48 protein-coding genes and 1 tRNA gene (2 of these 49 only partly in view) are annotated in these 57,671 nt (G+C 63.0%); 32 read left to right on the top strand and 17 right to left on the bottom strand.

The window, feature by feature from the left end; genetic code table 11:
* From NKI66_RS11315 to trhO, 3 genes are all read right to left on the bottom strand, one after another.
* Window positions 1-36 carry the beginning of an SDR family oxidoreductase gene (locus tag NKI66_RS11315; RefSeq protein WP_023810046.1) on the bottom strand. Its footprint begins 720 nt before the window's first position, so the window shows 36 of its 756 coding nt (coding positions 1-36); it begins with the start codon at window positions 34-36; its stop codon lies beyond the left edge, outside the window.
* A 258-nt stretch (window positions 37-294) separates the two neighbouring features.
* Window positions 295-1,032 (bottom strand): tellurite resistance TerB family protein, encoded by a 738-nt coding sequence (locus NKI66_RS11310; RefSeq protein ID WP_127809400.1) that lies wholly within the window; start codon window positions 1,030-1,032, stop codon window positions 295-297.
* A gap of 116 nt (window positions 1,033-1,148) precedes the next feature.
* Window positions 1,149-2,069 (bottom strand): oxygen-dependent tRNA uridine(34) hydroxylase TrhO, encoded by a 921-nt coding sequence (gene trhO / locus NKI66_RS11305; RefSeq protein ID WP_352751646.1) that lies wholly within the window; start codon window positions 2,067-2,069, stop codon window positions 1,149-1,151.
* 308 nt (window positions 2,070-2,377) lie between these two features.
* Between trhO and NKI66_RS11300 the strand changes: the two genes are divergently transcribed.
* Complete coding sequence (locus tag NKI66_RS11300; protein ID WP_352751644.1) at window positions 2,378-3,016, top strand: 2-dehydro-3-deoxy-phosphogluconate aldolase; 639 nt, start codon at window positions 2,378-2,380, stop codon at window positions 3,014-3,016.
* A 73-nt stretch (window positions 3,017-3,089) separates the two neighbouring features.
* Here NKI66_RS11300 and NKI66_RS11295 read toward each other — a convergent pair whose 3' ends face one another.
* From NKI66_RS11295 to NKI66_RS11285, 3 genes are all read right to left on the bottom strand, one after another.
* The gene (locus NKI66_RS11295) at window positions 3,090-3,281 is read right to left on the bottom strand and encodes a hypothetical protein (RefSeq protein ID WP_127272097.1); all 192 of its coding nucleotides are present in this window, start codon (window positions 3,279-3,281) and stop codon (window positions 3,090-3,092) included.
* A gap of 165 nt (window positions 3,282-3,446) precedes the next feature.
* Entirely contained in the window at window positions 3,447-5,273 is a 1,827-nt protein-coding gene (locus NKI66_RS11290) for a peptidoglycan L,D-endopeptidase MepK (protein ID WP_352751642.1), read from the bottom strand.
* Between the two features lie 404 nt (window positions 5,274-5,677).
* Window positions 5,678-7,213, bottom strand: coding sequence for a sigma-54-dependent transcriptional regulator (locus tag NKI66_RS11285; RefSeq protein WP_352733577.1), 1,536 nt, complete (start codon window positions 7,211-7,213; stop codon window positions 5,678-5,680).
* A 178-nt stretch (window positions 7,214-7,391) separates the two neighbouring features.
* Between NKI66_RS11285 and NKI66_RS11280 the strand changes: the two genes are divergently transcribed.
* From NKI66_RS11280 to NKI66_RS11260, 5 genes are all read left to right on the top strand, one after another.
* Complete coding sequence (locus NKI66_RS11280; protein WP_352751695.1) at window positions 7,392-9,224, top strand: M3 family oligoendopeptidase; 1,833 nt, start codon at window positions 7,392-7,394, stop codon at window positions 9,222-9,224.
* Between the two features lie 360 nt (window positions 9,225-9,584).
* Window positions 9,585-10,343: a helix-hairpin-helix domain-containing protein gene (locus tag NKI66_RS11275; RefSeq protein WP_352751640.1), complete on the top strand. Its 759-nt coding sequence runs from the start codon at window positions 9,585-9,587 to the stop codon at window positions 10,341-10,343.
* A 181-nt stretch (window positions 10,344-10,524) separates the two neighbouring features.
* On the top strand, window positions 10,525-11,670 hold the full coding sequence (locus NKI66_RS11270) for an aminodeoxychorismate synthase component I (protein WP_352722617.1): 1,146 nt from the start codon (window positions 10,525-10,527) through the stop codon (window positions 11,668-11,670).
* On the top strand, window positions 11,619-12,281 hold the full coding sequence (locus NKI66_RS11265; protein WP_352751639.1) for an aminotransferase class IV family protein: 663 nt from the start codon (window positions 11,619-11,621) through the stop codon (window positions 12,279-12,281). The genes NKI66_RS11270 and NKI66_RS11265 overlap by 52 nt, the downstream gene beginning before the upstream one ends.
* A gap of 3 nt (window positions 12,282-12,284) precedes the next feature.
* Window positions 12,285-13,235, top strand: a complete 951-nt coding sequence (locus NKI66_RS11260; protein ID WP_352751637.1) for a heme-dependent oxidative N-demethylase family protein — start codon at window positions 12,285-12,287, stop codon at window positions 13,233-13,235.
* On the opposite strand, the gene NKI66_RS11255 is transcribed toward NKI66_RS11260, so the two are convergent.
* Window positions 13,232-13,675 (bottom strand): hypothetical protein, encoded by a 444-nt coding sequence (locus tag NKI66_RS11255; RefSeq protein WP_031212814.1) that lies wholly within the window; start codon window positions 13,673-13,675, stop codon window positions 13,232-13,234. The two genes, NKI66_RS11260 and NKI66_RS11255, sit on opposite strands and share 4 nt — an antisense overlap.
* Window positions 13,676-13,770: 95 nt before the next feature.
* Complete coding sequence (locus NKI66_RS11250) at window positions 13,771-14,100, bottom strand: MoaF-related domain-containing protein (RefSeq protein ID WP_023810059.1); 330 nt, start codon at window positions 14,098-14,100, stop codon at window positions 13,771-13,773.
* A gap of 213 nt (window positions 14,101-14,313) precedes the next feature.
* Between NKI66_RS11250 and NKI66_RS11245 the strand changes: the two genes are divergently transcribed.
* The 8 genes from NKI66_RS11245 (at window position 14,314) to NKI66_RS11210 (ending at window position 23,763) form a co-directional block, all read left to right on the top strand.
* Window positions 14,314-15,345, top strand: a complete 1,032-nt coding sequence (locus NKI66_RS11245) for a LacI family DNA-binding transcriptional regulator (protein WP_164892874.1) — start codon at window positions 14,314-14,316, stop codon at window positions 15,343-15,345.
* A 219-nt stretch (window positions 15,346-15,564) separates the two neighbouring features.
* Entirely contained in the window at window positions 15,565-17,010 is a 1,446-nt protein-coding gene (locus tag NKI66_RS11240) for a homospermidine synthase (protein ID WP_023810061.1), read from the top strand.
* A gap of 85 nt (window positions 17,011-17,095) precedes the next feature.
* Window positions 17,096-17,476 carry an outer membrane lipoprotein Omp10 gene (gene omp10, locus NKI66_RS11235; RefSeq protein WP_031212818.1) on the top strand — a complete coding sequence of 127 codons (381 nt, stop codon included), beginning with the start codon at window positions 17,096-17,098 and terminating at the stop codon, window positions 17,474-17,476.
* A 187-nt stretch (window positions 17,477-17,663) separates the two neighbouring features.
* Window positions 17,664-19,649, top strand: coding sequence for a 5'-nucleotidase C-terminal domain-containing protein (locus NKI66_RS11230; RefSeq protein WP_352751635.1), 1,986 nt, complete (start codon window positions 17,664-17,666; stop codon window positions 19,647-19,649).
* 237 nt (window positions 19,650-19,886) lie between these two features.
* Window positions 19,887-20,951, top strand: coding sequence for a ferrochelatase (gene hemH, locus NKI66_RS11225; RefSeq protein ID WP_352441865.1), 1,065 nt, complete (start codon window positions 19,887-19,889; stop codon window positions 20,949-20,951).
* A gap of 52 nt (window positions 20,952-21,003) precedes the next feature.
* The gene (locus NKI66_RS11220) at window positions 21,004-22,215 is read left to right on the top strand and encodes an NAD(P)/FAD-dependent oxidoreductase (RefSeq protein WP_352632053.1); all 1,212 of its coding nucleotides are present in this window, start codon (window positions 21,004-21,006) and stop codon (window positions 22,213-22,215) included.
* Between the two features lie 121 nt (window positions 22,216-22,336).
* Window positions 22,337-23,287 (top strand): SPFH domain-containing protein, encoded by a 951-nt coding sequence (locus NKI66_RS11215; RefSeq protein WP_127259978.1) that lies wholly within the window; start codon window positions 22,337-22,339, stop codon window positions 23,285-23,287.
* 11 nt (window positions 23,288-23,298) lie between these two features.
* Window positions 23,299-23,763, top strand: coding sequence for an NfeD family protein (locus tag NKI66_RS11210; protein WP_023810067.1), 465 nt, complete (start codon window positions 23,299-23,301; stop codon window positions 23,761-23,763).
* 64 nt (window positions 23,764-23,827) lie between these two features.
* Here NKI66_RS11210 and NKI66_RS11205 read toward each other — a convergent pair whose 3' ends face one another.
* On the bottom strand, window positions 23,828-24,829 hold the full coding sequence (locus tag NKI66_RS11205; protein WP_127414279.1) for a KpsF/GutQ family sugar-phosphate isomerase: 1,002 nt from the start codon (window positions 24,827-24,829) through the stop codon (window positions 23,828-23,830).
* A 250-nt stretch (window positions 24,830-25,079) separates the two neighbouring features.
* On the opposite strand from NKI66_RS11205, the gene NKI66_RS11200 reads away from it, so the two are divergent.
* Window positions 25,080-26,870 (top strand): outer membrane beta-barrel protein, encoded by a 1,791-nt coding sequence (locus NKI66_RS11200; protein WP_352751632.1) that lies wholly within the window; start codon window positions 25,080-25,082, stop codon window positions 26,868-26,870.
* 40 nt (window positions 26,871-26,910) lie between these two features.
* On the opposite strand, the gene galU is transcribed toward NKI66_RS11200, so the two are convergent.
* Complete coding sequence (gene galU, locus NKI66_RS11195) at window positions 26,911-27,816, bottom strand: UTP--glucose-1-phosphate uridylyltransferase GalU (RefSeq protein ID WP_352610320.1); 906 nt, start codon at window positions 27,814-27,816, stop codon at window positions 26,911-26,913.
* A 209-nt stretch (window positions 27,817-28,025) separates the two neighbouring features.
* Between galU and NKI66_RS11190 the strand changes: the two genes are divergently transcribed.
* Window positions 28,026-29,246, top strand: coding sequence for a lytic murein transglycosylase (locus tag NKI66_RS11190; protein ID WP_352751630.1), 1,221 nt, complete (start codon window positions 28,026-28,028; stop codon window positions 29,244-29,246).
* A gap of 128 nt (window positions 29,247-29,374) precedes the next feature.
* Complete coding sequence (locus NKI66_RS11185; protein WP_352677066.1) at window positions 29,375-30,589, top strand: SGNH/GDSL hydrolase family protein; 1,215 nt, start codon at window positions 29,375-29,377, stop codon at window positions 30,587-30,589.
* Window positions 30,590-30,747: 158 nt separating this feature from the next.
* Here the strand turns inward: NKI66_RS11185 and NKI66_RS11180 are convergent, their stop codons facing one another.
* Window positions 30,748-32,202 (bottom strand): glutamate synthase subunit beta, encoded by a 1,455-nt coding sequence (locus tag NKI66_RS11180; RefSeq protein ID WP_352751628.1) that lies wholly within the window; start codon window positions 32,200-32,202, stop codon window positions 30,748-30,750.
* Between the two features lie 141 nt (window positions 32,203-32,343).
* Complete coding sequence (gltB, locus tag NKI66_RS11175; protein WP_128303126.1) at window positions 32,344-37,080, bottom strand: glutamate synthase large subunit; 4,737 nt, start codon at window positions 37,078-37,080, stop codon at window positions 32,344-32,346.
* 494 nt (window positions 37,081-37,574) lie between these two features.
* On the opposite strand from gltB, the gene NKI66_RS11170 reads away from it, so the two are divergent.
* Complete coding sequence (locus NKI66_RS11170) at window positions 37,575-38,624, top strand: threonine aldolase family protein (RefSeq protein WP_023810075.1); 1,050 nt, start codon at window positions 37,575-37,577, stop codon at window positions 38,622-38,624.
* 72 nt (window positions 38,625-38,696) lie between these two features.
* On the opposite strand, the gene NKI66_RS11165 is transcribed toward NKI66_RS11170, so the two are convergent.
* Window positions 38,697-39,164 (bottom strand): Hsp20 family protein, encoded by a 468-nt coding sequence (locus NKI66_RS11165; protein WP_013529716.1) that lies wholly within the window; start codon window positions 39,162-39,164, stop codon window positions 38,697-38,699.
* Between the two features lie 480 nt (window positions 39,165-39,644).
* Here NKI66_RS11165 and NKI66_RS11160 point away from each other — a divergent pair, with 480 nt between their 5' ends.
* A complete protein-coding gene (locus tag NKI66_RS11160; RefSeq protein WP_023810076.1) occupies window positions 39,645-40,622 on the top strand; it encodes an alpha/beta fold hydrolase in 978 nt (325 codons plus the stop codon).
* A gap of 97 nt (window positions 40,623-40,719) precedes the next feature.
* On the opposite strand, the gene hisN is transcribed toward NKI66_RS11160, so the two are convergent.
* Both hisN and NKI66_RS11150 read right to left on the bottom strand, forming a co-directional pair.
* Window positions 40,720-41,493: a histidinol-phosphatase gene (gene hisN, locus NKI66_RS11155; protein WP_023810077.1), complete on the bottom strand. Its 774-nt coding sequence runs from the start codon at window positions 41,491-41,493 to the stop codon at window positions 40,720-40,722.
* A gap of 327 nt (window positions 41,494-41,820) precedes the next feature.
* A complete protein-coding gene (locus NKI66_RS11150; RefSeq protein ID WP_023810078.1) occupies window positions 41,821-42,762 on the bottom strand; it encodes an N-formylglutamate amidohydrolase in 942 nt (313 codons plus the stop codon).
* A gap of 164 nt (window positions 42,763-42,926) precedes the next feature.
* Between NKI66_RS11150 and cpdR the strand changes: the two genes are divergently transcribed.
* Together cpdR and NKI66_RS11140 are read left to right on the top strand one after the other, a co-directional pair.
* A complete protein-coding gene (cpdR, locus tag NKI66_RS11145) occupies window positions 42,927-43,289 on the top strand; it encodes a cell cycle two-component system response regulator CpdR (RefSeq protein ID WP_006199474.1) in 363 nt (120 codons plus the stop codon).
* A 116-nt stretch (window positions 43,290-43,405) separates the two neighbouring features.
* A tRNA-Val gene (locus NKI66_RS11140) sits at window positions 43,406-43,480 on the top strand.
* 154 nt (window positions 43,481-43,634) lie between these two features.
* On the opposite strand, the gene NKI66_RS11135 is transcribed toward NKI66_RS11140, so the two are convergent.
* A complete protein-coding gene (locus tag NKI66_RS11135; protein ID WP_023810079.1) occupies window positions 43,635-43,841 on the bottom strand; it encodes a hypothetical protein in 207 nt (68 codons plus the stop codon).
* Between the two features lie 184 nt (window positions 43,842-44,025).
* Entirely contained in the window at window positions 44,026-45,180 is a 1,155-nt protein-coding gene (locus NKI66_RS11130; RefSeq protein ID WP_023810080.1) for a dihydrodipicolinate synthase family protein, read from the bottom strand.
* A gap of 237 nt (window positions 45,181-45,417) precedes the next feature.
* Between NKI66_RS11130 and NKI66_RS11125 the strand changes: the two genes are divergently transcribed.
* The 11 genes from NKI66_RS11125 to NKI66_RS11075 form a co-directional block, all read left to right on the top strand.
* Window positions 45,418-46,476: a LacI family DNA-binding transcriptional regulator gene (locus tag NKI66_RS11125; RefSeq protein WP_023810081.1), complete on the top strand. Its 1,059-nt coding sequence runs from the start codon at window positions 45,418-45,420 to the stop codon at window positions 46,474-46,476.
* Window positions 46,473-48,074 carry an acyl CoA:acetate/3-ketoacid CoA transferase gene (locus NKI66_RS11120; protein ID WP_352554239.1) on the top strand — a complete coding sequence of 534 codons (1,602 nt, stop codon included), beginning with the start codon at window positions 46,473-46,475 and terminating at the stop codon, window positions 48,072-48,074. Before NKI66_RS11125 ends, NKI66_RS11120 begins: the two co-directional genes overlap by 4 nt.
* Window positions 48,067-48,843 carry an enoyl-CoA hydratase/isomerase family protein gene (locus tag NKI66_RS11115; protein WP_128303133.1) on the top strand — a complete coding sequence of 259 codons (777 nt, stop codon included), beginning with the start codon at window positions 48,067-48,069 and terminating at the stop codon, window positions 48,841-48,843. Before NKI66_RS11120 ends, NKI66_RS11115 begins: the two co-directional genes overlap by 8 nt.
* A gap of 10 nt (window positions 48,844-48,853) precedes the next feature.
* On the top strand, window positions 48,854-50,365 hold the full coding sequence (locus NKI66_RS11110; RefSeq protein ID WP_352751624.1) for an aldehyde dehydrogenase family protein: 1,512 nt from the start codon (window positions 48,854-48,856) through the stop codon (window positions 50,363-50,365).
* A gap of 57 nt (window positions 50,366-50,422) precedes the next feature.
* On the top strand, window positions 50,423-51,676 hold the full coding sequence (locus NKI66_RS11105; protein ID WP_352751622.1) for an ABC transporter substrate-binding protein: 1,254 nt from the start codon (window positions 50,423-50,425) through the stop codon (window positions 51,674-51,676).
* 104 nt (window positions 51,677-51,780) lie between these two features.
* Entirely contained in the window at window positions 51,781-52,737 is a 957-nt protein-coding gene (locus tag NKI66_RS11100) for a carbohydrate ABC transporter permease (protein WP_352440927.1), read from the top strand.
* Complete coding sequence (locus tag NKI66_RS11095; RefSeq protein ID WP_023810088.1) at window positions 52,734-53,678, top strand: carbohydrate ABC transporter permease; 945 nt, start codon at window positions 52,734-52,736, stop codon at window positions 53,676-53,678. Before NKI66_RS11100 ends, NKI66_RS11095 begins: the two co-directional genes overlap by 4 nt.
* A gap of 4 nt (window positions 53,679-53,682) precedes the next feature.
* On the top strand, window positions 53,683-54,798 hold the full coding sequence (locus NKI66_RS11090; RefSeq protein ID WP_352751619.1) for an ABC transporter ATP-binding protein: 1,116 nt from the start codon (window positions 53,683-53,685) through the stop codon (window positions 54,796-54,798).
* A gap of 88 nt (window positions 54,799-54,886) precedes the next feature.
* Window positions 54,887-56,389 (top strand): GMC oxidoreductase, encoded by a 1,503-nt coding sequence (locus NKI66_RS11085; protein ID WP_128303138.1) that lies wholly within the window; start codon window positions 54,887-54,889, stop codon window positions 56,387-56,389.
* The gene (locus NKI66_RS11080; RefSeq protein ID WP_128303139.1) at window positions 56,386-57,147 is read left to right on the top strand and encodes a 3-ketoacyl-ACP reductase; all 762 of its coding nucleotides are present in this window, start codon (window positions 56,386-56,388) and stop codon (window positions 57,145-57,147) included. The genes NKI66_RS11085 and NKI66_RS11080 overlap by 4 nt, the downstream gene beginning before the upstream one ends.
* Before the next feature lie 12 nt (window positions 57,148-57,159).
* A protein-coding gene (locus NKI66_RS11075) for a GMC family oxidoreductase (RefSeq protein WP_023810092.1) crosses the window boundary here: on the top strand, window positions 57,160-57,671 show its 5' end (the start). The gene runs 1,117 nt beyond the window's last position; the window shows 512 of its 1,629 coding nt (coding positions 1-512); its start codon is at window positions 57,160-57,162; its stop codon lies beyond the right edge, outside the window.

The raw sequence follows: 57,671 nt of genomic DNA, 5'->3' as shown, positions 1-57,671 counted from the left end.
GGCCCCGGTGACGATGGCGGTTCTTTGCTCGGTCATGGCTGTTGTCCTCCGGCAGAGCTGCGCTTGCTCGACTGATTTTCGGGTTTTGGCTCGAAAAAGGAAGGCATCGCAAATGACGGCGGCGGTGGCAAGCGTGTCCATCCGATCGGGCCGACAAAAAGGGCGGCCATTGGCGACCGCCCCTGATCTGAACCGGGCTTGGGAGGAGGAAAAGCCGATCCGACTGTGTTGAATGATGCGCTTTCTGGGTTAACGAGAGGTTAACCCAGAAAGTGCCTCCTGTGCCGTTTTGGCCTACCAGCGCGGATTGGGTGATGTCCCTGCCTTGGCCGGCACCTTGGCCGCCGAAACCGTTGCCTCGACATGGTCGACCAGCGCGTCCGGCAGGCCGAGCCGGCCTGCAAGCAGGTCGAGATAGCCACGCTCGGCGCGGGTGTCGGGATCGATGGTCAGGCGCGATGCCGTGTAGAGTTCGAGCTTCTGCGCGTCGGTCTTGGCGCCGGCCACCAGCGTGTCGAGGTCGAGCGGGCTTGCCAGCTCCGCCATCAGGAACTTTTCGGCATCGGAGTCTATGCCGGCCAGGCTGAGCTTGCCGGCGATCTTCTGGCGCTCTTCATCGTCGATATGGCCATCGGCCTTCGCCGCCGAGATCATCGCCCGTATCAGGGTCAGCGTGAATTCGTCCTCGCCTTGCGGCGCCTGCGACGGGTGGAAGGCGGTGTCCTTGGGCGGCGGCAGCAATTCCGGTTCGCCGGCCGCCGGTGCTTCGGCGGGTGCGTTGCCGGCCTTGTAGTTCTGGTAGGCCTTGTAGGCGAGACCGCCGATGGCAGCCAGTCCGCCAAGCTTCACCGCGGCGCCCGTTACGTTACGACCGGCACCAGTTCCAAGTAGCACGGCGGCCAGTGCGCCGGCGGCCAGCGGATTGTCCTTGGCCATCTGCACGGCCTGCCCCGCCTTGTCGCGAACGGTGCCGCTGGTGCCGGGGATTTGCGAGCCGAGCAGATCGTCGAGAAGCTTCTTGGGATCGAACATTCAGTGCCTCCAGGATTTGCCCGGCCGAACGGGCAGGTTTCGAACGTCGAAGACGTAAGTCCCGAAACTTGACATTGCAATGACAGCGGCCGCTTTGCAGCAGCTCGATGCCTGGATCAGGAGCCGATATGCGGCTCTCTGCCCCGCGCCTGCGCAAGCTCGACCTGGCGCTGGCGCTCGGCATAACGCTGGCGGTCCTCGTCCGAACGCGCATCGAAGCAATGCGGGCAGGAAATACCGGCGGCGAATTTGGGCGACGTCAGGTCGCCCGGCGTCAGCGGGCGGCGGCAGGCCCGGCACAGTTCCGCTTCGCCCTCGGCGAGGCCGTGCGACACCGAAACGCGCTCGTCGAAGACGAAGCACTCGCCATGCCAGAGGCTCTGTTCAGCCGGAACCTCTTCAAGGTATTTGAGGATGCCGCCCTTGAGATGAAAGACATCCTCGAAGCCGAGCGATTTGACGTAGGCGGTTGCCTTTTCGCAGCGTATGCCGCCGGTGCAGAACATCGCCACCTTGCGGCCTTCGAACTCCCCCCGGTGCGCCTCCACCCAGGCCGGGAACTCGCGAAAGCTTGCGGTGGCCGGGTCGATCGCACCCCTGAATGTGCCGATCGACACCTCGTAGGCGTTGCGCGTGTCGATGATGACAGTGTCGGGCTGCGAAATCAGCGCGTTCCAGTCGGCCGGCGCGACATAGGTGCCGGCACTTTTCGAAGGATCGATGTCATCGACACCCATGGTAACGATCTCGCGCTTCAGCCGCACCTTCATGCGGTGGAACGGCATGTCCGCGGCTGCGCTGTACTTGACCTCGAGGCCAGCCAGCCCTTCGATGGCTTCAAGGTACAGGATCAGTTCGGCAATTGCCGTCTCGCTGCCGGCGACGGTGCCGTTGATGCCTTCATGCGCCAGAAGCAGCGTGCCCTTGATGCCGCGCCCACAGCAGAAGGCGGCGAGCGGCGCGCGCAGTTCCTCGAAAGCGTCGAGCCGGGCAAACCGGTAGAGCGCTGCGACGCGGAAGGGTGGAAGTGATGTCATTGCCGAAGCCACTAGACGCTCAAGCAAGCCGATTCAAGGCAAAGCAGGCATCCTGTTCGGAGGTCACTGGCGCAAATCTGCACCATAGGCGAATTTGTACCATAGCTGAGATCAGGGAGTCAAGAAAAAATTCCTATCCTGAAAAACTGTCGGCACAAAACTGCCGACACCGCCGAGCTGGCAGCCGCCTTTGTGAGCTAAGCCTGGCGAGCATGGGCGACGCGTGACATCGCGACACGGCCGGTTTCGTGGACAGGAAAACGGCCTTCTGCTAATCGGTTGAATTGTCCCACGCCACGGAGAGACACATGCCTAGCAAGACCGAAAAACTCCTGTCGCTCCTCAACGGCCAGCCGGTCATCCCGGTGCTGAAGATCTCTGATGTCGCCAATGCCGTGCCGCTGGCGCGCGCGCTGGCGCGCGGCGGCCTGCCGGCAATCGAGATCACGCTGAGGACCGCCGATGCGCTGGAAGCGATCCGGCGGGTCGCTAGTGAAGTCGAGGACGCCATCGTCGGCGCCGGCACCATTCTCGATGCCAGGCAGTTCGAAGAGGCGGCTGCCGCGGGCTCGCGCTTCATCGTCAGCCCCGGCATCACCCGCGAGCTTCTGTCGGCAGCCGCCGGCAGCGATGTTCCGCTGCTGCCCGGCGCCATCACACCCGGCGAGATCATGGCCGCGCGGGAAGCCGGCTTGCGCTTCCTGAAATTCTTCCCGGCCGAGCAGTCGGGCGGCATCGCTTCGCTGAAGGCCTTCGCCTCGCCGCTCGCCGATGTGAAATTCTGCCCGACCGGCGGCATCTCGGCCAAGAACGCGGCTGACTATCTAAGCCTGCCCAACGTGGTCTGCGTCGGCGGTTCCTGGGTGGCGCCCGACGACCTCGTCAAGGCCGGCAAGTGGGACGAGATCGAAGCCCTGGCGCGCGCGGCGAGCAAGCTTGCGAAATAAGGCTTCGGCCACGGCACGAAAAAACCCGGCCGACTCGCGTCGACCTGGTTTGCCAAATCGGCTCCGAACCGGATCAGCTACAGACCCGAACCTTTTCAACCACCCTGTGGTGATGCTTCCAGCTTGTGACCACCTTGGTCCGGCAATGCTTCTTCATGTGCATATGGTCATGAGTCTTGACGACAATGGTCTCGGCCTGCGTAGGGGCGATGGCCGCCGAAGCGGTTGCCAATGCGATGACCGATGCCAATAGGATGTTCTTCATGGATCTCCCCGGGTTTGAATGAACCTATATTAACCCGGGGAATAGGCCGACCGTTCCGGCTTCACGAGAAGTTCAGCCGCGCGTGACCGTGCAGGCTGGCCCGGTTCGCTGAACAACAAAAAGCCGCGCTGGTTGCCCGGCGCGGCTTTGTCGATTGATTTGCCGTCACTTGGTCTGGAAGCGGGCCACCGACATGAACTTGACGGCGTTGCCGGTGAAGCGATTGGCATCGGCCACCTGGCTGCTCGGCTGGAAGCCGGCCGTGTAGACCTCGCTCGGCGGCGTGTGCACGATGCTGTAGGCGTAACCCGGCGCCGTCGTCGCGCTTGAAACGGTGGCGACATGCTCGCCGCTGGTCAATGCCCAGCGGGCGGCCTGCGGTGCGGCTGCAACCACCATGGCCTTGGGGCCTGGCTTCAGGTCGCGGGCGGTGGCTCTCGATTCCTTGCGGGTCGTCTTGACGCCGGCGCCGATCGCGGCGGCCGGATCGGAACCGGCCGGACGGGCAACGACAGCATCGCGCGGCGATGCGGCGTTGGTGCCCGGATCGTTGAACGCCGAACGCGGCTCGGATCCGGACAAGGAAGCAAGCTGGTAATCGGCCGCACCGACCTGTGCATTGGCCTCGTCGAGCACGGCCTTGACCGCATCCGGCCTGGCCATCTCGGGCCGCGCCGTCGGCAGCACCGAGAACGCATCGGTCGCGGTCTTGCCTTGATCAGCCGTCTCGGCCAGCGCCATCAGCACATCCTTGCTGGGCGGCGCAGCCAGAGCGGCCGGCAGCGAATTGTCGGGACGCCATGTCGGCAACGGTATGTTGTTGACCGCGATCTGGGCCGGATTAGCCGAAGCCGTTGCATCGGCCAAGCCGAAAGGAACGCTCGCCGGCGCATGCGCGGTCGCCACGGCCTGCTCGGTGGTGGCTGTCGCCTCCGCCATCGCAAAAGGAACGTTCTCAGGCTGCTGAGCGCCGACATCGGCTTTCGGCCGCGGTGCGAAATCCGGCAGCGGAATGCTTCGGGCCGGCAATGCCGCGATGATCGTCTCCGGCGTGTCCTCTTCCGGCTCCGGAGCCTGCTGCTCGGTCACCTGCGGAATCTCGGCGCGCCGCGCATTCTCCGGCGCCACGATGGCGATACCCGGGAGGTTGTTGGTCTTGGCTGCTGCTGCCGGCTTCAGGTTTCTCGCCTTGGGCGGGGGGGCGGCCGAAGCGGTCTGGACATCGGCGCTGTCGTCGGCCTCGTCATCACCGCCGCCACCGAAGAATGCCGACAGGAATCCACCTGATTTCTTGCCGCTGCCACCGGCGCTGGCCATCTCGATAGCCGGCGAGCCTGAACCTTTGCGCGCCTTGTAGGAGGCGAGCGCCTGCTCGAAGCCGGGCAGCGGCCTGCCGTCGCTCGGCACATGCAGCGTCTTGCCGTTGGGGAACAGGCTGACCAGTTCCTGCCGGCTGATACCGGGCCAATGGCGCACATTGCCGACATCCATGTGGACGAACGGCGAACCCGATGACGGATAGTAGCCGACGCCGCCGCCCTGCATCTTGAGACCGATGTTGCGCAGCTTCTTCAGCGGCACGCCGGGAATGTAGAAATCCATCGCCTTGCCGAGCATATGCTGGCTCTTCTCGGCGACGCCCCTGCTGCGGCCGCGCAGCATCGAGTTCGTCGACGGCGAGCGATAGCCGCAGATGACCTGGATGTAGTCCGTGGCGCCGGCTTCCCGATACGCTTCCCAGACCAGATCCAGCAGGCGCGGATCCATCTTGGTCGGCTCGTTGCGACGCCAGTCGCGCAAAATGATGTTGATCTTCCTGAGACCCTCGGGAACGTAGCGGCCGTTGCGCTTGTAGACGATCTCGGCCTTCTCATGGGTGTGGAGATGATAAAGCTTCAGCGACCGTGTTTCGGCGCTGGCTCCGCTCGCAGCCGCGGCAACAAAACCAAAAGCGACAACCAACACTGCCAGCCACTTCGGCCAGACGCTCAAATGATGGTGCCGCCTGTTTGTGTGTCGTTCGATTCTGTTCAAATCAAAAGGCCTTGCAGGCTGCCGTTTGTCCCCGGATTTGTCCAAACGGATGTGGCATTAGCACACCCGAATATCGATCCTAATGGTTAATCATCGCTTATTGAAGCCGAAATGCGGTAACACCGTGGCGATATCCCGTCAAAAAATTGTTCACAAGGTTTCTTGGTAAACCGCTGGTTTAGATCAGATTTCCGCCTTCGGCCCGAACACGATCTGTTACCGTTAGCCTTAATGCGTGAACAGAGCTGTCCATGGGACAGCCACAATGCCACTGAAACGGCGATACAAGGCCCGTTGTGGCATGGCAAGCTGGCGTCGGCCTTGTGGCAAGCCGGATTCCGAAGCTCAGCCCGGCATCGCCCTTAGGAGGCGAGCCGGTCTACGCGGCCTGTTTCCGGATCGATGCCGTGTTCCTTGAGCTTGCGATAGAGCGTCGAGCGGCCGATGCCGAGTCGGCGGGCGACTTCGCTCATCTGTCCGTTGTAGTGATCGATGGCAAGCTTGATCATCTCGAGTTCGACATCGGCAAGTGCCCGCACATTGCCGCGCTCGTCGAGCGCCCGCAACGTGCCGAAGCGAGGCTGCAGCCTTGCCGGCGGATCGAACGCGATTGCCGGGCCGCCCTCGCCGGGAAAGGCTTCGTCATCGCGCCCCTCCAAAGACAGGGACGGCGACGACGCGTCGCCATCCAAATCGAGGTTGACGGTGCCTTCCACTTGCGCCCGTATCTGCGGGAAGTCCTCGGCGGCAAGCACATCGCCTTCGCAAAGCACCGAGGCACGGAAGACGGCATTTTCGAGCTGCCGGATGTTTCCGGGCCAGTCATAGGCCTGCAGCACGGCGAGCGCTGCCGCCGAAATACCTTGCAGGCGACGGTGCGGGTCGGCCGGCGCTACCTTCTCCATGAAATGGGTGACCAGATACGGGATGTCGTCGCGGCGGTCGCGCAGCGGCGGCACGAAGATCGGGTAGACGTTCAGCCGGTAGAACAGATCCTCGCGGAACTTGCCGTCCTTGACCTGCTGCAGGAGGTTGCGGTGCGTCGCCGAAATCAGCCTGATGTCGACCCTGACGGTCGAGCGTCCGCCGACCGGGTCGACCTCGCCGTCCTGGACCGCGCGCAACAGCTTGACCTGCACGTCGAGCGGCAGGTCGCCGATCTCGTCGAGGAACAGTGTGCCCGAATGCGCTTCGACGAACTTGCCCGTATGCTTGTCGGTGGCGCCGGTGAACGAGCCCTTCTCATGGCCAAACAGGATCGATTCGACCAGATTGTCGGGGATGGCGCCGCAATTGACCGTGACGAAGGGTTTCGAACGGCGGTCGCCACTGCCCTGGATGGCGCGCGCCACCAGTTCCTTGCCGACGCCGGACTCGCCCTCGATCAGGATCGGGATGTTGGATGCCGCCGCTTTCTGGCCAAGGCGGATCACCCTGTCCATGGCCGGGCTGTGCGTGATCATGTCCTTGAAGGTCAGGAGGCCGCCGCGCCGGCGTGACGTGCGTTTGACCTCGCCCTCGACGGCCTCGACCTTGAGCGCATTTCCGATCGACGCCTGCAGCCTGTCGGGAGACGCCGGCTTGACGACGAAATCGAAGGCACCGTGACGCATCGCCGATACCACGGTCTCGATGCCGCCCTGCGCGGTCTGCACGATGGTCGGCACGTTGATGTCGCGCTCGCGCATCGCCTTCAGCACGCCGATACCGTCGAGACCGGGCATGACCAGATCGAGGATGACCACCGACACCTCGCGGGCGCCGGGTCCATCGAGGATATCGAGAGCGGCCGCGCCGCCGTCGACGACGATTGCGCTGTAGCCGAACCGCGTCACCGCCGCTTCGAGCAGCCGGCGTTGCACCGGATCGTCATCGACTATGAGTATGGAACCTGTCATGACTGATACGACTATGCCCCGCCCGAGGAATCCTGCCCTGTGGACCATCTTGGCACAGGGTTCTAAATAAGGTTTCAAAAAACCCGGTGAATGAATTCCTTAGGATTTGACCGGCTTCTCGTTTCCCCTTGAACCTTGGCCACGGAAGGTGTCGGCAATGCATAAGGATTCTGGCAACATGGTCTCTGCTCGGCGGCTTGCGGCGCCGGCGTCCGGTCAGGGCGCGGCCGAGTTGGGCGACCTGCCGGAATGGAACCTTGCCGACCTCTATCCCGGCATGGACGCGCCGGAACTGAAGCGCGACATCGCCAAGGCCGCCACTGATGCGACCAGCTTCGAGAACCGCTGGAAAGGCACGCTGGCCGCCGAGGCCGAGCGCGGCAGCGCCGGCAGGTTGGGCGAGGCGCTTGTCGCCTACGAGGCGCTGGAGGAACTGATCGGCCGCATCGTCTCCTATGCGGGTCTGGTTTATGCCGGAAACACCGCTGATCCCCAGCGCGCCAAGCTCTATGGCGACGTCCAGGAGAAGATGACCGACGCCAGTGCGCACCTTCTGTTCTTCGCGCTCGAACTCAACCTGATCGACGATGCGTCGATCGAAGGCGCGCTCGTCGGCGATCCCGCCTTCGGTCACTACCGGCCGTGGGTGCTCGATCTGCGCAAGGACAAGCCCTACCAGCTCGAGGACCGAGTCGAGCAGCTCTTCCACGAAAAGTCGATCACCGGACGCGGCGCCTGGAACCGCCTGTTCGACGAGACGATGACCGACCTTCGCTTCGACATCGACGGCGAGGAACTGACGCTGGAGCCGGCGCTGAACCGTTTGCAGGACGCCGACGGCGGGGTGCGCCGCCGGGCGTCCGAGGCGCTGGCCACGACCTTCCGCAAAAATTTGCGCACCTTCACGCTGATCACCAACACGCTGGCCAAGGACAAGGAAATATCCGACCGCTGGCGCGGCTTCGAGGACATCGCCGATTCACGCCATCTCGCCAACCGCGTCGAGCGCAGCGTGGTGGACGCCCTGGCTTCCGCCGTTCGCGATGCCTATCCGCGCCTGTCGCACCGCTATTACGCGATGAAGGCACGCTGGCTGGGCATGGAGGTGATGAACCACTGGGACCGCAACGCGCCGTTGCCGGATACGCCCCAGGCGATCATCGGCTGGGACGAGGCCAGGAACACGGTGCTGTCTGCCTATCAGCGCTTTTCGCCCGACATGGCCGAGATCGCGCGAACCTTCTTCGACCGCAACTGGATCGACGCGCCGGTGCGGCCCGGCAAGTCGCCTGGCGCCTTCGCGCATCCGACCGTACCGTCGGCGCATCCCTATGTCCTGCTCAACTACATGGGCAAGCCGCGCGATGTGATGACGCTGGCGCACGAGCTTGGCCATGGGGTGCATCAGGTGCTGGCCGGCAGCCAGGGCGCACTGATGGCCTCGACGCCGCTGACGCTGGCCGAGACGGCATCGGTCTTCGGCGAGATGCTGACCTTCCGCTCGCTGCTCGACCAGACCACCGACCGGCGCGAGCGAAAGGCCATGCTCGCCCAGAAGGTCGAGGACATGATCAACACGGTCGTACGCCAGATCGCCTTCTATGAATTCGAGCGCAAGGTGCATGCCGAACGCAAGAACGGCGAACTGACCTCCGACAGGCTCGGTCAGTTCTGGCTCGAAGTGCAGGCCGAAAGTCTGGGTCCCGCTATCAAGCTGCGCGAAGGCTACGAGGTGTTCTGGACCTACATCCCGCACTTCATCCATTCGCCCTTCTATGTCTATGCCTATGCTTTTGGTGACTGCCTGGTGAACTCGCTCTACGCCGTCTACCAGAACGCCGAGCGCGGCTTTCAGGATAAGTATTTCGAAATGCTGCGCGCCGGGGGCACCAAGCATCATTCCGAGCTTCTGGCGCCCTTCGGGCTCGACGCCACCGATCCCGCCTTCTGGCAGATCGGACTTGGCGTCATCAGTGGCCTGATCGACGAGCTGGAAGCGCTCGAGGCTTGAAACGCGTCCCTCAGGCGTCGCTCTAACAGTTTAGCCGGAATGCATGTTGGGACAGCTCTACTATCGCCCTAAATATCTGTTCTTGAAGTACTCTCCACCGAAGTTTTCCGATAGCTTTCCACAAGCTCTATGATAGCCTTCGTTCTGCTCAGCCGGAGCGCATGCGGATCGGCGAGGAGAAATCTCAGCCAACCGTGGCGCTCAAGGCGAACGCGACAACGGCCGTTGGCCATGGGCAAGCAAAGCCGATCGCCGCAGCTCGAACCGAAGCCGGCTGTTCTGCTTACCGCGGAACCACCAAGAGTAGTCCTTCGCCGAAGGTCATGACCCACGGCAGACGGATCTGACTGGAGAGAGACAATGGGCACTTTTTTCTACGTGGTCCTGGCGTTCCTGATAGGCGTGTTGGTCGGTTGGTTCCTTTGGGGGCGCCTGCGCGGTGAACTCGACAGCTTGCGCGGCGACCTCGACCGTACACGCAGCGAACGCGACAGGCTTCGCACCGACAGCGACCGCCTGACCGGCGAACTCGATGCATGCGGCAAGACCCGCGCCGACCTCGAGCGCCGGCTGCGCGACGCGCCGGCCGCGCCTGCCGCCGGAAGCAGCGCGGCAAAGCCGGCAAGCCAGGCGCCGGCGGCCCTGATGTCGACCCCCGCGCCGGCCAAATCCGCCGCCACAAAGCCCGCGCCGGTTAAACCGGCCGCCGCTGCGAAAGCGGTCTCTGCCAAGCCGGTCTCTGCCAAGGCGGTCTCTGCCAAGCCGGCGGCGAAACCCGCCGCCACCAAAGCCTCGGCTCCAGCCAAATCCGCGACGAGCAAGCCTGCAACAACAGCCAAGCCAGCAGCCGGCCCAGCATCCGGCAAGCCCGACAATCTGCGCCGGCTGATCGGTATCGGTCCGGTCAACGAGAAGCTGCTCAAGGCGCAAGGCGTCACCAACTTCGCCCAGATCGCGTCCTGGACCGCGGCCGATATCAAACGGATCGAGGACGTCATGAATTTCGACGGCCGTATCGCGCGCGAACGCTGGATCGAGCAGGCCAAGCTGCTCGCCTCCGGCAACGAGAAGGAATTCGCCAAGCAGTTTCCAACAGCCGGAACCACCGGCAACAGCTGATCGCTGGCGAATATTGAAGATTGCAAGCGGCGGCGCCATATCGGCGCCGCCGTTTGCTCTTGGTTCCTGAGTTGGCCCTAAGGTCGGCTTTAAGAGGCAGCGTGCCGTTCCCTCGATTGCGCGCGGGCGGCACCCCATATAGAGCGGTTGATGGCTTCATTGACCGCAGCATTCGGTGCCCATGTCCCTGCCCGCCGCAATTTTTCGCAATGACAAAAGCGCGCGCCAGCTCGTTTTCGACCGGCCGGCCGATATCATCGTGGCGCACGAAGCAGGGGATTTCGGGCCGGCTCTGGAAGCAGCACAAGCCGCGCATGATGCAGGCAAATGGCTTGCCGGCTATTTCTCGTATGAGGCGGGCTACCTGCTCGAACCCAAGCTCGTTCCCCTGCTGCCTAACGGACGCCGCTCCCCACTCGTGTGCCTTGGGGTTTTCGATGCCCCGGTCGAAGAGGCGGTGCCGCCGCGCGACACCACGGCGACCAACGGCCCGATCTTCGACGCCCGTGCGACGTGGTCGCCCGAGGATTATGAAAAACGCTTCTCGCGGCTGCACCAGCACATCCGGCAAGGTGATTGCTACCAGGGAAATTTGACCTTTCCCGTGCATGCGCAGTGGTCGGGCGAGCCGCTGGCCGCCTTCAATGCATTGACTGAACGTCAGCCGGTGAAATACGGCGCGCTGATCGCGCTCGGTGAACCCATCGTGCTGTCGCGCTCGCCTGAACTGTTCTTCGAGATCGACGCCGAGGGCATGATCGAGACGCATCCGATGAAGGGCACGGCGCCGCGCGGCGCCACCAAAGCCGAGGACGAACGGCAGAAGATCTTCCTGCGCAATGACGAGAAGAACCAGGCCGAAAACCGGATGATCGTCGATCTCCTTCGCAACGATATCTCGCTGATCAGCGAGGTCGGTACGCTGGACGTGCCGGCGCTGTTCCGCATCGAGACCTACCCGACCGTGCATCAGATGGTGAGCGACGTCAGGGCCAAACTGCTGCCGGGTCTCTCTATCCGCCAGATCTTCGCGGCGCTGTTTCCTTGCGGTTCGATCACCGGCGCGCCCAAGATCCGTGCCATGGAGATCCTGCGCGACCTGGAAGGCACGCCCCGCGATGCCTATTGCGGCGCCATAGGCTGGATCGCGCCCGGCGGACCGATGCGCTTTTCCGTGGCGATCCGCACCATCTCGCTCTTTTCCGGCGGCGAGGCCGTCTACAATGTCGGAGGCGGCGTCGTCTTCGATTCGACGGCGCAGGAGGAGTATCAGGAGTGTCTGCTGAAAGCGCGCTTCGCGACGGGAACACCGCCGACTTTCAGTTGATCGAGACCATGCGCTGGGAACCCGGCTCGGGCTTCCTGCGCTTCGATCGTCATCTTGCGCGCCTCTATGGCTCGGCGGCGGAGCTCGGCTTCCACTGTGATCCAGGCACGGTCGGCGAGGCGCTGAGCAGCGCGGCCGGCGGTTCCGGCGTTGCCATGCGCACGCGGCTTGTCCTGTCGCACGATGGTGAGGTGACGGCCTCGGCGCAACCTTATGAACCGCTCGCCGCCGACAAGGTCTGGATACTGCGGCTGGCGCGGACGAGTCTCGATTCGAACGACACGCTGCTGCGCCACAAGACCAGCCGACGACAGCTCTACACGCATGCCCGCGCCGAATATCTCGTCACCCAGGCCGACGAGGTGCTTATGGCCAACGAGCGCGGCGAGATCTGTGAAGGCACGATCACCAATGTCTTTGCCGATCTCGGCGACGGCGTGCTGGTCACACCCCGGCTAGACTGCGGCCTGCTGCCTGGTGTATTGCGCGCGCAGCTTCTGGATGAAGGCCGCGCCCGCGAAGCAATCTACAGCTTGGACGATCTGAAATCCGCCAAGTCCCTGTTCGTCGGCAATTCGCTGCGCGGACTAATCCCCGCAAGACTGACCTGAAACATGACGACTGTGCCCACTCACACACCCCCAGAGCATACGCCGCCCACCCACACGCCCTATGACGGCTCGTCGAAACTCTTCAGTATCGGGCTGAAGCCGCTCGACCCGGCGGACTGGATCGAGGTCGACGCCCATCTGCTGCCGTATCTCGCCGAAAAGCGCCGGCTCTATGCCGAAATCCCAGAGCGCGTTTTCGTCGAGGAAAACGGCACGCGGGACGCCCAGCAGGAAGTGCTCGACTTGCTCGCTGCGCATCTCTTGGAGAGGTTCCCCGAAACCCATCGGCTCGGCGGATCAGGCGTCGAGGTGGCGGGCGCGGCGAACCGTCTGCCTGTTTCCCTTGCCGATGCGCCGCTGGCCAAGGCCTCACAGCTCGTCCAGGAAGACCTCATCCTGATGCGCAGCAGTGACAGCGGCTGGCGGCTGGTTGCCGGCTCGCTTTGCTTTCCCTCGTCCTGGTCGCTCCTGGAAAAATTTGGCAAGCCGCTGCAGGACATCCACGCGCCGGTGCCGGGTTTCGGCCCGGGCACGCGTCCGGCGGAACTCATCAACCGGATGTTCGATGGCCTCCAGGGGCAGGCCGTCGAGCGCTACAACTGGTCGATCCAGTCCGATAACGCGCTCTACCATCCGCTTTCCGACCTGCAGCGCATCGACCGCGCTACAAATCGGCCGTCGCGCTTTCCCGATGGCGACATCGACGCCCATGCCTTCATCCGCGTCGAGCGGCAAACCCTGCGCAAACTGCCTGTTTCACGCGATATCCTGTTCACCATCCGCATCCATCTCGACCCGCTCGCCGTGCTGGCCAGGCACCCTGATCGGGCGAAGCTCGCGGCGTCTTTCGCCGCCCAGCTCAAGGCGCTCGATCTCGCGCAGCTCGACTACAAGGGCCTGACATCAGACCGCGATCGGCTAGTCGACCGGCTCGGGGCGCTGGCGCTGTCCTAAATCGCGGCTAGGCCCAGCAGCAGGATCGCGGACATCGCGCTAAAGACGGTGACGTTGACATCCCACCGCCAACCCGCCGGTCCGAACGGCGGTCGGAATGGCAGATAGCCGTTCTCGTCGTAGAGCACGCCGCCATAAATCGGTCGTGAGAGCATTGCCACGAAGAACGCTCCGTACATAGCGACGCCCAATCCCCCTGCGAGATAGAGCCGCTCGGCTTCGAGTGGCCCCTCGATCCAGATAAGCCCCAGCGCAATCAGCGCAACTCCGGTGTAGCTCAGCACCTGCCAAACGACGTGAAACCGGGCGTGCGGGGTCCACAGCGGATTGGTGGCGTGGGTGGCGTTGAGGTCGGCTTTGATCGTCACCACACCGTAGCCCACGGTCGCGACGCTCAACAGAATTCGGGCAAGCAGATGACTGTCGTAAGCGAGTTCCATCGCACTTTCCTCCTCCATTAGGGAAATCGATGACAGGCACTTCAGCAGATCGGAGTCCGGCCGCACGCGGTCGGCCGGGCCAAGACGCGGCAGTGTCACGCCACCGCAACGGATTGAATGGCACCTTGGGCACAGAAGAGCTGCCCATCGGCCAGACGCGCATAATTATGGACGATCCCGTTTTCATGATCCTGCAACTGCACGATGAAGTTGCCGCTCTGCTCCGTCCAGCTCATGAGAACGAGGTTCGGGCGTACGCTGGTCATGTCGATCTTGACCATCTCGTCAATTTCGGTGGCACCGATCGACGCCTGCACATGCAATTCCTCCGGCGAGAAAAACGTCAGCCGGGGTACGAACGGGCCGAAAACGCAGTCGAAAGACTTACCGACAAGCGAGGCTGGAAAAACATTGGTTTCTGCCATGACTCTCTCCTTGGGCATGGCCGCCGCTGTGACCAAGCCTTTTGACAATCTCCGTTGTTTCAGACGCGAAATATAGCAGATATGTTTATTTGGAGCGCTCCAAGTGATACGATCCCCCTTTTTCACTTTCGAGTCAACGAAATTCTTGGAGCGCTCCAAAAAATGGTCTAACTGAAGGGAAATGGGTGAATCACAATGCCAACGCTAGCCGATGTGGGCAAGGCTGCCGGTGTCTCCCGGGGCACTGTTTCCAACGTCTTCAACCGGCCGGAACTGGTCAGGCCTGAATTGCGCCAACGTGTTGAAGCGGCCGCGAGAGCGCTCGGATTTGGCGGCCCCGACCCGAAAGGACGATTGCTGCGGGATGGCAAGTTCAATGCCATCGGGTTCATGCCACCTGGCGCCTACGCCATCGCCGAGGTGATGAGAAGCCCCTATGGCCGCGAGTTGGTGCTGGGCGTTTCGCTCGCCTGCGACGAGGCCGGAACGACGCTCAGCCTTGTAAACGGCACCGACAATACCCGCTTCGCCAGCATCCGCGAGGCCCTCGTTGACGGCTTCATCCTTGGTCACAGCGGGGACATCGGTCTCATAACATCGGCACAACGACGGCGCCTGCCCTTCGTCATTCTCGAAAATGACGCAGGTCCCGACATCAATTCGATAAAGATCGACGGCAGAAGTGGCGCGGTCGCCGCCGTCCGGCATCTGACCGGGTTAGGGCACCGGCATTTTGCCATCCTTTCCATACGGAGGACTCCAGGCCCTCCGATCGTGCACATGCCCGGACAGGCAGAGCGCCCGCTTCTAGCCGGCTTCTCACTCGACGACGAAAGGCTCGACGGTTTCAAACAGGGTTTGGCGGAGGCGAACTTGTCGATCGACGATGTTCCGATCATCGAGACGACGCCGGGCGATCCATCTGCTGGGGCGGTGGTATTCGACAATGTGCCCGAAGCAACCGCAATCCTGACCATGTCGGATTGGCAAGCGATCACAATACTCGACGAGGCGGTTCGTCGTGGCATAGAGGTGCCGCGCCATGTGTCGGTTATCGGCTTCGATGGCACTGCCGAATCCGCACGCACCACGCCTCCGTTGACGACTGTCGCGCAAGACGTGATCGGAAAAGGCAGGCTCGCCGCCCGCATGGTTCTTGACAATCAACCGCCCCGCCAAGTCGTTCTGCCCGTGGAACTGGTGGTTCGGGCGTCCACAGCCGCGCCGAGGGCAAAAATCCGTTAAACCGGTGCGCTTGGCGAATGGGCAAGCTCAGGCTCGGATAGAGCCACTCATCCACGGTTTCGGCCTTAACCACGTAGCCAACGCAGCGTAGCCGCTGGTTGGCGCTTTTCGCTGGTTTGTGACAATGATCTATGATGTAGCGCATGGCCGCCGGGCAGAAATTCCCGGTTTTGCGCGTGTTTTCCCAGTTTCCTGGGTTTTGAAGGAGTGCTCGATAAAATGGCGAATGAAAACTGGCCCGTTTACGGTGAGATCAGCGGCCCCGTCGTGATGATCGGCTTCGGCTCGATCGGCCGGGGAACGCTGCCGCTGATCGAACGCCATTTCAAGTTCGACAAGTCGCGCATGACGGTCATCGACCCGCGCGACACCGACCGCAAGCTGCTCGACGAGCGCGGCATCGCCTTCGTCCAGGAAGCGGTGACCGAGAAGAACTACAAGAAGCTCTTGACCCCGCTTCTGACCAATGGCGGCGGCCAGGGCTTTTGCATCAACCTGTCGGTCGATACCGGCTCGGTGGATCTGATGCGGCTCTGCCGCAAGCTCGGTGTGCTCTACATCGACACCGTCGTCGAGCCGTGGCTCGGCTTCTATTTCGACGCCAAGGCGGACAACGCCAGCCGCACCAATTACGCGCTGCGCGAGTCGCTGCTCAAGGAAAAGCACGACAAGCCCGGCGGCGCCACGGCGGTCTCCACCTGCGGCGCCAATCCAGGCATGGTCTCGTGGTTCGTCAAGCAGGCGTTGGTCAATCTCGCCACCGATCTTGGCCTGGAATTCTCGGAGCCCGCGCAGGACGACCGCGAGGGCTGGGCCAAGCTGATGAAGAAAGCCGGCGTCAAGGGGATCCACATCGCCGAACGCGACACCCAGCGCACCAAGAAGCCGAAACCGATGAATGTGTTCTGGAACACATGGTCGGTCGAAGGCTTCATCTCCGAGGGCCTGCAGCCCGCTGAACTTGGCTGGGGCACACACGAGACATGGATGCCGAAGAACGCCAAGAAGCACAAGCATGGCTCGAAGGCAGCCATCTATCTGGAGCAGCCGGGCGCCAACACGCGCGTGCGCTCGTGGTGCCCGACGCCCGGCGCGCAATACGGCCTGCTGGTGACGCATAATGAGGCGATCTCGATCGCCGATTTCTTCACCGTGCGTTCCAAGAAGGGCAAGGTGCATTACCGCCCGACCTGCCACTATGCCTACCATCCCTGCAACGACGCGATGCTGTCGCTTGACGAAATGTTCGGCGCCGCCGGCAAGCCTCAGCCGGTGCATCATGTGCTCGACGAGAACGAGTTGATCGACGGCGTCGACGAACTCGGCGTGCTGCTCTACGGCCACGACAAGAATGCCTACTGGTACGGCTCGCAGCTGTCGCTCGCCGAGGCGCGCAAGCTGGCGCCCTATCAGAACGCCACCGGCATGCAGGTCACCTCGGCGGTGCTCTCGGGCATGGTCTGGGCGCTGGAAAACCCCGAGGCCGGCATCGTCGAAGCCGACGAGATGGACTACAGGCGGTGCCTGGAAGTGCAGTCCCAGTATCTCGGACCGGTCAAGGGCTACTACACCGACTGGACGCCGCTCGATAACCGTCCCGGCCTGTTCCCGGAAGACCTCGACCGCAACGACCCGTGGCAGTTCCGCAACATCCTTGTGCGATAGCAGCACCGCCTACCTGCCTCACTGCCTTGCAATCGCCCGGAAATCGGGCGATTGAAGGGATGCGGACTGAGGAGAGGATTTTCATATGAACAACATTGCGCGCAAAGTTCTTTCGATGAGCGTAGCGGCGGCAGCCTTGGCCGGGCTTGCTGCTTGTGCGACCAGCGGTCCCGATGAGCCGCCCATGGCGGCGGCGCCGAAAGGCGTCGAGGGCTCGTGGATCGACGCCAAGGGCACCGGCCTTTCGACCTTTGCCGGCGGCACCTTCACGACCGTCGCCACCGACACCGGCCAGAAGCTTGCCGATGGCAGCTACACGATGACCGGCGCCACGTCGGTGCAGATCAGCGGCACCTCGCTGATCCGCCAGACCGCGGTCAGCTTCAACTGCCTGATGGTGTCGACAAGCCAGCTCAATTGCACCAGCTCCAGCGGTCAGAATTTCGTGCTGACAAGGCGCGTCTGAACCCACGACCATTCGTTTTCCAAGGACGGCGGCCAGTTGGCCGCCGTCCTTTTTTATGCCGGCAAAGGGTCCCGGATTCCGCTTGCGTCATCCGGAACGCGATGGGAACATGGCCGAAGCGCCGGCTGTTATGTTCCAGTCAAGCAAGAGCGCTAATGGCCTCCGATCAGCTTTCCGGGAGACGAAGATGAAGAAGCTTGCCGCCATTGCTGCCCTGTCAGCCTCAGCACTCGGTCTGTCGGCCGGCGCGTCCTTTGCCGACTACACGCTGAACATCCTGCATATCAACGACTGGCACAGCCGCATCGAAGGCAACAACAAATATGAATCGACCTGCTCGGCGGACGAGGAAACCAAGGGCGAGTGCATCGGCGGCGCGGGCCGGCTGATCACCGCGATCGCCCAGGAGCGCAAGAAGCTGGAAGGCCAGAACGTGCTGCTGCTCAGCGCAGGCGACAATTTCCAGGGCTCACTGTTCTACTCCACTTACAAGGGCAAGGTCGAAGGCGAATTCCTCAACGAGATGAAGTTCGATGCCATGGCGCTCGGCAACCATGAATTCGACGACGGCGAAGTGGCCCTGGCGCCGTTCCTCGACATGATCAAGTTCCCGGTGCTCGGCGCCAATGTGAAGGCCAACGCGCAATCCAAGCTCGGCGACCGCATCAAGCCGTCTGTTGTCGTCGAGGTCGGCGGTCAGAAGATCGGCATCATCGGCGCGATCACCAACGACACGCCGGACCTCGCTTCCCCCGGACCCAACGTCGCAATAGAGGACGACGTCAAGTCGATCACCGCCGAAGTCGAGAAGCTCAAGGGCGAAGGCGTCAACAAGATCATCGCCGTGACCCATATCGGCTACAGGCGCGAACGCGACGTCATTGCCAAGATCCCGGGCATCGATGTCGTCGTCGGCGGCCACAGCCATTCCCTGCTGTCGAACACCGATCCGAAGGCGGAAGGCCCCTACCCGACGATGGTCGACAATCCGGACGGCTACAAGGTGCCGGTGGTGCAGGCGGCGTCCTACTCGAAATATCTCGGTGAGTTCAAGGTGGTGTTCGACGACAATGGCGTCGTCAAATCGGCCAGCGGCGACCCGATCTATCTCGACAAGTCGATCACCCCCGACCCGGCCGTGCTCGCCCGCATCAAGGAACTTGGCGCGCCGATCGAGGCGCTGAAGAACAAGGAAGTGGCGGAAACCACCGACGTCATCGACGGCAGTCGTGAGAGCTGCCGCACCCGAGAATGCGCGATGGGCAATCTCGTCTCCGACGCCGTCCTCGACCGCGTCAAGGGACAGGGCGTCGAGATCGTCATCTCCAATGGCGGTGGCCTGCGCGCCTCGATCGACAAGGGCACCGTCACCATGGGCGAGGTGCTGGCCGTGCTGCCGTTCCAGAACACGCTGGCGACCTTCCAGATTTCGGGCAAGGATCTGGTGGCCGGCCTCGAGGGCGGCCTCAGCCAGGTCGAGGACGGCGCCGGGCGCTTCCCCCAGGTCGCCGGCCTGAAATATTCCTTCGACAAATCCGTCGCGCCCAATGCCGGCCGCGTCAAGTCGGTGGAAGTCATGGAAGGCGGCGCCTGGACGCCGATCAAGCCGGACAAGGACTATCTGGTCGCAACCAACAACTATGTCCGCCAGGGCGGCGACGGCTACAAGATCTTCGCCGACAAGGCCAAGAATGCCTACGATTACGGCCCCGGCCTCGAACAGGTGGTTGCCGACTATCTCGGTGCCCACCGACCCTACACGCCGAAGCTCGACGGCCGCATCACCGAAATAGCCGCGACCGTCGCCGCGGCGCCTGCGGCCCCGGCAACCGATCCGGCTGAAGCCGCCAAGCCTGCTGAAGCGGCACCTGCAATGCCTGAATTGCCGGCCAACTCGGGCGATATCGCCAACACACCACCGGCCATATCGACGGAAGGAGCACCTCCCCCGCCAGCGCCACCAGCCGCGCCGGCACCGGCCGAGCCGGCAAAGCCAGCGGAGGCCGCGCCGGCCGAAGCCAACCATGTCATCGTTGCCGGCGACACTTATTGGGATCTGGCCAAGAAGGTCTATGGCGACGGTGCCAAATGGAAGGTCATTTCGGTCGCCAACAAGGGCTATGAGCCGCGCCGGCTTCCGGTCGGCGCAACGCTGACCATCCCGCCGAAATAGCCTCGCTTAGATGCCTGAATGACGCCGCCCCCCCCGAAAACCGGACGGGCGTCCTGTTTTCGGGCTAATGCATGTCGCCCAAAAGTGAACTCGGTTTTGGGAGAACGACATGCATAAAAACAAAGACTTAAAGCGGGTCGTCTGAATCCATTCAGACAATCCGCTTTAAGGTGCGGCCAGACGCTGCATTGAATGCGCGCGCAAGATGGTTAGGTTCGCGTCTTCCGGAGAACCCTTATGACGCTTCCCACCCCTGCCGAACCCAAGGCCGCAAAGGCGCTCGGCCCGTTGCCCGCTGGGCATCCGCCGGTCAAGGCGGGCAAGATCGGCGTCATGCTGGTCAATCTCGGCACGCCCGACGGCACCGATTTCAAGCCGATGTGGCGGTATCTGCGTGAATTCCTGTCCGACCCGCGCGTCATCGAACTCAACAGGGCAATCTGGTATCCGATCCTCTATGGCCTTGTGCTCACCACGCGGCCCAAGAAGTCGGGCGCCAACTACGCACGGATCTGGAACCGGGAAAAGAACGAGTCGCCGCTGCGCACCTATACCCGCGCCCAGGCCGAAAAGCTGGCCGACGCGCTGAGCGACCTGCCTGATGTCGTCGTCGACTGGGCGATGCGCTACGGCAACCCTTCAACCGCCAGCATTGCCCAGCGTCTGGTCGACCAGGGCTGCGACCGCATTCTTTCCTTCCCGCTCTATCCGCAATATTCAGCGACGACCACGGCAACAGCCAACGACCAGCTGTTTCGCGCGCTGATGAAAATGCGCCGTGCGCCGGCCGTCCGCAGCGTGCCGCCCTACTATGACGAACCGGTCTATATCGAAGCGCTGGCGCGCTCGATCGAACGGCATCTGGCGACGCTGGACTTCGAGCCGGAGGTGGTCATCACCTCCTATCACGGCATTCCAAAACCGTATTTCGAGAGGGGCGACCCCTATCATTGCCACTGCCAGAAGACGACGCGGCTGCTGCGGGAACGGCTTGGCTGGGATGACAAGAAACTGATCATCACCTTCCAGTCGCGCTTCGGCGCGCAGGAATGGCTGCAGCCCTATACTGACAAGACGGTGGAAAAACTCGCGCAGGACGGCGTCAAGTCGATCGCCATCGTCAATCCCGGCTTTTCCGTCGACTGCATCGAGACGCTGGACGAGATCGGCCGCGAGGCGGCCGAAACCTTCCACCATGCCGGCGGCAAGAATTTCGCCCATATCCCTTGCCTCAACGATAGCGCGGAAGGGATGGCGGTGATCGAGGCCATGGTGCGGCGCGAACTGTCCGGCTGGGTCTGAACCGGAACAACGCCTGCTCCGAGGAGTTAAGGCGCGCCCTCCGGAGAATTCGATGTCCCGCAAACTCGACCTCAGTAGTGGCCGGCCCGTGTGGTCCGCCTATCGGGCGCCTGCGGTACCGACGGACAGCCTGATCCGGGACGTCAAGACGGATGTGCTGATCGTCGGCATGGGCATCAGCGGCGCCATGATGACCGAGGCGCTGACGGCCGATGGCCATCGGGTGATCTGCATCGACCGGCGCGGCCCGCTGAAGGGCTCGACGGCCGCAACCACCGCACTGGTGGCATTCGAAATAGACCAGCCTCTCTCCACGCTCTCGAAGATGGTTGGCAGAGCCTCGGCCCAGCAGGCCTGGCGACGCTCGCGGCTCGCCGTTTCCAATCTCGCCGGACGGATTGCCGAACTCGGCATCAACTGTGGCCTGAGCCGCATGCCATCACTCTATCTGGCCGGCACGATGCTTGGTCCGTCGGAACTGCGCGACGAGGCCGAGGCACGTCGGCTAGCCGGCATCGGCGCCATCTGCTTAACCCGACAACAGCTAGCTGAGAAATTCGGCATCGACCGCGAAGGCGCCATTCTCGGCCACGGCAACATCGCGCTCGACCCGCGCAAGCTGACGGCTGGGCTGCAGCTGAAATCCCTGGAGCGCAAGGCACGCTTCTATGCCCCCGTCGAAGCCACAATGATCGAGGACAGCGCCGAAGCTGTTGTCGTCGCGACCAGGGATGGCCCAACCATAACCGCACGACATGTTGTTCTGGCCACCGGCTACGAACTTGTCGACATCGTGCCGGCCGCGGCCCACCGGATCATCTCGACATGGGCGATTGCGACACGCCCGCAACCGCGAAAGCTCTGGCCGGACGCAGCGTTCATCTGGGAAGCGTCGGAGCCGTATCTGTATATGCGCACGACGGTCGACGGCCGGGTCATATGCGGCGGCGAGGACGAGGATTTTATCGACGAAGCGCGGCGCGACGAGCTGATCGCCGACAAGAGCACACGCATCGCCGAGAAGCTCGGCCTGATATTTCCGCATCTCGACACCAGACCCGATTTTGCCTGGACCGGCTCGTTCGGCACCACGACCACCGGCCTGCCTTATATCGGCGCCATTCCCCGCCACCCGCGCATCCATGCGGTGCTGGGCTACGGCGGCAACGGCATCACCTTCTCGCAGATCGCTTCCGAAATTGTCCCGGCTTCGATCAACGGGCTGGATGACACGGATGCAAGGCTGTTCGCCTTCAACCGCTGAGTGCAAACCTATAAACAATCCATCATCACCTGATTGTAACGCATCTGAAACACACTTAAGTCTTTGGTGAAGTCGGCTGCGCGAGAATGGCTTGAGCGGCCTTCGTCTGAGGGAGAGCCAAATGGATTTCAGTGGTTTCGATATTGCGGTTGGTGCACTTGCCCTTCTGGTATTGGTGCTGCTGATCAAAGGCATCAGGACAATCCCGCAAGGCTACAACTATACGGTGGAGCGCTTTGGCCGTTACACCAAGACACTGAGCCCGGGTCTCAATTTCATTTACCCGTTCATCGACCGCATCGGCGCCAAGATGAACATGATGGAGCAGGTGCTCGACGTCCCGAGCCAGGAAATCATCACCCGGGACAACGCCATCGTCGGTGTCGACGGCATTGCCTTTTTCCAGATCCTCAACGCAGCGCAGGCCGCCTATCAGGTTTCCGGACTGCAGAACGCCATCCTCAATTTGACGATGACCAACATCCGTACCGTCATGGGTTCGATGGACCTCGATGAACTCCTGTCGAACCGCGACGCCATCAACGAGCGCCTGCTGCGCGTCGTCGATGAGGCGGCCCATCCGTGGGGCATCAAGATCACCCGCGTCGAAATCAAGGACATCAACCCGCCGGCCAACCTTATCGAATCGATGGGCCGGCAAATGACGGCGGAACGCAACAAGCGCGCGCAGATCCTTGCCGCCGAAGGCCTCAAGCAGTCGCAGATCCTCGAAGCCGAGGGCCGCAAGGAAGCCGCCTTCCGCGATGCCGAGGCGCGCGAACGTTCGGCCGAGGCGGAAGCCCGCGCCACCCAGGTGGTGTCGGAAGCGATCTCCAAAGGCGATGTGCAGGCGCTGAACTATTTCGTAGCGCTGAAATACACTGAAGCGCTTGGCAGGATCGGCACGGCCACCAACAGCAAGATCGTGCTGATGCCCTTCGAGGCGTCGTCGCTGATCGGCTCGCTCGGCGGCATCGGCGAGATCGCCAAGGAAGTCTTCCGCAGCGAAGGCACCACCGGCTCGCAAAGGCAGGCCGCGCGCCCGCCGGTCGTTCGCCCAACCGACAACTGAGGTCGAAACCAATGATCGACCGCATCGTTTCCGAACTCGGCCCGTGGAACTGGATGGTACTCGGTTTCGTGCTGCTGGTGATGGAAATCATCGCGCCGGGTATCTTCATGCTGTGGATCGGCATCGCCGCGCTGATCATCGGCGCCGTGTCGCTGCTGATCTGGGACGCCGGCTTCTGGACCTGGCAGGTCCAGGTCCTCGCCTTCCTGGCGCTGTCGCTGGTCTCGGCCTATGTCGGCAAGAAGCTGGTCGGCAGCCGCAACGACCCGACCGACCAGCCGCTGCTCAACCGGCGCGGCGCGCAAATGGTCGGCAGGATGGCGACACTTGCCGAGCCGATCCGGGACGGACGCGGCCGCATCAAGCTGGGCGATACGCTGTGGCGTGTCTCCGGCCCGGATTTGCCGGCCGGCACGCAAGTGCGCGTGACGGGCGCAGCCGATACGGATCTGGAACTGACCGTCGAGGCGGTCTGAACGAGCGGCGTTAAGAGTGTGTCGAGATCCGGGTCAGGCCGGCATCACCGAATATCAGCGCGCCTTAGGCCGCGCCGATACGCAGCAGGTCATGCAGGTGGATGAGGCCGACTGGTTTCCGGCCCTCCACCACCATCAGGCTGGTGATGGCTGAATTGTTGATCGTTTGCAGCGCCGTTGCCACCAGCGTGTCCGGCGTCGCGGTCTTCGGGCCTTTTGTCATCACCTGATCCACCGTCATCGCCAGCAGATTGCTGCCGATGTGACGGCGGATGTCGCCATCGGTGATGATGCCGACCAGCGCACCGTCGGCGTCGGTGATCGCGACGCAGCCAAACCCCTTGCGCGACAGTTCCAGGATCGCGTCCTGCATGCCGGTGCCCGCGACCACCAGCGGCAGCCTGTCGCCGACATGCATGATCTCGCGGATCTGCGTCAGGTTGGCGCCGAGCTGGCCGCCCGGGTGAAAGGTGCGGAAATGATCCGGCGTGAAGCCGCGTGCTTCGAGCAGCGCGATCGCCAGCGCGTCGCCCATCACCAGTTGCAGCAGCGTCGATGTCGTTGGCGCCAGGCCGTGCGGGCAGGCTTCCGGAGCGCGCGGCAAAAGCAGCACCACGTCCGCCGCCCGCGCCAGCGCCGATGTCTCTCCGGCGGTGATGGCGATCAGCGGAATGGAAAAGCGCCTGGAATAGGCGACGATGCCCATCAGTTCCTTGCTCTCGCCCGACCACGACATGGCGATGATGGCGTCGTCCCTGGCGATCATGCCGAGATCGCCGTGATTGGCCTCCGCGGGATGGACGAAAAAGGCCGGCGTGCCGGTCGAGGCCAGCGTCGCGGCGATCTTCGAACCGATATGGCCGCTTTTGCCGACGCCGGTGACGATGAGCCGGCCTTCAATCCCCGAGATCATCTCGACCGCCTGCGCGAAAGGCGCGGCCAATCCGTTCTCCAAGGCCTCGGCAAGGGCTGCAACCCCAGCCTGTTCTGTCGCCACCGTCCTCAGCGCCGAAGCGATCGAGGCTTGCCTGTCCGAAGGCTTCTTATCCAGGGATCCCGCATGCATGGCTGATGCGATTAACGCTTTGCCGGCGCGCTGTCCAACAGAAATGGCCCAAGGCATGTTGCCCGAACGTGCGCGGTGGTTTTTGACGACGGCAGGCGCGAAAACCAAAAGCTTGACGCACGCGGTATGAATGCCTTTGGAAATCAGCGCTTCAGGCGGCTGACGGGCCGCCGCCTCAACCCTCCGTTAACCATCCCCATTTACGGTTCGGTAAGTATGGCGCGCGTGCGCCGCGCAAGCAGTGGTGGCGATGTCCGGGGCCCAGCCAGAAAATTCGACAGGACGTGGGGGCAAGGCGGTCTGCGCCTTGCTGCTGGCAACCAGCATGTTTGCCTTGCTGCGCCCGGCGGCGCTCCATGCCCAGGAAACCGAACTGCGCGGCGAAGTTTCGGAATCGGCGATCCTGTCCGACCAGCAGCGCAAGGCGAGACAGCTGGCCCTGGCAGCCCAGGGTCAACAGCCGGCCAATGCCGCGCAGGACAATGCGCCGGCCCGCACCTATCTGCCGGCCAGCGCCGGTGCCGTGCCTGACGACGCCGACACCGGCGACGCCAACGCGACCGGCAGCCTCTTCGACCCGGCGTCAGCCACCGACGACACGGCCGCCGACATCGCGGCGCCGCCCAAGCCTCGCCGCCGCTCATCGACCGCCGGGCAGAATGCTGCTGACCAAGCCAAGGACAAGGCTGCCGACAAGTCGAAAAAGAAGAAGAAATCGACGGCCGGCACCTCCGACATCACCGCTTCCACGACGGCCTCCACGACGGACGCCGCCGATGGTGCAGAGACCGATGCGGACACGGCCAACCGCCGCGCTCTCACCATCGACAGTGCCGACAGGCAGAAGCTCGACCCAGGCGCAGAGCGCACGGACGCCATCGAAGGTCAGAAAAAGAAGCCAGAGGATGATCCATTCGCCGCCACCGGCGTCAAATGGGGTTCCTTCGTCATCCGGCCGACGATCGAACAGGGCCTGACCGCCACCTCGAACGGCGATTCGAGCAGTGCCGGCACGTCGGCGCTGCTGTCCGAGACGGCGCTGCGCTTTTCCGCCGCCTCCGACTGGCGCGAGAACTCAGCCACGATCGACGGCTATGGCCTTTTTCGCGAGACTGTCTCGGGTTACCCGGTTCACGACGAGCAAGGGCGCATCGAAGGCCAGCTCAATGTCGACCTCGACAATGAGTTGCGCGCCATCGCCAAGCTCGGCTACGAGGCCGTGCCGGAATCGGCATCATCGCCGGACGCCATCGCGGGCGTCAGCAAGCAGCCGCTGCGGCAGACCATCGATGGCAGCCTCGCCGTCGAAAAGCATCTCGGCAAGATGCAGTACACGTTGACCGGCGCGGTCTCGCATGACTTCTACGGCGACGCCAAGCTCTCGGACGGCACCTCGCTGTCGCAGAAGGATCAGGACTCCACGCTCTACACGGCGACGTTGCGCACCGGCTACGAGATCTCCCCTGCCCTGACCCCTTTCACCGAAATCGAGGTCGGCCGCCGGACTTATGATCAACGCATCGACAATGAAGGCTTCGAGCGCTCGTCGACGCGGCTCGGCGCCCGCGCTGGCCTTGCACTCGATATGGGTGAGAAGCTGTCGGGTGAATTCTCGGCCGGCTGGCTCAGGGAAGCGATCGACGACAAAAACCTTGATGCGATCTCTGGTGCCACCGTCAACGCCGACCTCAAATGGTCACCCGAGCGCGGCACAACGATCGGCCTGACCGGGCGGACCACCGTCGAGCCCACGACCACATCGGGCGAAAGCGGCGACATCCTCTATTCCGGTCGCCTGACCGGCGAGCGCCAGATTCGCGCCAACCTCACCGCCAATGCGGCTCTGGGCCTCGACTGGCGTGATTACATCGGCATCGACGGCCATGACAGGGTGTTGAGCGCCGAGGCCGGACTGACCTGGTGGTTGAACCGCTACGCCGGCCTGACCACAAGAGTGAGGACCGAGAAGCTGACCAGCAATCTGCCGGGCCGGGACTACACCGCCAACAGCATCTTCCTCGGCGTGAAGGTGCAGCGCTGAACGGCCGCACCAACGACATCCGGCCGCTCGCTATAATACCTTAAAACGCAGCGCCGCGGCGCTCAGACGGCTTCAACTCGTCCAGAAGCGTGCGGATGACGCCAGCCATGTTCTCGTTCATGTCGCTGCGCCACAGCGCGAAGGCGACGTTGGCCTCGACGAAGCCTTCCGGCGATCCGCAGTCGAACGTGCGGCCCCGATAGTGGTAGCCGTAGAAAGGCTGCTGCTTTTCCAGCTTCAGCATGGCGTCGGTGAGCTGGATCTCGTTGCCGGCGCCTTTTTCCTGGCCTTCGAGGATCTTGAATATCTCCGGCTGCAGGATGTAGCGGCCGTTGATGTAAAGATTGGACGGCGCGGTGCCGGCCTTCGGCTTTTCCACCATCTCGGTGATGCGGAAACCGTGATGCGTGTCCTCGCCGCGGCCGACGATGCCGTATTTGTGGGTTTCGGCGGGAGCGCATTCCTGCACCGCGATGATGTTGTTGCCGGTCTCCTCGTAGAGCTCGACCATTGCCTTCGTGCAGCTCTTCTCCGACTGCATGATCATGTCGGGCAGCAAAAGCGCGAAGGGCTCGTCGCCGACGAGCTCGCGGGCGCACCAGACGGCGTGACCAAGTCCCATCGGTACCTGCTGGCGTGTGAAACTGGTCTGCCCCGGCGCCGGCTGCAGCCGTTGCAGGCGGGCGAGCTGGTCGTCTTTGCCGCGCTGGGCCAGCGTGTCATAGAGTTCGAACTGGATGTCGAAATGGTCCTCGATGACGGCCTTGTTGCGGCCGGTGACGAAGATGAAATGCTCGATGCCGGCCTCGCGCGCCTCATCCACCACATACTGGATCACCGGCCGGTCGACGACGGTCAGCATTTCCTTGGGGACAGCCTTGGTGGCCGGGAGAAACCGTGTGCCGAGACCAGCGACCGGGAAGACTGCCTTGCGAACTCTCTTCATGCTTTCAATTATCCGTTTGAGGGCCAGCTCCGCAATCCCCGTTCCAAGACATTTTCACGCCGGAATTGGGGACTACTGGGCAACTGAGAGGAATGTCCACCGGTAAAGCTTCGAAGCGTCTTTTCGTTCCCGGTGGCGCCTATGGTAAACTAATTCCTAACCTGGTTCGGCGATGAATGGTCTTTCCTGAGACAGAGAAGGAGGAAAAGGTGTCCGTTCGCAATGCCGCAAAACGTTTTACCAGCGTCATAGCGGCAGCCAGCCTATCGCTCGCTCTGCTGATGCCTGGCCCCGCTTTCGCCGATGCCGGTTTCCGGCAGTGGGTCGCCGGCTTCCGCGCCACCGCCGTGCAGAGCGGCGTTTCCGGCGCCCTCTACGACCAGGCCTTCAGGAACATCAGGGATATAGATCCGGTGGTGCTGGAAAAGGCGCGTACGCAGCCTGAATTCACGGCCCCTGCCTGGGACTATTTCGACAACCGCGTCCATGACCAGTCGGTCGCCGTCGGCCAGCAGATGGCCAGGAAATGGAAGCCGTGGCTGGACCGGATCGAGGCCAGGTTCGGCGTCGACCGCTACATCCTGCTGGCCATCTGGTCTATGGAATCGAACTATGGCGAGATCCTCAAGCGCGACGACGTCATGCGCAATGTCGTGCGCTCGCTGGCGACCTTAGCCTATGCCGATCCGAAGCGGGCGAAATTCGCCCGCACCCAGCTGATCGCCGCGCTGAAGATCCTGCAGACCGGCGATATCGACGAAAGCCATCTGAGCGGATCCTGGGCCGGCGCCATGGGCCATACCCAGTTCATCCCGACCAGCTATCTCCACTATGCCGTCGACATGGACGGCAACGGCAAACGCGACATCTGGAATTCGATTCCCGATGCGCTGGCGACCTCCGCCAATCTGTTGAAGAAGAATGGCTGGCAGGCCGGCAAGACCTGGGGCTATGAGGTCGCCCTGCCGGCTGGCAAACTTCCCGGCGGTTCCAAGACGCTGTCGCAGTGGCAGGCGCTCGGCGTGGTCAGGGCCAACGGCAAGCCGTTCAAGAACGGCTCCGACAAGGCGACGCTGAAGGTGCCGGACGGCCGCAACGGGCCGGCCTTCCTGATGATCAAGAATTTCACGGTCATCAAAGCCTACAATAACGCCGACAAATATGCGCTGGCCGTCGGCCTTCTTGCCGACGAAATCGCCGGCTCCAGCGGTCTCGTGCAGGACTGGAAGCGGCCTTTCACCAAGCTCACTTTCGAGGAAAGGCAGGAGCTGCAGCAGCGGCTTTCCCAACATGGCCTTTATGACGGCAAGTTCGACGGCAAGATCGGCGACGGCTCGAAATCAGCCATCTTGGCTTTCCAGGCCAAGGCCGGCTTGACCCAGGACGGTTACCCGAGCATGGAAGTGCTGAAGTGGCTCCGGCAGAAATAGAGCCGCCTGCGGTGCCGCGCGGCCTTTCGGCCGCGCAAAGGACGCTGTAGCAATCTGGTTGGCGCAAAGTCCGTTTGAAAAGTACGACTTTTCAAAAAAAGGACCGCGCCAAGGGATGGAGGAAACGATTGGCTTCGGCTGCGCGCATCGCAGGGCTTGTTCGTCGCATGCCGGTGCTCATCCTGGCCGCGATCGTGCTCACCGTCGGTGTGGCTGGCGCCTTTCATGCGCCCGCCATGGCGCAGGAGCAGCAAAACCGCAGCTGGTCGCTGCGCGACCTTCTGTTCCCACGCCGCAGTGAGCGGATCGAGCCGCCGCAGGACATCCAGAAGCCGAGGCCCAGGCCAAAGGCGAAAAAACCCCGTGCCCCGCGCCCGCCCGCGGAACCGGAAATCCCGGTGGTCGACAAGGCACCGGACGCTCGCACCGTACTGGTGGTCGGCGACTTCATGGCGGCCGGCCTCGCCGAAGGCCTCGACACCGCCTTTGCCGAGAATACCGGCGTCAGGATCGTCGTTCGCAGCAATGGCTCGTCCGGCTTCGTACGCGACGACTTCTACAACTGGCCCGAACAGATCAAATCGCTGATCGAGACCGAAAAACCCGCCGCCGTGATCGTCATGCTGGGTTCCAACGACCGCCAGCAGATGAAGGTGGGTGACGTGCGCGAACAGCCCCGCTCTGAAACCTGGACCAAGGAATATGAGCGCCGGACCGAGGCGTTCGGCAAAGCTATCGCGGAGGCAAAGGTACCTTTCCTATGGGTCGGCATGCCGGCGTTCCGGGTGCCGAAGATGACCTCCGACATGCTGGCCTTCAACGACATCTACCATCAGGCCGCTGAAAGCCATGGCGGTGAATTCGTCGACGTCTGGGACGGCTTCGTCGATGAGAACGGTGCTTTCGTCACCAGCGGCCCCGACATCAACGGCCAGCCGGTGCGGCTGCGCGCCGATGACGGCATCAACGTCTCGAGGGCGGGCAAGCGCAAGCTCGCCTTCTATACCGAAAAACCGCTGCTGAAGATCCTCGGCCTGACCGCGCCGGGAAGCGTGGTTACGCCGTCCGCTCCGGCGGGCGCCCCTGTCGAGGCGCCGGCGCCGGCCGCGGCACCCATCGTCATCGACCGCACCGCGCCGATGCTGCTCAGCGATCCGGCACTCGACGGCGGCTCCGAGCTACTTGGCGCGGCCCCGCCGGCGAAAGCAAATCCGGACCTGCCCGGTGAAAAGCTTGTGGTCGAGGGCAAGGCACCTATTGCATCGCCCGGCCGCGCCGACGATTTCTCATGGCCGCCGAAAGCCGCGGCCGCAACCGACACCACGACCGCGATCAATCGTTAGTATCGCAGAGCTACTCCAAGGCCGTTTCGAAACTCGCTCCTGCGAGTCATATGATGGTGTTTGCGAGAACCGGAGCGGAGCGTACATTTGAGTACGCGAGCACCGGAAGCGCAGAAAACGCCTTCAGATGGCCGCAGGAGTAGAGTTTCCAAACGGGCTCAGCGCGGGAGGACGCTCGACCCCACCAACGCCTCGTCGATCGAGCGTGCCGCCTGGCGGCCCTCGCGGATTGCCCAGACGACCAGCGACTGGCCACGACGCACGTCGCCGGCCGCATAGAGCCTGTCCACGCTGGTCCTGTAGTCGCGGTCATTGGCCTCGACATTCCTGGAACGGCGGCTGTCGGTGGCGATCTTCATCTGCCCGTCCAATTCCCTCGCCACACCGGCCGCGGCCGGCCCGGCAAAGCCGATGGCGATGAAAGCGAGATCGGCACGAATGACGAATTCGGTACCGGCGATCGGCTTGCGCTTGTCATCGACCTCGCAGCACTTGACGCCGGTCAGCTGGCCTTCCTCGCCGATGAATTCGAGCGTCGCCACCTGGAATTCGCGCTCCGCGCCTTCGGCCTGCGAGGACGAGGTGCGCATCTTGGTCGCCCAGTAGGGCCAGACCGAAAGTTTGTCTTCCTTCTCCGGCGGCTGCGGGCGGATGTCGAGCTGGGTGACACGCACGGCGCCCTGGCGGAAGGCCGTGCCGACACAGTCGGACGCTGTATCGCCGCCGCCGACGACGACCACATGCTGGCCGCCGGCGATGATCGGATGCGACGGCCACGCCACCGACTGAATCGGTTCGCCGCCGACTCGCCTGTTCTGCTGCACCAGATAGGGCATCGCGTCATGCACGCCGCCGAGATCGTCGCCGGGAATGCCGGCCGCGCGCGGCGTTTCCGAGCCGCCGCAATAGAGCACGGCATCATGTTCGGCGAGCAGCTCGGCAACCGGCTTGTCGACGCCGACATTGACGCCGCAATGGAATGTCACGCCCTCACCCTGCATCTGCTCGATGCGCCGGTCGATGTAGTGCTTCTCGATCTTGAAGTCGGGAATGCCGTAGCGCATCAGCCCGCCGGGCCGGCTCTCGCGCTCATACACGTGGACGTCATGGCCGGCGCGGCCAAGCTGCTGCGCAGCCGCCATACCGGCCGGACCGGAACCGATGACGGCGACGCGCTTGCCGGTCTTCTTCTCCGGCGGATAAGGCCTGATATGGCCGGTTTCATAGGCCTTGTCGGCGACCGCCTGCTCGACCGTCTTGATGGCGACGGGAATGTCCTCGAGGTTCAGCGTGCAGGCTTCCTCGCAGGGCGCGGGGCAGATGCGGCCGGTGAACTCCGGGAAATTGTTGGTCGAATGCAGGTTGCGGATCGCGTTGTCCCAGTCGCCATTGTAGACGAGGTCGTTCCAGTCTGGGATCTGGTTGTGGATGGGGCAGCCGGTCGGCCCGTGGCAGAACGGAATGCCACAATCCATGCAGCGCGCGGCCTGTTTCTCGACCTCCTTGTCCGACATCGGCAGCGTGAATTCGCGGAAATGCCGGATGCGATCGGAGGCCGGCTGGTACTTGTGCACCTGCCGGTCGATTTCGAGAAAGCCTGTTACCTTGCCCATAGTCCAGTTCCTGCTGTCCAGATGGTACGGTTTTCGCCGCACCCGTTAACCCCTTGAGGCAGCCATGGCAACCTTTCGCACGAGGTCAAACTATCGATGAAGATGGGCCGGGAAACCTGGGCCTCCCGGCAAATTCCAAATCTATTCCGCCGCCACGCCCATGCGCATGCGTTCCATCTCGATCAGCGCGCGGCGGTATTCGACCGGCATGATCTTGCGGAATTTCGGCCGGAATGTCGTCCAGTCGTCAAGGATCTCGCGACCACGCACCGAGCCGGTGTAGTGCACATGGTTCGAGATCAGCTGGTAGAGCCGCTCCTCGTCATGGCTGGTCATGTCGCCGGAGACGTCGACGCGACCCTTGTGATCGAGGTCGCCGCCATGGTGCAGCAGCCTTTCCATCAGATCGTCTTCTTCCGGAACCGGCTCCAGCTCGACCATCGCCATGTTGCAGCGCTCGGCGAAGTCGCCTGCCTCGTCAAGCACATAGGCAACGCCGCCCGACATGCCGGCGGCGAAGTTGCGGCCAGTCTGGCCGATGACGACCACGATGCCGCCGGTCATGTACTCACAGCCATGGTCGCCGACGCCTTCGACGACGGCGGCGACGCCCGAATTGCGCACGGCGAAACGCTCACCGGCGACGCCGGCGAAGTAGGCCTCGCCCTCGGTTGCGCCATAGAGCACCGTATTGCCGACGATGATGGACTCAGCCGCGACGATCTTGGCCCCTTCCGGCGGCCGGATGACGATGCGGCCGCCCGACAGGCCCTTGCCGACATAGTCGTTGCCGGCGCCGACAAGCTCGAACGAGATGCCGCGCGCCAGGAAGGCGCCGAAGGACTGGCCGGCGGTGCCGGTCAGCTTCACCTGGATCGTATCCTCGCGCAGGCCTTTGTGCTTGAAGCGCTTGGCCACTTCACCCGACAGCATGGCGCCCGTGGAGCGGTCGACATTGCGGATGTCGACCTCGATCTTGACCGGCTGCTTGCTTTCGAGCGCCGGCTTTGCCAGCTCGATCAGCTTGCGGTCGAGCACGTCGTCGATCGGGTGCTTCTGCCGCTCGGTCCAATGCACGGCCTCATGCGGCGCATCCGGCTTGAAGAACATCTTCGAGAAATCGAGCCCGCGTGCCTTCCAGTGCACGATCAGGTCGCGCTTTTCCAGAAGATCGGTGTCGCCGATGATCTGGTCGAGATGGGTGTAGCCCATCTCGGCGAGCAGCTCCCTGACCTCTTCCGCGACGTAGAAGAAGAAGTTGATGACATGCTCGGGCGTGCCCTTGAAGCGCTTGCGCAGCACCGGATCCTGAGTCGCGACGCCGACCGGGCAGGTGTTGAGATGGCACTTGCGCATCATGATGCAGCCGGCCGCGATCAACGGCGCGGTCGAGAAGCCGAATTCATCGGCGCCGAGCAGCGCGCCGATGATCACGTCGCGTCCCGTGCGCAACCCGCCATCGACCTGCAGCGCAACGCGCGACCGCAGACCGTTCAGCACCAGCGTCTGGTGCGTCTCGGCAAGGCCCATTTCCCATGGGCTGCCGGCATGCTTGAGCGAGGTCAGCGGCGAGGCGCCCGTGCCGCCATCATAGCCCGAAATGGTGATGTGGTCGGCGCGTGCCTTGGCAACGCCCGCCGCAACCGTGCCGACGCCGACTTCCGACACCAGCTTGACCGACACGTCGGCCGCCGGATTGACGTTCTTCAGATCGTAGATCAGCTGTGCCAGATCCTCGATCGAATAAATGTCGTGATGCGGCGGCGGCGAGATCAGGCCGACGCCCGGCGTCGAATGCCGGACCTTGGCGATGGTCGCGTCGACCTTGTGGCCGGGCAACTGGCCGCCCTCGCCGGGCTTGGCGCCCTGCGCCACCTTGATCTGCATCATGTCGGAATTGACGAGGTATTCGGCCGTGACGCCGAAACGCCCCGAGGCGATCTGCTTGATCGCCGAGCGTTCCGGGTTCTTGCCGCCGCCGGGCAGCGGCAGATAGCGGTCGGCCTCTTCGCCGCCCTCGCCGGTGTTCGACTTGCCGCCGATCTGGTTCATCGCGCGCGCCAGCGTCGTGTGCGCTTCGCGCGAGATCGAACCGAACGACATCGCCCCGGTCGAGAACCGCTTGACGATGTCGGCCGCTGACATGACGTCGTCGAGCGCCGCCTTCTTGCGGCCGGTTTCTCCGGCCAGCTTGATCTTGAACAGGCCGCGAATGGTCTGGGCGCGGGCCGTCTCGCTGTCGATCTGGGCGGAATAGTCCTTGAACGTTTCCCACGATCCCTGGCGCACGGCGTGCTGCAAGGTGGCGACAGCGTCGGGCGACCAGATATGGGCCTCGCCGCGCATGCGGTACATGTACTCGCCGCCGACCTCGAGGCTGTTGCGCAGCACGGGGTCGTTGCCGAAACCGTCATTGTGGCGGCTTAGCGTCTCGGCCGCGATCTCGTCCAGCCCGACGCCTTCGATCAGCGTCGCGGTGCCGGTGAAATATTGCTGCACGAAATCGGTCTTCAGGCCGATGGCGTCGAAAATCTGCGCGCCGCAATAGGACTGGTAGGTCGAGATGCCCATCTTGGACATCACCTTGAGGATGCCCTTGCCGATCGACTTGATGTAGCGCGTGACGACTTCGTAGGCGTCCACCTCCTTCGGCAGTTCCCCGCGCTTGTGCATGTCGAGCAGCGTGTCGAAGGCAAGGTAAGGGTTGATCGCCTCGGCGCCATAGCCGGCAAGGCAGCAGAAATGATGCACTTCGCGCGGCTCGCCGGATTCGACGACGAGCCCGACCGAGGTGCGCAGCCCCTTGCGGATGAGGTGATGATGGACCGCAGCCGTAGCCAGCAGCGCCGGGATGGCGATGCGGTCCGGCCCGACCTGGCGGTCGGACAGGATGATGATGTTGTAGCCGCCGGCGACCGCCGCCTCCGCCCGCTCGCACAACCGGTCGATGGCGCCCTGCATGCCCGCGGCCCCTTCGGCCGAGCCATAGGTGATGTCGATCGTCTTGGTGTCGAAGCGGTCCTCGGTGTGGCCGATGGAACGGATTTTTTCGAGATCGCCATTGGTCAGGATCGGCTGGCGCACCTCAAGCCGCTTGCGGCGCGAATTGCCGACCAGGTCGAAGATGTTGGGCCGTGGCCCGATGAAGGACACCAGGCTCATCACCAGCTCCTCGCGGATCGGGTCGATCGGCGGATTGGTGACCTGGGCGAAATTCTGCTTGAAATAGGTGTAGAGCAGCTTCGACTTGTCCGACATCGCCGAGATCGGCGTGTCGGTGCCCATCGAGCCCACCGCCTCCTGGCCTGTTGTCGCCATCGGCGACATCAACAGCTTGGTGTCTTCCTGGCTGTAGCCGAACGCCTGCTGGCGATCGAGCAGGCTGACATCCTTGCGCAGCGCGCGCGGCTCGACCGGCTTCAAATCTTCGAGGATGAGCTGTGTGTTGGCGAGCCAGGTCTTGTAGGGATGCTTGGTCGCGATCTCCGACTTGAGCTCCTCGTCGGAGACGATACGCCCCTTCTCCAGGTCGATCAGCAGCATCCGGCCTGGCTGCAGCCGCCACTTCTTGACGATCTTCTCCTCGGGCACCGGCAGCACGCCGGCTTCCGAGGCCATGATGACGCGGTCGTCGTCGGTGACGATGTAGCGTGCCGGGCGCAGGCCATTGCGGTCGAGCGTGGCGCCGATCTGGCGTCCATCGGTGAAAACCACCGCCGCCGGCCCGTCCCACGGCTCCATCAGTGCCGCATGGTATTCGTAGAAGGCCTTGCGATCGGCATCCATGAGCTTGTTGCCGGCCCAGGCTTCCGGGATCAGCATCATCATGGCATGGCTGAGCCTGTACCCGCCCTGGAACAGGAACTCGAGCGCATTGTCGAAGCAGGCGGTGTCGGACTGGCCGTCATAGGAAATCGGCCACAGCTTCGAGATGTTGTTGCCGAACAGTTCGGAATCGACCGACGCCTGGCGCGCGGCCATCCAGTTGTTGTTGCCGCGCACGGTGTTGATCTCGCCATTGTGGGCGACCATGCGGTAGGGATGCGCCAGCTTCCAAGACGGGAAGGTGTTGGTCGAGAAGCGCTGGTGGACGAGGATCAGCGCGGTCTCGAAGCGCGGATCGATCAGGTCCTTGTAATAGGCGCCGACCTGGTAGGCCAGGAACATGCCCTTGTAGACGATGGTGCGCGCCGACAGCGACACGCAATAGGCGCCGATGTCCTTGTTGTCGTTCTCGGCGTAGATGCGGCCCGATATCACCTTGCGCAACAGATAGAGCCTGGCCTCGTATTCCTCGTCATCGGTAATGTCTGGCGTGCGGCCGATGAATATCTGCCGATGGAACGGCTCGGATGCCACGATGTCAGGCGCCTTCGACAGCGACGAATTGTCGACGGGCACGTCACGGAAACCGATGAGCGGAAGCCCCTCGGATTGCGCCGATTCGGCAATGATGTCCTCGATATGGGCGCGAAGGGCCACGTCTTGCGGCATGAACCAGTGTCCAACGCCGTACTGGCCGGCCGGCGGCAGGTCGATGCCCTGGGCCGCCATCTCCTCACGGAAGAATTGGTCGGGAAGCTGCACCAGCACGCCGGCGCCATCGCCGACCAGCGGATCGGCGCCAACGGCGCCGCGATGCGTCAGGTTTTCGAGCACAGCCAGCCCGTCCTTGACGATCTGGTGCGACTTCACCCCCTTCATATTGACGATGAAGCCGACGCCGCAGGCGTCATGCTCGTTGCGAGGATCGTAAAGGCCCTGGGCGGAAAGGCCGTTGGCGGTTCGGCCAATATCGGTCCGGGACATGGTTTTGACGGTTGCCGCTTTCGTCTGCGCGGCCTGGCCGTTCGTCGCAGAGTGCGTCATGTCCGTCATCTCCTGTCCTCCATTCCCAGCCATTCAGGCGCTGGTTTGCCTCGGCAAGCGCTTGGCTCACCCTGATCCTTGTGGCACGTCTTGCGAAATCCTTGCCGAACCAGGCGGCTTTTCGCATGGATCGCATCTGGTAATCGTACAGGCCAGAGTCTGGCTGTCCACCTGTCGCTCGCGGCAACAGCCGGAGAGGCCCAAATGATACGCCAATCCAGCTCGTTTTGTGCGACAAAATAAGACAGCACTACTGTCCTAAATTTTTATTGCAGAAATCTGGGACGCACACAAGACCGATTCACAAAAAACTTGGGCTTTCCGCGACAGAAAATGTCGTGAAGTTGAGGAAAAACGTAAGCTTCAGTCTTCGACCCGGGCTTTGTCGGTTGGCTGGCTTTACCATTTTTCCGGCGCCTGGCCCCTTGCGGTCCGCTCGCGAAACCGGTCAACTTCAGGCTGATTTCCCCAAAGCCCCGATCTCCCAAGACATAGGCAGATGCATGTTCTTCGCTTCCGACAATTGGGCAGGCGCCCATCCCAATATTGCCGCCGGCCTGTCGGCCAATGCCGGCGGCTTTTCCACCGCCTATGGCGACGGTGCGCTCGACCGGGCAGTCTACCAGCGCTTCAGCGAGATTTTCGAACGAGAGGTCGCGGTGTTCTTCGTGGCCACCGGCACGGCCGCCAATTCGCTGGCGCTCACCGCTTACAACAAGCCGGGCGGCATTTCCTTTGCTCATCGCGAATCGCATGTCATCGAGGACGAATGCGGCGCGCCGGTGTATTTTTCCGGCGGCTCTCGCCTGCATGAGATCGATGGCGCGCTGGGCAAGATCGATCCGCACAATCTGGAAAGGACCATCGGCCGTTTCGCACCGGAAATCGTCCATTGGGGACGACCGATGGCCGTTTCGATCACCCAGTCGACCGAGGTCGGCACCATCTACGGCCTGGATGAGATCGAGACGATCTCCGCGATCGCCAAACAATATTCGGTGCCCCTGCACATGGATGGCGCCCGCTTTGCCAATGCGTTGGTCGCACTCGAGACGACACCGGCCGAAATGACCTGGAGACGCGGCGTCGACATCCTCTCCTTCGGCGGCACCAAGAACGGCTGCTGGTGCGCCGAGGCGGTCGTGCTGTTCGATCTTGATCGTGCCAGGGAATTGGCCTTCCTGCGCAAGCGCGCCGCCCAGCTGTTTTCGAAATCGCGCTTCGTGGCGGCGCAGTTCGAGGCCTATTTCAAGGATGGACTGTGGCTGGACACCGCCCGCCACGCCAACGCTATGGCCGCACGCCTTGCCGCCGCGATCGAGGATTCGGCCACGGCCAAGCTGGCATGGCTGCCGCAGGCGAACGAGGTTTTCGCGGTGATCAAGAAAGCCGAGGCCGAGGGGCTGCAGGCCGCGGGGGCCGCCTTCTACGACTGGCACAAGCCGCATGGCTTTGACGGCCACATCGGCGAGGACGAGTTGCTCTACCGCTTCGTCACCAGCTTTGCGACGACAGCCGATGAAGTCGACCGTTTTGGCCAGCTGATCGCCTGATAACGGATATCCCCGACAACAAAAACGCGGCGCTTTTCGGCCCCGCTTCCGTCTCGGGAGGAGACTTGTACTTTAGGCAGCGGTCTTGGCCTCGATCTGCTTGGCCTTGGCCGAAGACGCCGTAATGGCGATCTTGCGCGGCTTCAGCTCCTCGGGGATGTTGCGCTTGAGGTCGACGAAGAGCAGGCCGTTCTTCAGCGAGGCGCCAACGACCTCGACGTGGTCGGCAAGCTGGAAGCGGCGTTCGAAAGCCCTCGAGGCAATGCCGCGATAGAGCAGCTCAGAGCCTTCGCCGGTACCCTCGTCCTTGCGCTCACCCTTCACGGTCAGCACGTTGCGATGGGCTTCGATCGAGATTTCCTCGTCCGAGAAGCCGGCAACCGCCATCGAGATGCGGTAGGAATCCTCACCGGTGCGCTCGATGTTGTAGGGGGGATAGGTCTGCGCGCCATCCGGCTGCGCAAGCGAATCGAGCATCGTGAACAGACGGTCGAAGCCGACGGTGGAGCGATAAAGCGGGGAAAAATCAACGTGACGCATGAGGTGTTCTCCTGTTGAGCAACATGGTTTGCGTATGGCCGGTGCGAAACCCTTGAGCGGCGTTTCGGGTGGGCCAGCGGCCCCGACATTGGCGACCGCACCAGACATTTGGGGAGCGCTGGAAAGCATTTCAAGATTTCACCTGGCGGCAAAAACCACGGCGGCAGGCCCCTTGATGAACGGCAGATGAACCGGCACTTCGGCGCGCGTTCAGGCAGCCGGCGCTAAAGTCCATTACAGGATCAAGGACTGGCGGCGCCCATTGCACAACAGGCACCGCAACGAGGCCGACCGGGTGTAACGTCCCTTCCTCCCGGATCGACAGAGGCCGGAAGCACGCTTTCGAGCGGCTTCCGGCCTTCCCTGGCGCAGCCTCCCCTTCACCGGGAATTCCTTGGCTTTTGGCGCATGGGCGTCTATCACCTTAGCGGAGCCGGCCAGCGCAGGCGGGCATGCGAGACGCCGAGCACGAAGCGCCGAATGACGGATCTTTTCACCGAAAACTCCCTTTTTCACGAAATCGAGGGCAATCCGCGGCCGGAAAACGCCACCGGCGGCTTCTTCACCACGCGTGACCGCAAGAATATCCGCTACGGCCTGTTCGGCGCAGTCGCTCGCCCGATGAAGGGCACCGTGGTCCTGCTCACCGGCCGCAACGAGTGCATCGAGAAATATTTCGAAACCATCCGCAACCTTGCCGATCGCGGCTTTGGCGTCGCCACCCTCGATTGGCGCGGCCAGGGCGATTCCGACCGGCTGATCCGCGATCACCAGCGCGGCTACGTCAGCAGCTTCCGCGACTACACCGCCGACCTCGAACAGTTCTTCGAGGAGATCGTGCTGCCCGATTGCCGCGGACCGTACTACATCCTCGCCCATTCGGCAGGTGCCTTGATCACCCTGCTTGCCGCCCCGTCGATGGTGAACCGCATCCGGCGCATGGTGCTGATCGCGCCCTTCCTGACGCTGCCCGACCTGCCGGTCTCGATCTCGACGGTTCGCCGCGTCTGCTCGTTGTTCTGCGTTCTCGGCCTCGGCCGGCTCTATGCCGCCTGGGGTCCGCGGCCGAAGGTGACGGCCCCTTTCGAGACCAACAAGCTGACGTCTGACCCGGTACGCTATCGACGCAACACGCGGCTCTATGAAGAACATCCGCAACTGGCGCTTGGGGGTCCGACGATCCGCTGGCTGCGGGCAGCCGCGAAAGCCTCCGAAGCTGTCAGCGACCCCGACTTCATGGCAGGGATTCAGGTCCCCCTGCTGATAATCGCCGCCGGCGCCGACCAGGTCGTCTCGACCAGGGCCGTGGAAACCTACGCCAGGCGTCTGCGGCTCGGTTCGCTGCTGATGATCGATGGCTCCCGCCACGAAATCCTGCAGGAAGCCGACATTTATCGCGAGCAATTGCTCGCCGCTTTCGACGCCTTCATTCCCGGGAGCGACGACCCCACAGCCTGACAGGCGCCGGTCGCTGGCCCGCTCCCCAAGGGGTGCGCCGGCAGTAAAACGACTGCTTCAAGCGGTCGGCATCACCTGAATGGCAGCGGACGCTCGTTTAGCCGCGCAAGGCGGCCATGGCGGCGGCATGAAGCTCCGGCGTCGCCGCGGCGAGCACATCGCCGCCCTGTTCCGCCGGCCCGCCATCGAATGTGGTGACGACGCCGCCTGCCTTTTCGATAATCGGGATCAGCGCCACGATGTCGTAGGGCTTCAATCCGGGATCGGCGACGATGTCGACGCTTCCTGAGGCGATCATGGCGAAGGCATAGCAATCGGCGCCATAGCGGGCGAGCTGGATCTGTCTTTCGAATGCATCGTAACGGTTGCGCGCCTCGCCCTTGAACAGGGCCGGCGTGGTGGTGAACAGCGTCGCTTGGTCCAACTTCGTCGTCTTGCGGGTCGTCAGTTTTCGCGGCCCGCCTGGCCCCTCATAATGGGAGCCCGAGCCGTTGGCGTAGAAAAGCTCGCCGGTGAAGGGTTGCGCCATCATGCCGGCAACGGCGTCGCCGTCGATCGTCAGCCCGACCAGTGTGCCCCACACCGGCAGGCCGGAAATGAACGCGCGCGTGCCGTCGATCGGGTCGATCACCCAGACATGCCGGCTCGAAATGTTCTCGCTGCCATGCTCTTCACCAAGAATGCCATGGTCGGGATACTCAGCAGAGATCAGCGCCCGGATGGCGCGCTCGGCCTCGCGATCGGCCTCGGTGACCGGATCGAAACTGCCCTGTTCCTTGTTGGCGACCGCACCTTGGCTGCGAAAGCGCGGCAAGGTCTCCGCCGCTGCCACCTGCGCGATGCGGCGCATGAAACCGACACTGATGTCCAACTGATTCTCCCGCACTGCAGCATGTCCGAGCCGTGCTCTGCCGCCAATTTCGTACCAAAACAAGAGTGTTCGACGACTTTTCCGCGACGGCATCTGTTGCCCGGATGTCACACAAGCGTCGTCGAAACGCACTTTCCACATCAGAGTGAATTAAAAAAGCCTCAAGGTCGCTTGACATTTGTGCAGCGCACAATACCCTTGATCTCGGACAGGGTTTCCTGTCCATGCCCTCCTTGGGCGTTTCCTCCCTAGACTTCGACCGTATCGTGCAAACGATGCGGTCTTTTTTTACGCCGCGATTTCACTCTGCGGCCAACGGCCGGTCGCTCACTCGGCGGCTAGCGGCAGGTCGATGAAATGATGGTCGGGCATCGACATCAGGTCGGCTGAGAACCGCGTCAGGTCGTCGGCCAGCGCATCGAAGCCGCCGGCCTTCTCGAATGTCCGCTCGTTCATGTAGAGCCCGCGATTGACTTCGATCTGCAGCGCATGCAGATGGCGCGCCGGGCGGCCGTAATGCTCGGTGATGAAGCCGCCGGCATAGGGCTTGTTGTGGGCAACCGAATAGCCCATGGCGCTGAGCAGGCCGATCGCGGTCTCGGTCAGGGCGGCGGTTGCCGAGATGCCGAAGCGGTCGCCGATGATGAAGTCGGGCCGCAGGCCGCTGTCGCCGACACGGATGCTCGCCGGCATCGAATGACAGTCGATCAGCACGGCAAAACCGAACCGCGCATGGGTCCTGGTCAAAAGCCGCTTCAGTGTCTCGTGATAGGGCTTGTAGACGGCCTCGATGCGGGCAACGGCTTCGGCCAGAGGCAGGCGACCGGAATAGATGTCGAGCCCCTCGCCCACCAGCTTCGGCACCGTGCCAAGCCCGCCGGCCACCCGCGCCGAGCGGATGTTGCAGAAAGACGGCACTGGCTCGGCGAACATGCGCGGATCGAGTTCCCACGGCTCGCGATTGACGTCGAGATAGGCGCGCGGAAAATTCGCTGCCAGCAACGGCGCGCCTAGCGCCACGGCGCCGCCGAACAGCTCATCGACGTAACAGTCTTCCGACCGGCGGATGGCATTGCGGTCCAGCCTTGCCATGGCCAGGAAGCGTTCGGGATAGTAGCGGCCGCTATGCGGCGAGTTGAAGAGGAAGGGGACGCGCTGCTCGGCGCCCGACCGGATTTCGAAGGGTGGAAAGACCGAAAAATCCTCGGCTGCCGTCTTCAATTTGAGCGAACCCGAAAACACCAGTGCATCATGATGTGAAAGTGTCACCTTGCAGGCCGCGTGTCCAGCATTTCAGCGGCAGCACGCGCCCTGGCAAATATGGATCATCGCCGTCCGCGTTCACTTGATGTTTACCCTCACCTCCTCATATACAGGATGGTTAACGGGCTTGCCCAACGGCAATCTCGGGCGGGTGATTCGGACGGGATATCATGGCACGCATTCTTCTGGCGGAAGACGACGACGATATGCGTCGGTTCCTCGTCAAGGCGCTGGAGCGCGCCGGTTACCAGGTCAGCGATTTCGACAATGGCGCCAGCGCCTATGAGCGGCTGCGCGAGGAACCGTTCTCGCTGCTGTTGACCGACATCGTCATGCCGGAGATGGACGGCATCGAACTGGCGCGGCGCGCCACCGAGATCGATCCTGATTTGAAAGTCATGTTCATCACCGGTTTCGCCGCCGTTGCGCTGAACCCGGATTCCAAGGCGCCGAAAGACGCCAAGGTGCTGTCGAAGCCCTTCCACCTGCGTGACCTCGTCAACGAGGTCGAGAAGATGCTGCAGGCGGCCTGAGCCGTTTTCTAGGCAAGGCGCCGCGCCTCTTCGCCACTGCGGCGAGACGACGCCTTCTTTCCTTTTTCCTGCTATTGACGCGCTGGATCAAAAATGGTGTATGCGCGGCTTCGGATGGGCGTGTAGCTCAGCGGGAGAGCACTGCATTGACATTGCAGGGGTCACAGGTTCAATCCCTGTCACGCCCACCATCCAACCAGACGATCAGACTTGAATCGGCATCCTGGCCCGCTCGCCCGAGCTGGACAATTTTCGTTCGCCCAAGGGAAGCTGGACACTGGCGAGTTTTTCGAGCGCAACGCGCCCGTCCCGGCGTTTGACCGGAACGGGCCGCACTCGATCAGATCATTGCGGCGCTGGATCAGGCGTATTTCCCGGCCTGTCGCCGCCGCCCTTGCCTTCGCGACAAGGCTCTCCGAGACCGCAGCATTTGCCGTTGTAGGTGACGCCAGGCTTCAGCTTGTCGCATTCCCTGGGAGCGGTTGTCTTGCAGCCGGCCAGCACCGAAACGGCGATGGCGGCCAAAAGGACGTTTCTTGAAACAGTAAACATCAGACGTTCTCCTTGATGGACCATGTTTGGACACATCGCTTGGTCGCGCCTCGAGAGAAATTGGTTCACAAGAAAATTGGTGACGCGAAAACCACCCTGCGGTCGTTCGACAGCGGAAACACCTGGGCAGGCGCAGCAATCGCGTGGCGACGCGTCCTCTTCGACCGGTCAGCCTTTCCGCGCTTCAGATGCCCGCGACGGTGCAAAGGCTCTTCATTCTGGCTACCGCCAGATCGGGATCAGCGAGCAATCCCGCCTGGTCGGCAAGGCGGAACACGTCGGCATAGTGACGGATGCCGCGCGCCGACTGCATACCGCCGACCATCGCAAAATGGTCCTGATGGCCATTCAGCCAGGCCATGAAGACGATGCCGGCCTTGTAGTACTCGGTCGGCGCTTCGAAGATTTTTCGCGATAGCGGCACGGTCGGCGCCATCAATGTGTCATAGCCGGCGCGGTCACCCTCCGCCAGTTTCGCCAGCGCTGCATTGGCGACCGGCGCAATCGCATCGAAAATACCGAGCAGTGCGTGCGAGTGTCTTTTCTCGTCGCCGGCGATCAGTTCGGGATAATTGAAATCGTCGCCAGTGAACATGACGACGCCGTCCGGCAGACGGTTTCTCAGCGCGACCTCCTTGCCGGCATCGAGCAGTGAGATTTTTATCCCCTCCACCTTGCCAACGTGGCGTTCGATGATGGCAACAACTGTATCGAGAGCAGTCTCGAAATTCTCGCTGCCCCAATAGCCCCTGAGCGCCGGATCGAACATGTCGCCCAGCCAGTGCAGGATGACCTTGCCGGATGCTTGGGACAGGATGCGGTCGTAGACGCCGACATAGTCGTCCGGCCCCTTGGCCACTGCCGCCAGTGCCCGGCTGGCCATCATGATCGCCTTGCCGCCCAAGCCTTCGATGAAAGCGAATTGCTGCTCATAGGCGGCGATCACATCGTCCAGCGTCCTGGCGGCGGCGGGCGCCAGATGGTCGGTGCCGGCACCCGAGGCGAGATCGGCGCCATCGACGGTACGCGCCTCGGCGATCGAACGGCGGATCAATTCCTGCGCGCTTGCCCAGTCGAAGCCCATGCCGCGCTGCGACGTGTCCATCGCTTCGGCGATGCGGAATCCCAGCCGCCACAGATGGTGACGGAACGCCATCGTCCTGTCCCAGTCGACCACCGGCCTGGACCACGGATCGGTCATGGCGAGCGGATCGGCAACGACGTGCGCAGCGGCATAGGCAATACGCGAAAATCGCGCGCCGATGTCAGACTGCACCGGTTCGCCGACCAGCGTGTACCGGGTGCTGCCGCCACCCTCACCAGGCAAGGAAATGTCCATCGATCTCTCCCTTCGCAACGCTACTAAATGGAACGTTCCAATAAATCAAGAACCTTTAAGATTCGGGCTCCACGGCAGGAAGAATGCTGCATTGCAACACAAATCCTTGTGGAGCAAGCCATTTGAGTACGCACAATCGGCGTTCGAGGCGCGGGAAAATCCCGATTGACTTACGAGCGGAGCGGAGATTAGAACGTTCCAATAGTTTGGGCCTGCAATCGAGGAGGATGCATCTGGATGGCCAACCGGGCCAAGGCGACGATATTCGACATCGCCCGCGAAGCAGGCGTGTCCAAATCGACGGTATCGCTCGTGCTCCAGGGCAGCGGACTGATCCGGCCCGAAACAGCGAGCAAGGTGCGCAAGGCGATCGAGGATGTCGGTTACGTCTACAACCGCGGCGCCGCCAATCTGCGCAAGGCGCACTCCAACGTCATCGGCATGGTCATCAACGATCTGACCAATCCTTTCTTCGCCGAACTGGCGGTCGGCATGGAACGCGTCTTTCAGTCGGCCGGCATCGTGCCGTTCATCGCCAACACGGCGGAAAATCCGGTGCGCCAGGAAGAAGTGCTGAAGTCGCTGATGGAGCAAGGCGTCGCCGGTCTCATCGTCTCGCCGGCTCGCGGCACGACGCCGGGCGCCTTCAGGCGGATCGAGACGGCGGGTCTGCCGGTTGTCTTCGCCATGCGCCGGCTTCCCGAGAGCCGCATCCCGGTGATCGCGCCCGACAATCATCGCGGCGCCTATCTCGCCACCGCGCATCTGATCGGCAAGGGACATCGCCGGCTGGTCTTCTTCGGCGGCTCGTCCGACCTGGTGGTCTATCACGAGCGGCTTGGCGGATTTCGCGAAGCCTGCGAGACGCAGGGCATCGCCGCCCGCGACGCACTTGTCGTCGAGGGCGAGACCAGCCGCAGAGGTGGTATAGCGTGCCTGGAAACCGCTCTCGCTATGGCTGAGCCGCCGACCGCGGCGCTCTGCTTCAACGACGCTGTCGCCTTTGGCGCCATGCTGGCGCTGCGCAAGCGTAGGCTTGAGCCGGGAACTGATTTCGCCATCGTCGGTTTCGACGACGTGGCCGAGGCCGAGCATTACATGCCGGCGCTGACCAGCGTCGCGGTGGACTCGGCCGGCCTCGGCGAACGCGCCGCCCATGTCATGCTGAAAATGATCCAGTCGCGCACCACACGCGCCGAGGACCATATCGGCGCGGTCAATCTGGTCGTCAGGGAAAGCTGTGGCCCGGATCGCCGCACCCGAAACAGGACGGCCGGTTCGGGGAGCATGAATTGAGCAAGGTCGTTTCGGCAGCGCAGGCGGCGGGCCTGATCAAGGACGGCATGGTCGTATCCGTGTCGTCGTCGAGCGGTCTCGGCTGTCCGGACGCGGTGCTTGCCGCGATCGGCGAACGCTTCGATGGGGAAGGCCACCCAAAAAATATCACCACACTTCACCCGATCGCCGCCGGCGACATGTACGGCATCAAAGGCATCGACCATCTGGCCAAGCCCGGCCTGCTGAAGCGTACTTTGTGCGGCTCCTACCCGTCCGGCCCCTCCTCTTCCGAACCGCCGCAGATCTGGAAGATGATCGGCGACAATTCGGTCGCCGCCTACAACGTGCCGTCCGGCATCCTGTTCGACATGCACCGCGAAGCGGCCGCCAAGCGGCCGGGCGTGCTGACCAAGGTCGGTCTCGACACCTTCGCCGACCCGCGCCACCAGGGCTGCGCCATGAACGCCGCCGCCAGCGAGCCGATCGTTTCGGTGCAGCAGTTCGACGGCGAGGAATGGCTCTATTTCCGCTCCATCGTGCCGCAGGTCTCGATCATCCGCGCCACGTCAGCCGACGAGCGCGGCAACCTCACCTACGAGCATGAGGGCGCCTATCTCGGCGGCCTCGAACAGGCGCTCGCCGCTCGCAACAATGGCGGCATCGTCATCGCGCAGGTCAAGCGTGTCGTTGAAAACGGTACGCTGAAACCGCATGACGTGCGCGTGCCGGGCGTCCTGGTCGACCATATCGTCGTCGCGCCCGACCAGTTGCAGACGACGCTGACACCCTATGACCCGGCCATCTCCGGAGAAATCTTCCGGCCGCTGTCGAGCTTCCGCACGCCGGAGATGAACGTCCAGAAAGTGATCGCGCGCCGCGTCGCCATGGAGTTGCGCGACGGCATGGCCGTCAACATCGGCTTCGGCATTTCCGCCAATGTCCCTCGCATCCTTCTCGAGGAAGGACAGCACGGCAAGATTACCTGGGTGATCGAACAGGGCGCGGTCGGCGGCGTGCCGCTGCTCGACTTCAAATTCGGCTGTTCGTCGAACGCCGACGCCTTCATGCCCTCGCCGCACCAGTTCGTCTATTTCCAGGCCGGCGGCTTCGACGCTTCGCTGCTGTCCTTCCTGCAGATCGATCGCCATGGCTCGGTCAATGTCTCGAAGCTTTCGGCGCGCCCGCATGTCACCGCCGGCGCCGGCGGCTTTGTCGACATCACCGCACGGGCGAGGAAGATCGTCTTCTCCGGCTTCTTCAACGCCGGCGCCAAGCTGTCTCTGGCCGATGGCGGTATCCGCATCGAGCAGGAGGGTAAGGTCAAGAAGGTGGTCAACGAGGTCGAGCACATCTCGTTTTCGGGGAAGCGCGCGGTCGCGCAGGGGCAGGACATCACCTATGTCACCGAGCGCTGCGTGATGAGGCTCACGCCGGAGGGCCTGGTCGTCACAGAACTCGCACCCGGCATCGATCTACAGCGCGATGTGCTGGCGCAGTCGGAAATCCCGTTGGGCGTTGCCAAGGACCTCAAGACGACACCGGCAGCCCTCTATCAGGAGCAACCGATAGGCCTGTCACTGAATGGCGGCGCCTCGCTCGGAGGCGCGCATGGCTGAGCCTCTCGTCACCTTCAAACAGGATGGCGCCCTCGGCATCGTCACGCTGCGCCGGCCGGAGAAATTCAACGCACTGGATATCCCCATGCTTCGCGCGCTCGAAACAGCGCTCGACGAAGCGGAAGCGGCCGACGGCGTGCGCGTCGTGCTCATCCGTGGCGAAGGCAAGGGCTTCTGCGCCGGCGGCGATGTCGAGGCGTGGGCGCGGATGAGTGCCGCCGATTTCCAGGTGCAATGGGTGCGCTATGGCCACCGCGTCTTCGACCGCTTGGCGCGGCTGCGGCAGCCGACCATCGCCGTCCTGTCCGGCCATGCGCTGGGCGGCGGCCTGGAGTTGGCTGTGGCTTGCGACTTCCGCGTGGCGGAAACACAAGTGAAACTGGGCTTCCCTGAAACTTCGATCGGTGTCGTGCCCGGCTGGTCAGGCACGCAGCGCGCCGTGCGCCGCTTCGGCGCGCAGACGGTGCGCCGCATGGCGCTCGGCGGCGAGATCTTTCTCGCCCCCGAGGCACTCGCTCTGGGCATCGTCGACCGGGTGGTCGCGACTGGCAAGGCATACGACGAAGCAAGGGCGTGGGCGGAAAAGATCGCCGAGCGCGGCCCGCTGGCGACCGAAGCCGCCAAGCTGATGATCGCGGTCGCCGAAGGCGAGGAAAGTGCCGCCGCCACCGAAGCGCTGGCCAGCGGCTTCATCGCCCTGACCGGAGATCTCAAGGCCGGCGTCGATGCCTTCAAGGCCAAGCAGAAGCCAGCCTTTTCGAGATCCTAGAGGAAAACAGATGAACGCCCCCCTCAAGATCGCCATGCCGGCCGAGGCGGCTGCGGCACCGAAAGCGTACAGACTGCTGATCGACGGCAAGCATGTCGATGCCCGCGACGGCCGCACGATTGCTCGAAATAGCCCCGGCCACGGCTTCACCGTCTCGCACTACGCGCAGGCCGGCGCGGCCGAAGTGGAAGCCGCTGTGCAGGCCGCCCACAAGGCGTTCGAGACCGGTCGATGGCCGCGCATGAAGGCAGCTGAGCGTGCCGCGATCCTGCTCAAGGCGGCTGACCTGATCGAGGGCCGGCTGGAAGAGATCGCCCGGCTCGATACACTGGAATCCGGCAAGCCGATCGCCCAGGCGCGCGGTGAGATTGGCGGCGCCGTCGACATCTGGCGCTACGCCGCCTCGCTCGCCCGCACGCTGCACGGCGAAAGCTATGCCAATCTCGGCGATGCCATGCTGGGCGTCGTGCTGCGCGAGCCGATCGGCGTCGTCTCGATCATCACGCCGTGGAATTTCCCGTTCCTGATCGTCAGCCAGAAACTGCCCTTCGCGCTCGCCGCCGGCTGCACGGCGGTGGTCAAGCCGAGCGAAATGACCTCGGCGTCGACCTTTGTGCTCGGCGATATCCTAATGCAGGCCGGCCTACCCCCCGGCGTCGTCAACATCCTGGCCGGCTTTGGTGCCGACGTCGGCGCGCCGATGGTCAGCCATCCCCTGGTCGAGATGGTCTCGTTCACCGGCTCGACCCGCGTCGGCAAGATGACGATGGCCTCGGCCGCGCAATCGCTGAAGAAAGTCTCGATGGAGCTCGGCGGCAAGAACGGTCAGGTCGTCTTCCCGGACGCCGACCTCGAAGCGGCCGCCGATGCGGCGGTGTTCGGCGGCTTCTTCAATGCCGGCGAGTGCTGCAATGCCGGCAGCCGGCTGATCGTGCACGAGGCGATCGCCGACGATTTTCTCAGCGCTGTCAAGGCGCTTACCGCCAGGGTTACGGTCGGCGATCCGCTCGATGACCAAACCAAAGTCGGCGCGATGATCTCGTCCGACCATCTGAAGAAGGTGGCCGGCTATGTTTCTGCCGCTGAAGGCGACGGCAGCCAGGTTTACAGCGGAGGCAAGCAATTGGCCTCCAATGTCGGCCAATATCTCGATCCCACCATCATTCGCGACGTCACCGAGGAGATGGCCATCGCCCGCGAGGAAGTGTTCGGCCCGGTGCTCTCGGTGCTGACATTTGAATCGATTGAAAAGGCGTTGCACATCGCCAACGACACGCCTTATGGTTTGGCGGCGGGCGTGTGGAGCGCCAGCATCGACACCTGCATGTCGGTGGCGCGTGGGGTGCGTTCGGGAACCGTTTGGGTGAACACGTTCATGGAAGGTTATCCCGAGCTGCCTTTCGGAGACTACAAGCAGTCCGGTCTCGGACGCGAACTCGGCAAACGCGCCGTCGAGGATTATACCGAGGAAAAGACAATCCAGTTTCATCGCGGCCAGCGCACCGGGTGGTGGGTCGGCTGAGTTGAGAAGAACCCGGCGGCATCCGCCGGTCGTGTAATGCAACAAGGGAGGAAGTACATGTTGCGCAAACTGCTTATCGGAACGGCTCTCGCGTCGGCCTTGGCTTTCACAGCCCACGCCGAGGACGTCAAGGAAGTCCAGATGCTGCATTGGTGGACCTCGGGCGGCGAAGCGGCTGCTCTCAACGTCCTCAAGGGCGACCTGGCCAAGGAAGGCTATGCCTGGAAGGACGTGCCGGTGGCCGGCGGTGGCGGCGATGCCGCCATGACCGCGCTTAAGGCGATGGTCGCGGCCGGCAATTATCCGACCGCCTCGCAGATGCTCGGCTACACCGTGCTCGACTACGCCGCTGCCGGCGTCATGGGCGACCTGACCGAAACGGCGAAGAAGGAAGGCTGGGACAAGTCCGTTCCGGCAGCCCTGCAGAAGTTTTCGGTCTATGACGGCAAGTGGGTCGCGGCTCCGGTCAACGTTCACTCGGTCAACTGGCTGTGGATCAACAAGGCCGTCCTGGACAAGATCGGCGGCACCGAGCCGAAGACCTTCGACGACTTCGTTGCCCTGCTCGACAAGGCCAAGGCGGCAGGGGTGATCCCGCTCGCTCTCGGCGGCCAGAACTGGCAGGAAGCCACCATGTTTGACTCCGTCGTGCTGTCGACCGGCGGACCCGAGTTCTACAAGAAGGCCTTCAATGACCTCGATGACGAGTCCCTGAAGTCCGACACGATGAAGAAGTCGTTCGATAACCTCGCCAAGCTCGTCACGTATGTCGACCCGAACTTCTCGGGCCGCGACTGGAACCTTGCCACCGCCATGGTCATCAAGGGCGATGCTCTTGTGCAGGTCATGGGCGACTGGGCCAAGGGCGAGTTCAACGCCGCCAAGAAAACGCCGGGCACCGACTTCCTGTGCTATCGCTTCCCGGGCACCGACGGCTCGGTGATCTACAACTCCGACATGTTCGGCATGTTCAATGTTCCGGACGACCGCAAGGCCGCCCAGGTCGCGCTGGCCACCGCCACCCTGTCGAAGAGCTTCCAGTCGGCCTTCAACGTCGTCAAGGGTTCGGTTCCGGCCCGTACCGACGTTCCGGACACCGACTTCGACGCGTGCGGCAAGAAGGGCATCGCCGACCTGAAGGCAGCTAACGAAGGCGGCACGCTGTTCGGCTCGCTCGCCCAGGGCTATGGCGCGCCCCCGGCGGTCGCCAATGCCTATAAGGATGTCGTCTCCAAATTCGTCCATGGTCAGATCAAGACCTCGGACGAAGCCGTGACCGAGCTGGTCAAGGCGATCGACGACGCCAAGTAAGCGCCACGCGCCAAAAACGCCTTCCCCGCTCCGGCGGGGAAGGCCCAGATCCGCGAACTTATATCCGCGAAGCTGGTTGGCCGCGAGTCGACGGGAGGAGCCCCATGAGCACGGTAGCGACAAGCCAGATCAAGCTGACGCCGGAGCATGCGTGGCCACGCGCCTCGGTGCGCTCACGCCTGCAGGACGCATTGCCGAAGATCGTGCTGGCGCCCAGCTTTGCCATCACCATCGTCTTCGTCTACGGCTTCATCCTGTGGACGATCTATTTGTCCTTCACCAATTCCAAGACCTTCCCATCCTATGTCATCACCGGCTCGCGCGCCTATCAGCGACTGTGGGGCTGGACCTTCGACACCGACCCGCCCTCGAGCTGGTACACGTCGATCACCAATATGGGCATCTTCGGCTTTCTCTACATCTTCATCTGCCTGGCGCTCGGCCTGTTCCTGGCCATCCTGCTCGACCAGAAGATCCGCGGCGAAGGCGTGCTGAGGCCGATCTATCTCTACCCGATGGCGCTGTCCTTCATCGTCACCGGCGTCGCCTGGAAATGGTTCCTCGATCCCGGCCTCGGCCTCGAGCAGACCTTGCATCAATGGGGCTGGACGAGCTTCCATTTCGACTGGATCAAGAACAAGGATTTCGTCATCTACACGGTGGTCATTGCCGGCGTCTGGCAGGCCTCCGGCTTCATCATGGCGATGTTCCTGGCCGGCCTGCGCGGCATCGACGGCGAGATCATGAAGGCGGCGCAGATCGACGGCGCCACCACCTTCCAGCTCTATCGCCGCATCGTCATCCCGCTGCTGCGGCCGATCTTCCTGTCGGCCTTCATCGTGCTCGCGCACCTCGCCATCAAGTCCTACGATCTGGTCGTGGCGCTGACCAGCGGCGGGCCCGGTGGATCGGCCTGGCTGCCGTCCAACTTCATGTATGAGTACACGTTCAAGCGCAACGAAATGGCTGTCGGCTCGGCCAGCGCGGTGATCATGCTGATGACCATCGTCGCCATCATCGTGCCCTATCTCTATTCGGAACTGCGGGAGAAGCCGCGATGAGCGCCGTCACCACTCCCGCCCGCCAGGCTTCCGGCGGCGTCAACGTCAAGGTTATCAACCGCATCGTCATCTACGGGCTGCTGGCGCTGTTTGCGCTATTTTATCTGATGCCGCTGTTCGTAATGCTGGTGACCTCGTTCAAGACCATGGACGAGATCCAGAACGGCAACATGCTGGCGCTGCCCAGGGCGCCGACCTTCGATCCGTGGCTGAAGGCTTGGGGCGAGACCTGCGTCGGCCTCACCTGCGCCGGCATCAAGGGCTATTTCTGGAACTCCATCAAGATGGTGGTCCCGGCCGTCCTGATCTCGACGATGCTCGGCGCGCTCAACGGCTACGTGCTGACCAAGTGGCGTTTTCGCGGGGCAACGCTGGTGTTCGGGCTGATGCTGTTCGCCTGCTTCATCCCGTTCCAGTCGGTGCTGCTGCCGATGGCGACCATCCTCGGCAGTCTCGGCCGCTTCGGCGTCACGCTGCAGAATGCAACGGGAACCAGCTTTGGCCTCGGCAACCCGACGGTCAACCTCGTCTTCGTCCACGTCGTCTACGGCATCGGCTTCACCACGCTGTTCTTCCGCAACTACTATGAGGCGTTCCCGACCGAACTGGTCAAGGCGGCACAGGTCGACGGCGCCTCGTTCTTCCAGATCTTTCGCCGCATCATGCTGCCGAATTCAATGCCGATCTTCGTCGTCACGGTGATCTACCAGTTCACCAACATCTGGAACGACTTCCTGTTCGCCTCGGCTTACGCCGGCACCGGCGACGCGATGCCGATGACGGTGGCGCTCAACAACGTCGTCAACACGTCGACCGGCGTCGTCGAATACAACGTCAACATGGCCGCCGCGATGATCGCGGCACTGCCCACCCTTCTCGTCTATGTGCTCGCCGGCCGCTACTTCGTGCGCGGTCTCATGGCTGGCGCCGTCAAAGGATGATCTGATGGCTTTTCTGGAAATTGATGGTCTGAGAAAGCGCTTCGGCCAGGTCGAGATCCTCAAAGGGATCGATCTCGAACTCGAGAAAGGCGGCTTCCTGGTGCTGGTCGGCCCTTCCGGCTGCGGCAAGTCGACGTTGCTCAACACCATCGCCGGCCTGGAGACGATCACCTCGGGCGAAATCCGCGTCGATGGCCGCACGATCAACGATCTGCATCCCTCCAAGCGCGACATCGCCATGGTTTTCCAGAGCTACGCGCTCTACCCCAACATGACGGTGGCCGGAAACATCTCCTTCGGCATGGAGATGCGCGGCGTGCCGGCGGCGGAGCGCCAGAAGGCCATCGACAAGGTGGCGAAGGTGCTGCAGATCGGTCATCTGCTGCAGCGCAAGCCGAGCCAGCTTTCGGGCGGTCAGCGCCAGCGCGTCGCCATGGGCCGGGCGCTGGTACGCGACCCAAAACTGTTCCTTTTCGACGAGCCATTGTCCAACCTCGACGCCAAGCTGCGCGTCGACATGCGCATCGAAATCAAGCGCCTGCACGCCACCACCGGCACCACCATCGTCTACGTCACACACGACCAGATCGAGGCGATGACGCTGGCCACTGAGATCGCGGTCATGCGGGATGGCGAGGTGCAGCAGTTCGGTACGCCGGCCGAAATTTACAACAATCCGAGCAATCTCTTCGTCGCCGATTTCATGGGCTCGCCGGCGATGAACCTGATCCCGGCGACCATCGGCACGTCAGGCAATGCGCTGTCGGTCGTGCTGCAGCGCGAGGCGCGCGAGCCGATCTCGCTGCCGATGGCCAATGCGCCGGCGGGCCTGTCGGCATTCCAGGGCAAGCCGATCATCTTCGGTGTCCGCCCCGAAGCCCTGACCGATCCGGAAGGTGCCGAGCGCAACGCCTCGCACATCGCAACCGCAGACTGTCACATCGAGGTCGTCGAACCGGCCGGCTCGGATACCTTCGCCGTCACCAATCTCGGCGGCAAGGGCGTGGTGGCGCGGCTGCGCGCCGACGCCAACATCCAGCCGGGCACCAACACGCCGCTCGCCTTCAACCTGACCAAGGCGGTGTTCTTCGATCCGGCGACCGAGACCCGTATTCGCTAATGTATGTCGCCCAAAAGTGGATCCGGTTTTGGGGCAACGACATGCATCAAAACAAGAAACTAAAGCGCGTCGGGACGCGATTTAGGCCATGACAAATCCGGACATCGTCATCATCGGCTCCGGCATCGGCGGCGCCACGATCGCCTCCGGCCTTGCCGGCAGCGGCGCCTCGATCCTGATGCTGGAACGCGGCGAGCCGTTGCCGGCGACACCGCACGCGCGCGACACACGCTCGATCTTTGTCGACGGCCATTACAGGCCGAAGGAGATGTGGCGTGAGGCCGGTGGTGCCGCCTTCAACCCCGGCAATTACTACTATGTCGGCGGCAATTCGAAGTTCTATGGCGCGGTGCTGATCCGCTACCGCAAGGAAGATTTCGCCGCCATGGAGCACTTTGGCGGCGTCTCGCCGGCATGGCCGTTTTCCTATGAGGAATTCGAGCCCTGGTATTCGAAAGCCGAACAGCTGTTTCGCGTGCGCGGCACGCTGGGCGAGGATCCGACCGAGCCGTTCCATTCGATCCCCTACGCCTACAAGCCGGTGCCTGACGAGGCGCCCATCGCCCGCGCCCGCGCCGAGCTGAAAAACCTTGGCCTGCATCCGGCCTCGCTGCCGCTCGGTGTCGACATCGACACCTGGCTGAAAGAGGGCAAGACCGGCTGGGATGCTTTCCCGAACACCGGCCAGGGCAAGGTCGACGCGCAGACCGGTCCGCTGACGGCGGCGCTGACCGACCAGAACATTCGGCTCGAGACTGGCGCTTGCGTCGAATATCTCGAAGCCTCGGCGGACGGCACGACGATATCAGCCATTCACTACCGCCAGAATGGCGAGTTGAAGAAAGTATCACCGAAGCTGGTCATCCTCTCAGCCGGCGCGGTCAATTCCGCAGTCATCCTGCTGCGCTCGCCCTCTCCTGATGGCAAAGGCCTGGCCAACCGGTCCGACCAGGTCGGCCGCAATTTCATGAACCACAATTCGAGCGCCATGCTGGCGATCGACCCGCGCCGCCGCAACGATGCCGTGTACCAGAAGACGCTGATGCTGAACGACTATTACCTGTCCGGCGGCAAGGGCGGCAAGCCGCTCGGCAACGTCCAGCTGCTCGGCAAGATCGACGGCAACATGCTGCAGGCCAATGTCAGGTACACGCCAAAATTCGCGCTTGATTTCATGGCCGGCCACGCCGTCGACTGGTACCTGATGTGCGAGGACCTGCCGGATCCCGAAAGCCGCATCATGGTTGATGGCAAGGACATCGTCATGCAATGGCGGCGCTCCAACATGCAATCGCTCGACGGGCTGACCAAGGTGATGCGCGAAAACTTCCGCGCCTGCGGTTATCCCATCGTTCTCTCGCGCCCCTTCGACAAGCGCACGCCGTCGCACCAATGCGGCACGATAAAGATGGGCGACGATCCGGCGACGGCGGCGCTCGATCCGTTCTGCCGCTCATTCGATCACCGGAACCTGTTTGTCGTTGACGCCGGCTTCCTGCCGAACTCGGCGGCGGTCAATCCGGCATTGTCGATCGCCGCGCAGGCGCTGCGTGTCGCCGATCACATCCATAAGACGGACCTCGCCGCATGACCCGCCCCTCCGCCATCGTCACCGGCGGCGCGCGCGGCATCGGCCTTGCCTGCGCCCAGGCGTTGGCGGATGTCGGCTTCGATATTCTGATCGCAGATCTTGCCGAAACAGCCGCTGATGGACTTGCCACCGACATCACCAAGCGTGGCGCGAAGTTCGCCTATGTCCGTTGCGACATCGCCGATCTCGCCAGCCACACCGCACTTGTCGATGCCGCGATGCGCGCCTTCGGCCGTATCGACTGCCTGGTCAACAATGCCGGCATCGGCGCCGTGGTGCGCGGTGACCTCTTGGACCTCAAGCCGGAGAATTTCGACCGCACGCTGGGCATCAATCTGCGCGGCACCGTCTTCCTCAGCCAGGCCGTCGCCAAGGCGATGCTGGCTGCGCCAGGCGATCACCAGAGGTCGATCATCACCATCACCTCGGTCAGCGCCGAAATGGCATCGTCGGAGCGACCGGATTACTGCATCTCGAAAGCCGGGCTTTCGATGTGGGTGAAGAACCTGGCGCTGCGGTTGGCGCCCGAAAACATCGGCGTGTTCGAGGTGCGGCCCGGCATCATCCGCACCGACATGACTTCAGGCGTGACCGCCAAATACGATGCCCTCATCGACAGTGGACTGGTGCCGGCCAAACGCTGGGGCGAAGCATCGGACATCGGTGCGGTGGTGGCGACGCTCGCCGGCGGCAGGCTCGGCTTTTCGACCGGCTCGATCATCAATGTCGATGGCGCCCTCTCCGTGCCGCGACTATAAGTGGACAGTGTCATGACCGACTACATCATCGTGGGCGCCGGTCCGGCCGGCTGCGTTCTGGCCAACCGATTGAGCGAGGATCCGGCAAATTCGGTCCTGCTGCTGGAAGCCGGCGGCAAGGACTGGCATCCCTATATCCACATGCCTGCCGGCTTTGCCAAGATGACCAAGGGTATTGCTTCCTGGGGCTGGTCGACCGTGCCGCAGAGTCATATGAAGGACCGCGTCTTCTGGTACACGCAGGCTAAGGTGGTCGGCGGCGGCTCGTCCATCAATGCCCAGATCTACACGCGCGGCAACGCCCGCGACTACGACGACTGGGAGAAGGAAGAAGGCCTCGCCGGCTGGGGCTATCGCGATGTATTGCCCTATTTCAAGCGCGCTGAGAACAACCAGCGCTACGCCAACGATTTTCACGGTGACCAGGGCCCGCTCGGCGTCTCGAACCCGATTGCGCCGCTGCCGATCTGCGAGGCCTATTTCCGTGCCGGGCAGCAGATGGGCATCCCCTTCAACCCGGACTT

The organism is Mesorhizobium sp. M0518 (genome assembly GCF_040321125.1).
Lineage (GTDB): Bacteria > Pseudomonadota > Alphaproteobacteria > Rhizobiales > Rhizobiaceae > Mesorhizobium.
This window is presented reverse-complemented; position numbering and strand designations above follow the sequence as displayed.

Bases quoted from the DNA above. Each gene is read 5' to 3' on its own strand.
- NKI66_RS11310 (WP_127809400.1), bottom strand. From the start codon at position 1,032: ATGTTCGATCCCAAGAAGCTTCTCGACGATCTGCTCGGCTCGCAAATC.
- trhO (WP_352751646.1), bottom strand. From the start codon at position 2,069: ATGACATCACTTCCACCCTTCCGCGTCGCAGCGCTCTACCGGTTTGCC.
- NKI66_RS11300 (WP_352751644.1), top strand. From the start codon at position 2,378: ATGCCTAGCAAGACCGAAAAACTCCTGTCGCTCCTCAACGGCCAGCCG.
- NKI66_RS11295 (WP_127272097.1), bottom strand. From the start codon at position 3,281: ATGAAGAACATCCTATTGGCATCGGTCATCGCATTGGCAACCGCTTCG.
- NKI66_RS11285 (WP_352733577.1), bottom strand. From the start codon at position 7,213: ATGACAGGTTCCATACTCATAGTCGATGACGATCCGGTGCAACGCCGG.
- NKI66_RS11280 (WP_352751695.1), top strand. From the start codon at position 7,392: ATGGTCTCTGCTCGGCGGCTTGCGGCGCCGGCGTCCGGTCAGGGCGCG.
- NKI66_RS11275 (WP_352751640.1), top strand. From the start codon at position 9,585: ATGGGCACTTTTTTCTACGTGGTCCTGGCGTTCCTGATAGGCGTGTTG.
- NKI66_RS11270 (WP_352722617.1), top strand. From the start codon at position 10,525: ATGTCCCTGCCCGCCGCAATTTTTCGCAATGACAAAAGCGCGCGCCAG.
- NKI66_RS11260 (WP_352751637.1), top strand. From the start codon at position 12,285: ATGACGACTGTGCCCACTCACACACCCCCAGAGCATACGCCGCCCACC.
- NKI66_RS11255 (WP_031212814.1), bottom strand. From the start codon at position 13,675: ATGGAACTCGCTTACGACAGTCATCTGCTTGCCCGAATTCTGTTGAGC.
- NKI66_RS11250 (WP_023810059.1), bottom strand. From the start codon at position 14,100: ATGGCAGAAACCAATGTTTTTCCAGCCTCGCTTGTCGGTAAGTCTTTC.
- NKI66_RS11240 (WP_023810061.1), top strand. From the start codon at position 15,565: ATGGCGAATGAAAACTGGCCCGTTTACGGTGAGATCAGCGGCCCCGTC.
- omp10 (WP_031212818.1), top strand. From the start codon at position 17,096: ATGAACAACATTGCGCGCAAAGTTCTTTCGATGAGCGTAGCGGCGGCA.
- NKI66_RS11230 (WP_352751635.1), top strand. From the start codon at position 17,664: ATGAAGAAGCTTGCCGCCATTGCTGCCCTGTCAGCCTCAGCACTCGGT.
- hemH (WP_352441865.1), top strand. From the start codon at position 19,887: ATGACGCTTCCCACCCCTGCCGAACCCAAGGCCGCAAAGGCGCTCGGC.
- NKI66_RS11220 (WP_352632053.1), top strand. From the start codon at position 21,004: ATGTCCCGCAAACTCGACCTCAGTAGTGGCCGGCCCGTGTGGTCCGCC.
- NKI66_RS11215 (WP_127259978.1), top strand. From the start codon at position 22,337: ATGGATTTCAGTGGTTTCGATATTGCGGTTGGTGCACTTGCCCTTCTG.
- NKI66_RS11210 (WP_023810067.1), top strand. From the start codon at position 23,299: ATGATCGACCGCATCGTTTCCGAACTCGGCCCGTGGAACTGGATGGTA.
- NKI66_RS11205 (WP_127414279.1), bottom strand. From the start codon at position 24,829: ATGCATGCGGGATCCCTGGATAAGAAGCCTTCGGACAGGCAAGCCTCG.
- NKI66_RS11200 (WP_352751632.1), top strand. From the start codon at position 25,080: ATGTCCGGGGCCCAGCCAGAAAATTCGACAGGACGTGGGGGCAAGGCG.
- galU (WP_352610320.1), bottom strand. From the start codon at position 27,816: ATGAAGAGAGTTCGCAAGGCAGTCTTCCCGGTCGCTGGTCTCGGCACA.
- NKI66_RS11180 (WP_352751628.1), bottom strand. From the start codon at position 32,202: ATGGGCAAGGTAACAGGCTTTCTCGAAATCGACCGGCAGGTGCACAAG.
- gltB (WP_128303126.1), bottom strand. From the start codon at position 37,080: ATGACGGACATGACGCACTCTGCGACGAACGGCCAGGCCGCGCAGACG.
- NKI66_RS11170 (WP_023810075.1), top strand. From the start codon at position 37,575: ATGTTCTTCGCTTCCGACAATTGGGCAGGCGCCCATCCCAATATTGCC.
- NKI66_RS11165 (WP_013529716.1), bottom strand. From the start codon at position 39,164: ATGCGTCACGTTGATTTTTCCCCGCTTTATCGCTCCACCGTCGGCTTC.
- NKI66_RS11160 (WP_023810076.1), top strand. From the start codon at position 39,645: ATGACGGATCTTTTCACCGAAAACTCCCTTTTTCACGAAATCGAGGGC.
- cpdR (WP_006199474.1), top strand. From the start codon at position 42,927: ATGGCACGCATTCTTCTGGCGGAAGACGACGACGATATGCGTCGGTTC.
- NKI66_RS11135 (WP_023810079.1), bottom strand. From the start codon at position 43,841: ATGTTTACTGTTTCAAGAAACGTCCTTTTGGCCGCCATCGCCGTTTCG.
- NKI66_RS11130 (WP_023810080.1), bottom strand. From the start codon at position 45,180: ATGGACATTTCCTTGCCTGGTGAGGGTGGCGGCAGCACCCGGTACACG.
- NKI66_RS11125 (WP_023810081.1), top strand. From the start codon at position 45,418: ATGGCCAACCGGGCCAAGGCGACGATATTCGACATCGCCCGCGAAGCA.
- NKI66_RS11115 (WP_128303133.1), top strand. From the start codon at position 48,067: ATGGCTGAGCCTCTCGTCACCTTCAAACAGGATGGCGCCCTCGGCATC.
- NKI66_RS11110 (WP_352751624.1), top strand. From the start codon at position 48,854: ATGAACGCCCCCCTCAAGATCGCCATGCCGGCCGAGGCGGCTGCGGCA.
- NKI66_RS11105 (WP_352751622.1), top strand. From the start codon at position 50,423: ATGTTGCGCAAACTGCTTATCGGAACGGCTCTCGCGTCGGCCTTGGCT.
- NKI66_RS11100 (WP_352440927.1), top strand. From the start codon at position 51,781: ATGAGCACGGTAGCGACAAGCCAGATCAAGCTGACGCCGGAGCATGCG.
- NKI66_RS11095 (WP_023810088.1), top strand. From the start codon at position 52,734: ATGAGCGCCGTCACCACTCCCGCCCGCCAGGCTTCCGGCGGCGTCAAC.
- NKI66_RS11090 (WP_352751619.1), top strand. From the start codon at position 53,683: ATGGCTTTTCTGGAAATTGATGGTCTGAGAAAGCGCTTCGGCCAGGTC.
- NKI66_RS11085 (WP_128303138.1), top strand. From the start codon at position 54,887: ATGACAAATCCGGACATCGTCATCATCGGCTCCGGCATCGGCGGCGCC.
- NKI66_RS11080 (WP_128303139.1), top strand. From the start codon at position 56,386: ATGACCCGCCCCTCCGCCATCGTCACCGGCGGCGCGCGCGGCATCGGC.